Raw genomic sequence first — 56,625 nt, 5'->3', positions numbered from 1 at the left:
GAAACCATCCGCGGGGATTTGGCGGAGGCGGGGCTGGTCTTCTCCTGAGGCTAAGACCGGCACCCTTCCGCCTGGAAAGTAGTGCAATATGACCCAAACTGCCCTCACCGGCCTTGTCACCCCTCCACGCCTGCCGCAGGGCACGCTTCGGATCGTCCCGCTCGGCGGGCTGGGGGAGATCGGCCGGAACATGGCCGTGTTCGAAATCGACGGCAAACTGCTGATCGTGGACTGCGGCGTCCTCTTTCCCGAGGAAACCCAGCCCGGCGTTGACCTGATACTTCCGGACTTCTCCTACATCGAGGACCGGCTGGACGACGTCGTGGCAGTGATCCTCACCCACGGGCACGAGGACCACATCGGCGCCGTACCGTACCTGCTGAAGCTGCGCAACGACATCCCGCTGGTGGGATCGCAGCTGACCCTTGCCCTGATCGAGGCGAAGCTGCAGGAGCACCGCATCCGGCCCTACACCCTGACCGTGGAAGAGGGCCAGGTGGAGAAGTTCGGCCCCTTCGAATGCGAGTTCGTAGCTGTCAACCACTCCATCCCCGATGCCTTGGCCGTGTTCATCCGCACCGCAGGCGGCACCGTCCTGCACACAGGCGACTTCAAGATGGACCAGCTCCCGCTGGATGGCCGGATCACCGACCTGCGGCACTTCGCCAAGCTGGGGGAAGAGGGCGTTGACCTGTTCATGTCCGACTCCACCAACGCGGACGTTCCCGGCTTCACCACGGCGGAGAAGGAAATCGGCCCCACCCTCGAGCGGCTCTTCGGGCAGGCCACCAAGCGCATCATTGTCGCGTCCTTCTCCTCGCACGTGCACCGCGTCCAGCAGGTCCTGGATGCCGCCGCCAAGCACAACCGCAAGGTGGCCTTCGTGGGCCGGTCCATGGTCCGCAACATGGCCATCGCGGAAAAACTCGGTTACCTTGACGTCCCGGCCGGACTCATCGTGGACATCAAGAACATCGACAACCTCCCGGATAACCGCGTGGTACTCATGTCCACCGGCTCCCAGGGCGAGCCCATGGCGGCCCTGTCCCGGATGGCGAACGGTGATCACCGGGTGGTGGTGGGCGACGGAGACACTGTCATCCTGGCCTCCAGCCTCATCCCGGGCAATGAGAATGCGGTGTTCCGGATCATCAACGGCCTCCTCAAGCTCGGGGCCGACGTGATCCACAAGGGCAACGCCAAGGTCCACGTCTCCGGCCACGCTGCAGCCGGCGAATTGCTGTACTGCTACAACATCCTTGAGCCCCTGAACGCCATGCCCGTGCACGGTGAGACCCGGCACCTGATCGCCAACGGCAAGATCGCCATCGAGTCCGGCGTGCCGGAGGCCAGTGTCATCCTCGCCGACAACGGCACCGTCATCGACCTCCGCGACCACCAGGCAGACATCGTGGGCCAGGTGGAGGTGGGCTTCGTCTACGTGGACGGCTCAAGCGTGGGCGAGATCACGGATGCCGACCTCAAGGACCGCCGCATCCTGGGCGACGAAGGCTTCATCTCCATCATCACGGTCATTCACCGCGCCACCGGCAAGGTGGTGTCCGGTCCGGAGATTCACGCCCGTGGTGTCGCCGAGGACGACTCGGTCTTCGACGACATCATCCCGAAGATCAACGCGGCCCTGGAGGAAGCAGTCCAGAACCACGCCGACCACACCAGCCACCAGCTCCAGCAGGTGGTCCGCCGGGTCGTGGGCACCTGGGTCAACCGGAAGCTCCGCCGCAAGCCCATGATTATCCCGGTGGTCCTCGAAGCCTGACGGGCATTCCCGCCACCGTTGGCACGCTGTCCTTCGAAGGGCCCGGTTCCCAGGAACCGGGCCCTTCGCGCATCCCCGCAGGCTGGCCGGGGAACTCCGATATCCCGGGAATGGGAGCCTTGTTCCGGTAGCGTGGAACCATGGCCACACGCACTACTTCCGCGCCCAAAGGTACCGGCAGGGGCGGTTCGGGCAGCAAGTCCGGCAGCTCCACAGCCCGCGGAACCGGCTCCACCTCCGGCAGGTCCGGACGCGGCAGCGGCTCGTCCAGCACCGCGCGCACCCGCCAGCTTCCCGCCGTCGAACACCACCAGCCCTGGCTGCTCCGGGTGGTCGGCGGAGCGTGGCTGGGACTGGGACACCTGGTGGGCGGGGGAGTGCGCCGCATCGGCCATGACGTCAGCGACCTGCCCCCGGAAGAGCGCCGCGACGGTGCAGCCCTGTTCAACCTGGCGCTGGGGACCTTCATTGCCACGTTCGCCTGGTGGGGCCTGACCGGATGGTTCCCGGACGCCGTGTACGCGGTGGTCAACGGCACCTTCGGCTGGATCTCCCTCCTGCTTCCGCTCATGCTCTTCGTCTGCGCCTTCCGGCTCTTCCGCCGGCCCGAGGATGGCAGGGGCAACAACAGGGTGGGCATTGGCTTCCTGATCATGACCTTCGCCGGCTGCGGCCTGGCCCATGTCCTCGGCGGGCAGCCGACTGTCGCCCAGGGCTTCGACGGGCTCCGGCAGGCCGGCGGCATGCTCGGCTTCCTGGCCGCCACGCCCCTGGCCGCCATCCACCCGGCCGTGCCGGTGGTGCTCTACGCGCTGCTCACCTTCGTGTCGCTGCTCATCATCACGGCAACCCCGTTCACCGCCATCCCGCGCCGACTTCGCGGTGCATACGAACACCTCATGGGCATCGACCTGATGGAGCAGGACCAGCCCGGTGATGTCCATGACCGCAGCTACCTGGAAAGGACCCAGCCGGCCGCGCCCAAGAAGAAGAAGCGCAAGCTCTTCGGTAAGGACGAGGAGGCCGACGCCGGCCTGGACGGCTACGTGGGCGATGAAGCCTTTGAGCACGCCGTCATCGACGACGACGAGCCCGGGCCTGCGCGGCCGGCTCCCGGCGTACGGCGCCCCACCCAGGCGGAGATCGCCGTCGAAAAGATCAAGGCGGCCCAGGGGCTGGGCAAGGGGGAGTCTGCTCCCGCCCCGGAGAACGCCACCGAGGCCATCCCGCTGGTCATTCCCGGCGCTGCAGCTCCTGCCCGCCCCGCTCCCACCGTCCCTTCAAACCCTGTGGCACCCGCCCCGCCGCCCGTCCCCATCCCGCAGCGCACGGAGCAGCTGTCACTCGCCGGTGACGTCACCTACACGCTCCCTGCCTCGGACTTCCTTACCCCGGGCTCCATCCCGAAGGAGCGCACCGAAGCCAACGACGCCGTCGTCGCAGCCCTGACCGACACGCTCCAGCAGTTCAACGTCGACGCCACTGTCACCGGCTTCAGCAGGGGTCCCACGGTAACCCGGTACGAGATCGAGCTCTCGCCCGGCACCAAGGTGGAGCGGGTGACGGCCCTGTCCAAGAACATCTCCTACGCCGTGGCTTCCAGTGACGTCCGGATCCTCAGCCCCATCCCCGGCAAGTCGGCCATCGGCATCGAGATCCCCAACACGGACCGCGAGACCGTGTCACTGGGCGATGTGCTCCGCAGCCAGAACGCGCGCCGCACCGACCACCCGATGGTGATGGGCGTGGGCAAGGATGTGGAGGGTGGCTACGTGGTAGCCAACCTTGCCAAGATGCCCCACCTCCTGGTGGCCGGTGCCACCGGTGCCGGTAAGTCGTCCTTCGTCAACTCGATGATTACGTCCATCCTCATGCGCGCCACCCCGGACGAGGTGCGCATGGTCATGGTGGACCCCAAGCGCGTGGAGCTGACCGCCTATGAAGGCGTCCCGCACCTGATCACGCCCATCATCACCAACCCCAAGAAGGCCGCCGAGGCGCTGCAGTGGGTGGTCCGCGAAATGGACGCACGCTATGACGACCTCGCCAACTACGGCTTCAAGCACATCGACGACTTCAACAAGGCAGTCCGGGCGGGCAAGGTCCAGCCGCCGCCGGACTCCAAGCGGGTCATCCGCCCCTACCCCTACCTGCTGGTGATCGTCGACGAACTCGCGGACCTCATGATGGTGGCCCCGCGCGACGTCGAAGATTCCATCGTCCGCATCACCCAGCTTGCCCGTGCCGCAGGCATCCACCTGGTGCTGGCCACCCAGCGGCCCTCCGTGGACGTGGTCACCGGCCTGATCAAGGCCAACGTGCCGTCCCGCATGGCGTTCGCCACGTCCTCCGTCACTGACTCCCGCGTGGTCCTGGACCAGCCCGGCGCCGAGAAACTCATCGGCCAGGGTGACGCTCTCTTCCTGCCGATGGGCGCCTCCAAGGCGATGCGCGTCCAGGGTGCCTGGGTCTCGGAGTCCGAGATCCACAAGGTGGTGGAGCACGTCAAGGGGCAGCTGCAGGCGGTCTACCGCGACGACGTCGCTCCCGAGGCGGAAAAGAAGCAGATCGACGATGACATCGGTGACGACCTGGAGGTGCTGCTGCAGGCCACGGAGCTTGTGGTGACCACCCAGTTCGGTTCTACCTCGATGCTGCAGCGCAAGCTCCGCGTCGGGTTCGCGAAGGCCGGCCGGCTCATGGACCTGCTCGAGTCCCGCGGGGTGGTGGGCCCCTCCGAAGGCTCCAAGGCCCGGGACGTGCTGGTCAAACCGGACGACCTCGCCGCCGTCCTGGCCGCCATGAAGGGGCAGGAGGCCCCCGCGGCACCGGATTCCCAGACAGCGGCTCTGAGCGACAACGCCAACGCGAACATCGCCCAGGGCGGCTACGCCGAGGACCTCGTGGCTGCAGACCTCGACAAGCGGAAGCAGAACGTCGAATATTACGACGGCTCTGACTCCGCTCCGGGCGGCTACGGCGATGACGACGACGGTTCCGAGGACGCCTGGTCCCTCACGGGGCGCTAGGCCGGTAGCCTAGAAACGTGACTAGCACTGATGCAACCGCCGCCGGCCATGGCCGTGCCGGGGTCTGGAACCTTCCCAATGTCCTGACCATGATCCGCATCGCGCTGGTTCCGTTCTTCGTGTGGTTCCTTGTGGCCGATGCGCCCGGACTGCACAGCGTCTCGGGCCCGTGGCGCTGGGCCGCGGTGGCGGCGTTCGCCGTCGCCATCTACACGGACAAGCTCGACGGCGACATCGCCAGGAGCCGCAACCTCGTCACCGACTTCGGCAAGATCGCCGACCCCATCGCCGACAAGCTGCTCACCGGTTCCGCCTTGGTGATGCTGTCCCTGCTGGGTGAGCTGCCGTGGTGGGCCACCCTGGTGATCCTGGTCCGCGAGTGGGGCATCACAGCCTTGCGGTTCTTCGTGATCCGCTACGGCGTCATCCCGGCGTCCCGGGGCGGCAAGCTCAAAACCGTCGTACAGACCGCCGCGATCTTCCTGTACCTGATGCCGTTCGGGGCATTCGCGCCGTGGATGGCCTGGATCGCGTTCGCCGTGATGATGGCGGCGGTGGCAATTACGTTGTGGACCGGCGTCGAATACGTCATCGAAGCGCTGCGGCTGCGCGCCAAGGGCAAACGGCAGGCTGGGCCTGTTGGTCCGGCGACGGGACGATCGGAGAAGGGACAGGAGCAGGCATGAGCAATCTCCACCACCTCGCAGCACAGGCTGTCCGGCAGGCCCTGGAGTCGCGGCTGACGGTCGCGACCGCGGAATCTCTGACCGCAGGAATGGTCTCGGCCGTGCTCGCCGACACTCCCGGCGCATCCGGCATGCTGCAGGGCGGGGTAGTGGCCTACCAGAACTCCGTGAAGGAAAACGTCCTGCACGTCCCGGCCGAACTGCTGGCACGCGCAGGGTCGGTCGACCCGGACGTGGCCAGCGCCATGGCCACAGGCGCGCGGACCGCCCTCGATGCCGACGTCGGGGTGGCCACCACCGGGGTGGCCGGACCAGACGCGCATGACGGAAAGCCCGTGGGCCGGGTGTACATTGGCATCGCAACGGCCGCAGGGGCCACAGGATTCGAGTATTCCTTCACCGGCAGCCGGCCGGACATTCGCGCCGGCGCCTGCGCGGCAGCCCTGGAAAGGCTCCTCGAAGCCTTGTCCTCCTGAGGTTTCTGCCGGCAAGTTACCGCGCGTAAAGTTGGCGGGAACAAAAGCCGGTACCGATTAGTTATTACATTGTGTCGCTTCCGGATAGCGGAGGCGCCTAGGATGAAATGACCATGATGGTCCGCTTCACGGCGGACCTGACCAATGAGGGAGCAAGGCGATACAGATGGTAAAGCAGCCCGTATCCGTAAACGGCGTTGTCCGCTGGAAGGATGTGGGCCTCGCCGAACAGGCTAAGAGCGAACAGAAGGAGCGCAAGATGGTAGTACTTCGTCACGAAATCGGTGATGTCCTGCGCGATGTCCGCCAGCGTCAGGGGCGTACGCTCCGTGAAGTTTCGCACAGCGCCCGCGTCTCCCTGGGATACCTCAGCGAAGTGGAGCGCGGCCAGAAGGAAGCATCGTCAGAGCTCCTGTCCTCGATCTGCTCGGCACTGGATGTCCCGCTGTCAAGCATGCTCCGCGAGGTCAGCGACCGCGTCGCTGTGGCCGAAGGCGTCGCAGTCCCGGACACCGTCCCGCAGGAATTCTCGCAGCGTTATGGCCGCGACCTTGAGCGCGACCTCAACACTGAACTGAACGACGAACTTTCCACGGGCCTTCTCTCCGGCGCCCGCTAAGGGCAGTCCGGGCCAGGCCCTCAAGGTACGGCCCTAGACACAAGGAAGCCTCCGGCAACGCCGGAGGCTTCCTTTTTTGTCCTGCAATTCCTGTCCTGTGACTCCTGTTCTGCAGCTCCTGTTCAGTCCTCCTGCGCCGGGGGCGCGGCGGGGGTATCCCCGTCCTGGGGCTCCCTGGGAAATCCGTCCCGCTCATAGGTGGAGTTGAGCTTGGCCATGTAGCGGGCCAACTCCTGCAGGTCCGCCACAGGCCATTCACGCAGCCGCTCCTGGAAGACCTGGCGCCGCGCGTCCTGTACCTGGTGCATCTTCTCCTCACCCTTGGGGGTGAGCCGGATGGACTGTGCCCGCCGGTCCAGCGGGTCAGCCTCCTTCGACACCAGCCCCAGGCTTTCCAGGAATGCGATCTGGCGGCTGACAGACGGCTTGCCCACCCCGATGTTCATGGCGAGCTCGGTAAGCCGGATGGGTCCCTCGCGGCGGATGACGGTCAGCAGCCCGTAGGCCGCCGGTTCCATGTCGGGGTGCACTTCCCGTGAGAGCTGGTTGGAGATAGCCCGGGCCCGCCGCCAAAAAAGACTGATCTGGTGTTCGACGTTTTGCAGGGCCTCATCGGCGGCAGCTTCGCCCGCGCCGGACTCGGACGGGGCATCGGGGGAGTTGCTCATGGCAACAATTCTAGGGTCCATACTCATGAGAGGATTTACCGATGCGAATCAGCGAGTACTGGCGGCTCATGGACGATGAGTTCGGCGCGGGATACTCCCGTGTCCTGAGCAGCACCCTGGTCCTTTCCGGCGTGGGTGGCCGCACCGCGGACCAGGCCCTCGCGGCCGGGGTTGAGCCGCGCAGGGTGTGGCTGGCAGTCTGCGACGTCCAGGACGTACCGGCCGAACGGCGGCTGGGGCGGGACATCCCCCCGCGCAGGGACTGACCTGGTGGCCGTGACCTGGTGTCCCGGTGCCCAGGACCAGCGGGGCGCTGGATTGCCGGTCGCCAACTACTGCTGACACGCCGCACGGGGCCGGCTCTTCGAATACCTGTTCGGATAAAGCTATGCTTTTGCTATCGGGTTTATCCACATAGCCGTTGTCCTCAGGCCGGAATGTCAGTGGGTCCCCTTAGCGTCAGAGATGACCAAGAAAACGGCCGCGAAGGCCACCATCGAGAAAGCATTAGAGGTGTCAACCATGGCGGCAGCCCCGGATCGTGCCAAGGCGCTGGAAGCAGCGCTGGCCCAGATTGACAAGCAGTTCGGCAAGGGCTCGGTGATGCGCCTGGGCGACGAAGTCCGCGCCCCCATCGAGGTCATTCCTACCGGCTCCATTGCGCTGGACGTGGCCCTCGGCATCGGCGGCCTTCCCCGCGGGCGCGTCATCGAAATCTACGGCCCGGAATCCTCGGGTAAGACCACCGTGGCACTGCACGCCGTGGCGAATGCACAGCGCGCGGGCGGCATCGCAGCCTTCATCGACGCCGAACACGCCCTGGACCCGGACTACGCCGCAAAGCTGGGCGTCGACACGGACGCGCTCCTGGTGTCCCAGCCGGACACCGGTGAGCAGGCCCTGGAGATTATGGACATGCTGGTGGGCTCCGGTTCGCTGGACATCATCGTTATCGACTCCGTTGCCGCCTTGGTGCCCCGCGCTGAAATCGAAGGCGACATGGGTGACAGCCACGTGGGCCTGCAGGCCCGGCTCATGAGCCAGGCCCTGCGTAAGATCACCGGCCGCCTGAGCCAGACCAAGACCACGGCAATTTTCATCAACCAGCTGCGTGAAAAGATTGGCGTGTTCTTCGGTTCCCCCGAAACCACCACCGGTGGTAAGGCCCTGAAGTTCTACGCGTCGGTCCGCATCGATGTCCGCCGCATCCAGACCCTGAAGGAAGGCGCCGATTCTGTCGGCAACCGCACCAAGGCCAAGATCGTCAAGAACAAGATGGCCCCGCCCTTCAAGGTCGCCGAGTTCGACATCATCTACGGCCAGGGCATCTCCCGCGAGGGCGGCATCATCGACATGGGCGTGGAGCACGGCATCATCAAGAAGTCAGGCTCATGGTTTACCTATGACGGAGACCAGCTGGGCCAGGGTATGGAGAACTCCCGCCGCTTCCTGCGCGACAACCCTGAGCTCGCCGCCGAACTGGAGCGCCTGATCAAGGAGAAGCTCGGTGTCGGGGTAAAAGCGGCCGAAGAGGACTCCAAGGATTCGCCGAAGCTGAAAGCCGTCGACGGGTTCTAGCCGTTGACGTGGTCTTCTGAGACGCAGGATCCTGGCGCGCCCGCTCAGGGAACGGGCGCAACGGAAAGACGGTCCCCGAAGGGGCGGTCACGGCGGAACCGTTCCGGAAGCCCTTCTGCAGGGCGCCCGGGCGGCTTCGCCGCTCCGGAGGATCCCCAGGCCATGGATGCTGAGCCGGATCCGGTTTCCGTCGCCCAGGCCATCGTGTACCGGCAGCTGACGGCGTCAGCCAAGAGCAGGCTGCAGCTGGCGCGGAAGCTCGCCGAACGGAACATCCCGGAGGACGTTGCGGAAGCGGTCCTGGACAGGTTCGAGGAAGCGCGGCTGATCAACGACGCCGACTTCGCGGACATGTGGGTCAGGAGCCGTGCACAGTCGCGCAAGCTCGCCAAGGGGGCACTCCGGCGTGAGCTGGCCGAAAAGGGCATCGACCAGGACACGGCCAGCGCAGCCCTGGAGCAGCTGACGGACGCGGATGAAGAAGCCGCGGCGAGAATCCTCGTGCAGCGCAAGCTGCGTCCCGGAACTGACCTCTCCGGCCAAGCGGAGCGGGAGAAAACTGTCCGGCGGCTGGCGTCGATGCTGGCGCGCAAGGGCTATCAGCCGTCGCAGGCGTTCCGGATCGTCAACGAGGTCCTCGATTCCCAGGATCCCGACAGCGATCCGCTGGGGAACCGGTACCCTTAACGGGTGAGTTTGACCATCCCTTCCTCCCATTCCAGCGCCTCCACCCCTGCGGCAGAAGCCGCCCCGCAGGATGCCGGCAGCCGCCCGCGCACCTATCAGGTGCGAACGTTCGGGTGCCAGATGAACGTTCACGACTCGGAGCGGATGGCGGGAATGCTTGAAGACGCCGGCTATGTGCCGGCGAAGGGCGAACAGGCCGACGTGGTGGTGTTCAACACCTGCGCGGTCCGTGAAAACGCCGACAACAAGCTCTACGGCAACCTTGGCATCCTGGCCCCGGTCAAAGCAGCCAACCCCGGAATGCAGATCGCCGTCGGCGGCTGCCTGGCGCAGAAGGACCGGGAAACCATCCTGAAGAAGGCGCCGTGGGTTGATGCGGTCTTCGGAACCCATAACGTGGGGGCGCTGCCCGCCCTCTTGGACCGGGCCCGGCACAACAACGAAGCACAGCTGGAGATCCTGGAATCCCTGGATGTCTTCCCGTCCACCCTTCCCACCAAGCGGGACTCCGTGTACTCCGGCTGGGTGTCCATCTCCGTCGGCTGCAACAACACCTGCACGTTCTGCATCGTCCCCGCCCTCCGCGGGAAGGAAAAGGACCGCCGGCCGGGGGAGATCCTCGCCGAGATCCAGGCGCTTGTCGACGACGGCGCGATCGAGGTCACGCTGCTCGGCCAGAACGTGAACTCCTATGGCGTCGAATTCGGCGACCGCCAGGCCTTCTCGAAGCTGCTGCGGGCCTGCGGCGAAATCGAGGGCCTGGAACGGGTTCGCTTCACGAGCCCCCACCCTGCCGCCTTCACCGATGACGTCATTGACGCCATGGCCGAAACGCCCAATGTCATGCCGCAGCTGCACATGCCACTGCAGTCCGGCTCCGACAGCATCCTCCGGGCCATGAAGCGTTCGTACCGCTCCACGAAGTTCCTGGGCATCCTGGAAAAGGTCCGGGAGAAGATCCCGCAAGCGGCGATCTCCACCGACATCATCGTCGGCTTCCCCGGTGAAACCGAGGAAGACTTCCAGGCCACGCTGGACGTGGTCGAACAGTCGCGCTTCGCTACCGCATTCACCTTCCAGTACTCCAAGCGCCCCGGCACTCCCGCTGCCGACCTGCCGGACCAGCTGCCCAAGGCAGTGGTCCAGGAGCGCTTCGAGCGGCTGACCGCCCTGCAGGACCGGATCGCCGCCGAAGAGAACCGCAAGCAGCTCGGCCGCCGGGTGGAAGTCATGGTCACCGCCCAGTCCGGCCGGAAGGCCGAAGAGACCCACCGCCTCTCCGGACGTTCGCAGGACCAGCGGCTTGTCCACTTCTCTGTGCCGGACGGTGCACCCGCGCCCAGGCCGGGCGACCTGGTGACGGTAACCATCACCGAGGCCGCCGCGTTCCACCTCATCGCCGATCCCACGCTCGAGGACTACCACCTGCGACGGTCACGGGCGGGCGACGCCTGGGACAGGTCCCAGGCAGACTCCTGCGGGGCTCCGGCCCCCGGTGCCGGGACGGGCCAGAAGGGCGTCTCCCTCGGCATGCCCTCGCTGCCGCTGCGCACCCGCTGACAGGTGGACGCTCCGTCCGTCATCGCCGTCGTTGGCCCTACCGGCTCCGGTAAATCCGACCTCGCCGTCAACCTTGCCCTCGAACTTGACGGCGAGATCATCAACGCCGACGCCATGCAGTTCTACCGCGGCATGGATATCGGCACTGCGAAGATGACCGTGGCCGAACGCAGGGGAGTGCCGCACCACCTCCTGGACATCCTCGACGTAACGCAGGAAGCGAGCGTCTCCGACTTCCAGCAGCAGGCCCGCGATGCCATTGAAGACATCCACGGGCGCGGTAAACGCGCCATCCTGGCCGGGGGCTCCGGGCTTTACGTCCGCGCTGCCCTGGACGTGCTGGAGTTTCCCGGGACGGACCCGCAGCTGCGGAAACGGCTCGAGGCGGAACTTGCGGACCAGGGGACGGCCGCAATGCTGGCCAGGCTCCGTGCCGTTGACCCGGCCTCGGCGGAGCGGCTGTCCGATGACCGGAGGATCATCCGCGCGCTGGAAGTCCATGAGCTCACCGGCCGGCCCTTCAGCTCCTTCATGCCGCGCCGCGAGTACTACCAGCCAGCCATCCAGATAGGGCTCAGTGTGGACCGCGAGGTCCTGCGGGAGCGCCTGGCGGCCAGGGTGCACCGAATGGTGGATGCCGGGCTGCTGGCCGAGGTCCAGCGCCTCGATGCCCAAGGCCTGCGCAGCGGCAAAACATCCTCCCGCGCCCTCGGGTATTCGCAGTTCCTCCGGGTTGTCGACGGTCTTTCCACTGTCAGCGAGGCAGCGGAGGAAACCATTGTGGCCACCCGGCAGTTCGCCCGGCGGCAGCTGACCTGGTTCCGCGCCGACCCCCGCATCAGCTGGCTGGACTGGCAGGATCCCGACCTCAACAGCAAGGCCGCAGAGCTGTGCAGGTAGCTGCGTTTCAGCACCGGCAGCATCCGCCGCTACGCTTGACACCATGAATGCCACCCCCACAGAAACTTCCGGGTCCGCCTTCCGTACCCTGGCCGGGCTCCGCTTTTCCAAGGGGCACGGGACCGGCAACGACTTCGTCCTGACAGCCGACCCTGACGGGACCCAGGCCATCGACGCCGGCCAGGCCGCGGCACTCTGTGACCGGCACCGCGGCATCGGCGCCGACGGGCTGATCAGGGCCGTGCCGTCACGTTTCCTTCCCGAAGGCCGCGAGCTGCTCGCAGAAAATCCGGACGCGGAATGGTTCATGGACTACCGCAACGCCGACGGCTCACTGTCCGAAATGTGCGGCAACGGAGTGAGGGTCTTCGTCCACTTCCTCCGCACCGAGGGTCTGGTCACTTTGCCTGACGGCGGATCGCTCGCCATCGGCACCCGGGGAGGGGTCAAGACCGTGGTCCGCACCGGGGACGGCTATGCGGTGGACATGGGACCCTGGGAGTTCATTTTCCCCGGGGAAGCCAGCGCCAAGGCCATGGATTCCCTGGTCACCGCCGACGGGCTGGAAGTTGCCAGGCCGGCGCTCTCGGTGAGCATGGGCAACCCTCACACCGTGGTGGCCCTTGCCGAACTGTCCGAGCTGGCCGGCACCCGGCTCTTCACCGCGCCGAAGGTGGATCCGGTTCCCCCCAACGGGACCAACGTCGAGTTTGTGGTGCCTGCAGAACCGCTGGTGCACGATGGCGTCGGCTCCGTCACGATGCGCGTGCACGAACGCGGCGTGGGGGAGACCCAGTCCTGTGGCACCGGCGCGTGTGCGGCAGCCGTCGCCATCCGGCACTGGGCCGGCGCCGAGGCGCCTGACACCTGGCGTGTCCACGTTCCGGGAGGCGTGGTGGGCGTGAAGTTCTTTGCCGGCCCTGGCGGCCACGAGCACGTTGAGCTCAGCGGCCCGGCCGTCATTGTGGCGAGCGGGACTCTTTCCTGACCGTGAGGATGCGGAAGGACTTGGACGTCGATGCGCGCGACACCGTGAAGGATTCGTCCAGTTCCGCTGCCAGCCAACGCTGCAGCGAGTCCGAGCCCAGGTTCTTCTGCACCACCAGCCACGCCGTGCCGCCGTCGGCCAGCCGCGGAAGCCACAGCTTGAGCAGCGCATGCAGCTGATCCTTGCCGATCCGGATGGGCGGATTCGACCAGATCGTGTCGAAGCGCAGTTCGGAGTCCACAGACTCAGGCGTTCCCGCGACGACATTGGACAGGCCCAGTGATGCTGCGTTCTCATTGGTCAACGCGATGCAGCGTTCGTTGACGTCCACGGCGTAGACCCTGGACTCCGGGGCGAGCAAAGCCATGGTGAGGGCGACCGGGCCCCAGCCGCACCCAATGTCCAGCAGGTTCCCGGTTGGACTGGGCGGCGGGACTTCGGCCAGGAGGACGGCGGTTCCCTTGTCGATTCCGTCCGGACTGAAGATGCCCGTGGACGTCTGCAGCTTCCGCGTCTGGCCTGCCAGTTCAACCGTGAGGGGTTTGCGGGTAAAGGGGCCGGCGGGGGTGGCGCTGAAATAGTGTGCGGACTCCATAACTGGCCAGAGTAGTTCCCCTTGCAGCGTAATGTGAAACCGCGGCCGCAGCCCTCTGCTACGGTTTAACGCATGTTCCTGATCTTCGAGTAGCCGGCCCGGGCTCCGCCCGCTCCGCAGCACCGTCCCACAGCGACGCAGGCGAACAACGCCTTCCGCTTGTGCGCCGGATCAGTCGCCAAGCGCCTGCTCCGGCCGCCGGACAATACTCGAGGTCAGTCTTTCGCGCTGTACTTCCCGCCATTTCTCCGGCCTTTCCTGCCGCCTCTGTGACGCGGCGCCGCCCGCCGCCCGCTAAGACTGCCGGCGGCACCAGCAACCAGGAGAACATGTGACCGCAGGTCGTCAGCCCACCGCGAATTCTTCAGCGCATTCCATCAATCGGCACTATTCTGGAACTGCCGAATCTTCAAAGGAGACCATGACCAGCCACCCCAACACCGGTTCCGATCCAGCTGCCCAGGACATGAGTCCTGAGGAAATCCAGGCTGTCATCGACCGGATCCTCGCCAAGGACGTACCGGCCAAGAACGTCAGCACGCCCGCCGGTGAAGGCAGCGGCACTGGAAAAAAGGTCCTCGGCACGGCGCAGGCCATTTCCCGCCTTGACGAGGAACACAGCGCGTTCGACGGCGACCAGCAGGACCTCGAGGAACGCCGGGCCCTGCGCCGCACGGCAGGCCTGTCCACCGAACTCGAGGACGTCACCGAGGTTGAATACCGCCAGCTCCGCCTTGAGCGGGTGGTCCTGGCCGGGCTCTGGTCCGAGGGAACCCTCGCCGACGCCGAAAACTCGCTGCGCGAGTTGGCCGCCCTCGCCGAGACGGCCGGTTCCGAGGTTCTCGATGGCCTCGTGCAGCGCAGGGACAAGCCGGATCCCGGTACCTTCCTGGGGTCGGGTAAAGCCCAGGAGCTCAAGGACATCGTCATGGCCACCGGCGCGGACACCGTGGTGGTCGACGCCGAACTCGCACCATCCCAACGGCGTGGCCTTGAGGACATCGTCAAGGTCAAGGTCATCGACCGTACGGCCCTGATCCTGGACATCTTCGCCCAGCATGCCAAGAGCCGCGAGGGCAAGGCCCAGGTTGAACTGGCCCAGCTCGAATACCTGCTTCCGCGGCTCCGCGGCTGGGGTGAATCGATGTCCCGCCAGGCCGGTGGCCAGGTGGGCGGCGCGGCTGCCGGCATGGGCTCCCGTGGCCCCGGTGAGACCAAGATTGAACTGGACCGCCGGCGGATCCGTACGCGCATGGCCAAACTGCGGCGGGAAATCGCCGCGATGAAGCCTGCCCGCGAGACCAAGCGCGCCAACCGCCGTCGTAATGAAGTCCCCTCCGTGGCCATCGCCGGGTACACCAACGCCGGCAAGTCCTCACTGCTCAACCGCCTCACGGACGCCGGCGTCCTCGTGGAGAACGCCCTGTTCGCCACGCTGGATCCCACCGTCCGCAAAGCTGAGACGGCTGACGGCCTCGGGTACACGCTGGCCGATACCGTCGGGTTCGTCCGTTCCCTGCCCACCCAGCTCGTGGAGGCATTCCGCTCCACCCTTGAAGAAGTGGCGGACGCGGACCTGATCCTGCACGTGGTCGATGTCTCGCACCCGGACCCCGAAGGGCAGATCGCAGCCGTCCGCAAGGTCTTCAGCGAAGTCGACGCACGCAAGGTGCCCGAGATCATCGTGCTGAACAAGGCCGATGCTGCGGATCCTTTCGTGGTGGAGCGGCTCAAGCAGCGCGAGCCGCGGCACGTGGTGGTGTCGGCCCGCACCGGCGAAGGTATCGCGGAGCTGCTGAAGGCCATCAGTGACTCCATTCCACGGCCCAGCGTCAAGCTCGAACTGCTCATCCCGTATGACCGCGGGGACCTGGTCAGCAAGCTCCACGAGTCGGACGCGGAAATCATCAGCCTGGACCACGGGGAGACGGGCACCAAGGCCGTCGTGATGGTCCGGGAAGGCCTCGCGTCCGAACTGGAACCATTCGCCAGCAATGACTGACCCCGCGGCCGGCACAGCCACGGAGACGGCCGGCGGGCAGTTCGTCCTCGAACTGCTCGACCGGGCCGTTGCCGGCATGGGCGGGCAAAGCCGCACAGGCCAGCACGAAATGGCGCGGCAGGTGGCGCAGGCGATCGAAACGGGCAACCACCTGCTGGTCCAGGCAGGCACCGGCACCGGCAAATCGCTGGCCTACCTTGTGCCGCTCATTGCCCATGCGCTCGAAAGCGACAAACCTGCGCTGGTCTCGACCGCCACCTTGGCCTTGCAGACGCAGATTGTGGGCAGGGACCTGCCCAGGCTCCTCAAGAACATCGGCCCGGCGCTGCAGCGCCCCGTCAAGGTGGCGCTGGTCAAGGGCCGGTCCAACTACGTGTGCCGGCACAAGCTCGAAGGCGGCTTCCCGTCGGAAGAGCCCGCCGAGGGCCAGCTTTTTTCCCTCGGCGAGGACACAAGCGTCCCGCACTTCGCAGCGGCTGTGGGGGGCCCGGCCTCCCAGCTCGGCAAGGAAGTGGTGCGCCTGCGCGAGTGGGCGGAGAAGACGGCCACGGGCGACCGGGACGAGTTGCTTCCCGGTGTTACCGACAGGGCCTGGCGGCAGGTCTCCGTGACTTCCATGGAATGCCTCGGGGCACAAAAATGCCCGATGGCCGCCGAATGCTTCAGCGAACTCGCCCGGCAGGATGCTGCCGAGGCCGATGTCGTGGTCACCAACCACGCCATGCTAGCCGTGAGTGCCTTTGAGGGGCTGGCGGTCCTGCCTGAGTACGACGTCGTGGTGGTGGACGAAGCCCACGAACTGCAGGACCGGGTCACCGGGGCCGTCACCGGGCAGCTGTCCGTGGCCATGGTGCATGCTGCCGCCGCAGGTGCACGGAAACACACCGCCATCACCGTTGACGCGCTCAATGCCGCTGCTGCCAACCTGGAGCTTGCCCTGGCAGGTGCTCCGGCCGGACTGCTCCCCAACGGCCTGAACGACGAACAACTGGACTGCGTGGACCAGCTGCGGGAAGCCTGCCGTGCTGCGCTCTCCGACTCGAAGGGGGACAGCAACACCACGGCCGACGGCGGCAGGCAGCTCGCCAGGTCACGGCTCATGCTCATCCTGGAACTCTGCGAGCGGCTGATCGCCGCCCGCGAGAACCGCGAGGTGGTCTGGTTCTCCCGCGCCAGCACGTTCGATCCCGGCCAGGGGTATTCCCAGCCGGACGAAAATGCTCCGGTGCTGATCAATATCGCCCCGCTGTCCGTCGCCGGAAGGCTGCGCGAAGGGCTCTTCGCCGGGCATACGGTCGTGCTGACGTCCGCCACGTTGGCCATCGGTTCCGCGTTTGAACCGGCCGCCGGCGGCCTCGGCCTGATTGGCGAGGGCGCCCCCAGCTGGACCGGGGTGGATGTTGGCTCCCCGTTCGACTACCCCCGGCAGGGCATCCTCTATGTGGCCGGGCACCTGCCCAAACCCGGGCGCGGCGTGTCCCCCGAAGCGCTGGCCGAACTGGAAGCACTCATCAAGGCCTCCGGCGGGGGAGCGCTGTGCCTGTTTTCGTCACGCCGCGCAGCGGAGGAGGCTGCCGATGCCCTCCGCGCCAAGGTCGGCGTAACGATCCTCTGCCAGGGTGAGTCCACCATGACTGCGCTGGTCAAGCAGTTCGCGGACGAACCTGACACCTGCCTGTTCGGCACCATGTCCCTGTGGCAGGGGGTGGACGTTCCCGGCGGGTCGTGCCGGCTGGTGGTGATCGACCGCATTCCGTTCCCGCGCCCGGACGACCCACTGATGACGGCGCGTTCGCGGGCGGTGGCACAGGCCGGCGGCAACGGCTTCATGTCAGTTTCTGCAACCCACGCCGCAATCCGCCTCGCCCAGGGGGCCGGCCGCCTGATCAGGTCAACGGGGGACAAGGGTGTAGTGGCTGTCCTGGACTCCCGCCTGGCCACCGAGCGCTATGCCGGATTCCTGCGGGCCGCCCTGCCGCCGTTCTGGTCCACCACGGACCGCAGCAAAGCGTTGGCTGCCCTGAGCCGGCTGGGGGCCGAAGCCTCCGCCTAGGACGCATCCGGGTACGACGGGCCGAAGCGGGTATGAGGGATCAGCGGGTACGACGGGCGGCGGGTGCGTCAGATCAGCGGGTACGTCGGATCAAAGTGAGCGCAGGACGGAAACCACTTTGCCCATGATGGTGGCGTGGTCGCCCAGGATGGGCTCGTACTGCGTGTTCTGCGGGAGCAACCAGGTGTGGCCATCGCGCTGCCGGAACGTCTTAACCGTGGCTTCGTCGTCCAGCAGGGCAGCGACGATGTCGCCGTTGGCGGCGTCAGCCTGGCGCCGCACCACCACCCAGTCACCATCACAAATGGCCGCGTCCACCATCGAATCACCGGCCACCCTGAGCATGAAGAGCTCACCCTGGCCGACGAGCTGGCGGGGGAGCGGCATGACATCTTCAACCACCTGGTCCGCCAGGATGGGACCGCCGGCCGCAATGCGCCCCACCAGAGGAACCATGGCGGTATCCAGGGCTGTGGGCAGCTCCGTGACGGTGGCTCCTGCCCCGGGTGCGTGCGGCGACGGCGTGCCCTCCGCCTTGGCTGCGCCGCGGTCCAGGGTGAGGGGCATCAGCACTTCCATGGCACGGGGCCGTTTCGGGTCCCGGCGGAGGTAGCCGAGCTTTTCCAGCTGTGAAAGCTGGTGGGTCACGCTGGACAGGCTGGCGAGGCCGACCGTATCCCCAATCTCGCGCATGGAGGGCGGATACCCGTTCTCATTGACCGAGCGCTGGATCGTTTCGAGGATCTTCTTCTGCCGGGGTGTCAGGCCCTTGGCGCTCCTCTTGTGCTGCGGGGCCGTCCTGCCTCCGGCGGCTGCTGCTGCCATAAACGCCAATGCCTTTCGGTTGCCACCGGACCTCCCGCATCACGCTGTCCAACAGCGCCGCCTGGAGGGCCCCCACCGTCATTGTCAGACCCTGCTGGTCAACTTTCCTGGTGGTTGTTCTTTGTTCTCAAAGCTAGGCCAGCCACATGGCTTTTTCAAACATTTGTTCTAGCGAGTCTCGACATTGTTCGTTGATAAGTGCTAAAACTGAACCAGCAAAGTTCGAACATGTGTTCTAGTCCGCGTCCTTCCCGTTCGAAGGTGGCACCGGAAAACCAGATCCGGGGTGATCTTCGGAAGGTGGCCGCGGCGGGTGCGGAAGGCGGTACTTCCGCCGGCGCCCGGCCGGTTTGGTTGCAGCACAGTATTGGTCCAGGAGGGCTAAGTTCATGTCAGCTTTATCTCTTCCCCAGGTATCCCGTCCGCGGCAGGCCCCCATGCAGCAGTTGCTGTCCCGCCGCCAATCAGCACGCCGTGTCCGTCAGGCGCCGTCCGGCAGGATTAGGCTGACCCGCCGCGGCAGGCTCGTCCTGATCGGCATCCCGGCCATGCTCCTTGCTGTGCTCCTGCTGTCCCTGGCCGGACTCTTCAATGCCCCGGCCAAGGCCTCAGATTCGGCCGCGGAGCTAAGGCTGACACCCACCGTGACCGTGACGGTCCAGCCCGGCCAGTCCCTCTGGGCCATCGCGGGAGAAGTCGCTCCAGGCCGCGACGCCCGCGACGTTGTCGCGGACATCGTGCAGCTCAACAATCTTGCGGCGGGTGCCGTCGTGCCCGGCCAGCAGCTTTACGTCCCCACCCACTGACGGGGCGGCCCCGGCCGCGCGGAGCCACGCCGAGGGCGAACAGAAGCTGTCACATTTTCCGGTCTTTACCGAGGCAACTAAACTGTTCAGGTGAACGACCAGCTAGAACGTCTGAACCGGCTTCCCCTCCGCAGCAACCTTCGCGGGCTCACCCCCTACGGGGCGCCCCAGCTGGATGTCCCCATCCTCCTCAACGTCAACGAGAACACCCATGGCGTCCCGGCCGATGTACGCGCAGCCATCACGGCCGCCGTAACCGAGGCTGCGGCGGGTCTGAACCGCTACCCGGACCGGGAATTCACGGATCTTCGTCGCGCGCTTGCCGAATACCTGGGACACGGACTGGACGAGTCCAACCTGTGGGCAGCCAACGGGTCCAACGAGGTCCTGCAGCAAATCCTCCAGGCGTTTGGCGGCCCTGGCCGCACCGCCCTCGGATTCCCGCCCACGTATTCCATGTACCCCCTCCTGGCCAGCGGCACGGACACCCGCTACATCACCGGCGAACGGGCGGGGAACTACGATCTCACTGCCGAATCCGCAGCCCGCCAGGTCAGGGAATTGCAGCCGAACATCGTGTTCCTTTGTTCCCCGAACAACCCCACCGGGACCGGACTCGGCCTGGACGTCGTGGAGGCCGTCTACGACGCGGGGGAGGAAAGCCAAACCATCGTGATCGTGGACGAGGCATACCACGAGTTTGCCCACGAGGGCACGCCCAGTGCCCTGACCCTGCTGCCCGGCAGGGAGCGGCTGATCGTCTCCCGCACCATGAGCAAGGCCTTCGCCCTCGCGGGCGCCCGGCTTGGATACATGGCTGCAGCCCCGGAAGTCACCGACGCCCTCCGCCTGGTGCGGCTGCCGTACCATCTCTCCGCCATCACGCAGGCCACGGCCCTCGCTGCCCTCGAGCACCGGGAGGCGCTGATGGCCGAGGTTGAGGACATCAAGAAGCAGCGGGACCGCATCGTCGAAGGCCTGACGCGGATGGGCCTCACCCCCGCTGCCTCCGACTCCAACTTCGTCTTCTTCGGCGGCTTGGAAAACCCGCACCAGGTCTGGCAGGAGCTGCTGGATGCGGGCGTGCTGATCCGGGACGTCGGAATCCCGGGCCACCTCCGGGTCACGGCGGGCACTGAGGCGGAAACCACAGCGTTCCTCACGTCGCTGGAACGCATTCTTGCCGGACAGGCCGCGCTTCCCGCCTAGACTTGATACAGCGGCTTCCGGGTGCAGCAGTGCTGGACGCCTTGAACCAACCACTCCCCAAAAGGAACCTTCACCATGACTACCACCGGATCGAACGCCGCCGAGGCCAGGACTGCCCGCATGGAGCGGGCCACCAGCGAGTCGTCCGTGCTGGTGGAAATCAACCTTGACGGCACCGGCGTTTCGGACATCGATACCTCCGTGCCGTTCTACGACCACATGCTCACGGCCTTGTGCAAGCACTCGCTGATCGACATGACCGTCAAGGCCACCGGCGACATCCACATCGATGTCCACCACACGGTGGAGGACGTCGCGATCACCTTCGGTGAGGTCCTGCGCTCGGCGCTCGGCAACAAGGCCGGCATCCGCAGGTTCGGTGAAGCCACCGTCCCGCTGGACGAGGCACTCGCCCACGCCGTGGTCGACGTCTCGGGCCGGCCCTACCTGGTGCACGGCGGCGAGCCGGCAGGCCAGGAATACCACCTGATCGGCGGCCACTTCACCGGGTCCCTGACCCGGCACGTCTTCGAAGCCATCACCCTGCACGCCGGGATCTGCCTGCACATGAACGTGCTTGCCGGCCGAGACCCGCACCACATCGTCGAGGCGCAGTTCAAGGCCTTTGCCCGCGCCCTGCGTGCCGCCGTCGAACCCGATCCCCGAGTTGAGGGCATCCCTTCCACCAAGGGCGCGCTGTGAGCGGGCAGGTCCTTAAGGACGGCGCCATCGTCGATCCCTCCGCCTCGCGGAAGCTCCCTTCGCCGGAGGGCAAGCCGACCGTCACCGTGCTGGACTACGGCTCGGGAAACGTCAGGTCCGCCGTGCGTGCCCTGGAGCGCGCCGGCGCCGAGGTGATCCTCAGCGCCAAGCCGGAGGATGTGCTCAACGCTGACGGCCTGGTGGTGCCCGGGGTGGGCGCCTTCGAGACCGTCATGCGCGAACTCAAGGCCGTGGACGGTATCCGTCTCATTGGCAGGCGCGTTGCAGGGGGCCGCCCCGTGCTGGGCATCTGCGTCGGCCTCCAGGTCCTGTTCGAAGCAGGCGTGGAGCACGGCACCGAAGCCGAAGGCATCGGCGAATGGCCCGGCAAGGTGGAGGCGCTGCCGGCCGACGTCGTTCCGCACATGGGCTGGAACACCGTCAAGGTGCCGGAAGGCTCCAAACTCTTTGCCGGCGTCGAGAATGAACGGTTCTACTTCGTGCACTCCTACGGCGTGCAGGAATGGAACTTCGACGTCATCCAGCCCCGGATGGCGCCGCCCCTGGTCACCTGGTCCGAACACGGAGGCCCGTTCATCGCCGCCGTCGAAAACGGCCCGCTGTGTGCCACGCAGTTCCACCCGGAAAAGTCCGGCGATGCCGGCGCCCGGCTGCTCCGCAACTGGGTGGAAGGGCTGCGCAAGCCCGCCGCCGGCCAGCCCGGGACCAGCGAAACCACCGGCACCGGCAGCGACGCCTGAATGTGGTCCGTCCTGCTGATGGGCCTTGCCGGACTCCTGATCGGCGGCGCCATCTCTTTCCGGCAGCAGCACAAGCCGTTATGGACGCAGGTTGCGTTCTACGTCTTGGCCGCGATGTCGCTGCTCGCCGCGTACCTGCTGACTCTCCCTGCCGGCTGACCGCCATCCGGCCCTCCGTTTGCCTCGACAGAACCAACACCAAGGATGAGTATGACCACCGCATATGACCTGCCGGTACTTGAACTGCTGCCCGCCGTTGACGTCGTCAATGGGCAGGCCGTCCGGCTCGTCCAGGGCGAGGCGGGCAGCGAGACGAGCTACGGCACCCCTCTCGAAGCGGCGCTGAACTGGCAGCAGCAGGGCGCTGAATGGGTGCACCTGGTGGACCTGGACGCAGCTTTCGGACGCGGCTCGAACGCGGAGCTGCTGCGCGAAGTGGTGGGCCGCCTGGACATCAAGGTTGAACTCTCCGGTGGCCTCCGCGACGACGAAACGCTGGAAGCAGCCCTCAACCTGGGCGTAGCACGCGTCAACCTTGGTACCGCTGCCCTGGAAAACCCCGAGTGGACGCAGCGGGCCATCGAACGTTTCGGCGACAAGATCGCCGTCGGGCTGGACGTCCGCGGAACCACGCTGGCCGGCCGCGGCTGGACCAAGGAAGGCGGCGATCTCTGGGACGTCCTGGACCGCCTCGAGGAGGCCGGATGCTCCCGGTACGTCGTCACGGACGTTACCAAGGACGGCACGCTCCAGGGCCCCAACGTCGAACTCCTGCGCCAGATGGTGGAGAAGACCGGCAAGCCCGTCGTCGCCTCCGGCGGCATCTCGAGCCTTGACGACCTTAAGGTGCTGCGTTCGCTCGTGCCGCTGGGCGTGGAAGGTGCCATCGTGGGCAAGGCCCTCTACGCCGGAGCCTTCACGCTCCCCGAAGCCCTCGACGTCGCAGGCCGCCGCTAGGCGCCGGGAGGACCGCCGCGCCATGCCAGCTTCAGAAGGCCAGTCCAGCTCCAGCGACCTGCCCGGTTCCGGCAGGCCCGACACCGGCAGGCCCGGAACCCCGGCCGCGCGCCAGTTGCCGGGACACATCGCCGCTGCACTGGCTGGGGCGGGCGGGACCACGGATTCCGCGGGCCAGCCGTGGGCCGGGCGCAGCCTTGCCGGGGAAGACGCCCGGATCCACAACTTCGAGGACGACGACGGAACGGCCGATGCAGGCTACCTCGCCGCCGTTGCCGGGCTCCGGAAGGGGACGGGCGGCGAGGCGGACGTGGTCGCCGCCCTGGCCACAGCAAGGGTCTTCATCCCTATCGTGGCCCAGCTTGCCGAGGAAGCGGAAACCGGCCACGGCCTGCACGCCGACAAGCAGGCAGACATGGCTCTGGTCACCCTCCGGGCTGCCGACGGGCGGACTGCCCTTCCCGCCTTCACGTCGGCCGCGGCCCTGGCCGCCTGGCATCCGGAGGCGCGGCCGGTAGCTGTGTATGCCGCGCGGGCAGCGCTCTCCGCAGTGGCAGAAGGCGCCGAACTCGTAGTCCTGGACCCGGGAGCGGACCTGACGTTCGTGGTACGCCGGCCCGCCGTCTGGGCGCTGGCCAAGCAGCAGGAGTGGACCCCGTCCTACCACGATCCGGAACTGGCCGCCGAGATGGGCCGCGGAGCGCAGGCCTTTCCGGCCGTCCGCAGCATCGAGCTCAAGCCCGGCGGGGGAGTGCAGACCCTGGCGGCCGACGGTTCACTGGTTGCCGGCGGCGGCGCCGGGCCGGAGCTGCAGGTGGTGCTGTACCTCGAGGACGGCCTCGATGCCCCCGCGGTGCAGGCGCTGGTGGCCGGGCTCCAGGCGGAGTGGTCCCGGAATGTATTGTTTGGAGAGCGCGTGGACTCGCTGGAAATCAAGCTGAGGCGCGCTTCCCACTAGCTCCAGACTGCGGGTGATCCCCGGGCAGGCTGCGGCATACCTGGAGGATCGCTTCGTGAATTTCACTCTCTACCGGGAGTTGCTTGCCGTCCGGCCCATCCGGCGCCTGCTGCTGGTGGGCATGGTTGCCCGTATTCCCCATTCCGCAGCCGGCGTGCTGCTCACCCTGCACATCGTCCTCACCCTGGGCGAAGGCTACGCGGCGGCCGGTGCAGCCGCAGCGGTGATGACCATCGGCATTGCCTTGGGCGCTCCCTGGCGCGGGCGCCGTGTTGACACTGCCGGCCTGCGTACTGCGTTGATTCCTTCTGTGGTCTCGGAAACCGTCATCTGGTCGGTAGTGCCCCACGTGTCGTACCAGTGGCTGCTTCCCCTTGTCTTCGTGGGCGGCATGTTGACGCTGCCCATTTTCAGCGTGGTGCGCCAGTCGCTGGGGGTCCTGGCCGACTACGGGCAGCGCCGCACCGCATTTGCCCTGGATGCGATCAGTACCGAAGTCGTGTTCATGATCGGGCCTGCCGCCGGCGCTGTGGTGGCCACCAGCGGCTTCACCACTGCCGGCCTGACCGTGGTGGGCGTGTCCACGTCCCTCGCCGGGCTGTTCCTGATGTGGTTCAACCCGCCCACCCGCAGCACGGAGGAAACGCGGGAGAGCGCGGAGGACCAGCTCCATGCAGCCGAAGCCGCCGTCGTGTCAGCCGCCCCGGCGCACGTACAGGAAGCTGCCGCCGGGCTGGTGCCTGCCGGAACCGTGGATTCGGCCGGCCTGCGGGCCAAGGTGGCCGGCAACTTCGCCTGGTTCACGTCCACGGTGGCCGCCGTGTTTGCTGTGGCGGCCGGCGCCGGAATGGTCCTCAGCGGGACGGACGTGGGCATTGTCGCGGCGCTGGAGACCGGCGGGCACCAGCGCGACATCGGCGTCGTGTTCCTCTTTTGGTGTGCGGCATCGGTGGCGGGCGGGCTCCTCTACGGTGCCATGCACCGGCCCGTTCCGCCCGTGATCCTGCTCCTGGGCATGTCCGCGCTGACGGTGCCCATGGCGTTCGCCCATGACACGTGGAGCCTTGCCCTGGTCTCCCTGCTGCCCGGCATCCTCTGCGCCCCGGTGCTGTCCGCCGCGTCCGAAAAGGTCGCGGACCTCGTGCCTGAGGAGCGCCGCGGGGAGGCCATGGGCTGGTACGGCTCGGCCCTGACCGCGGGGGTGGCACTTGGTTCACCGCTGGCCGGCGTCTCCATTGACGTGATGGGACCGTCCGGCGGCTTTGTCTCCGTCGGTGCTGCCGGGGTGGCATTGTGCCTCGTGGGGCTGGTTCTCCAGCTACGCCGCCGCCGCCGGGCGGCCGCCTGAGCCATTCCCCCGGTCATCGATTGCTCCATAACTGGCCTTTTGGCCCCGCTAAACGGCAGTTATGGAGCAGTGAATCGTGTTAAAGCACGACGGCGGGGCCGCCTCCAAAGGCCGTCCCGCCGTCGTTCGTTTGCAGTGGGGCCCTGCGTTAGTTGACTGCCCCGGTGTACTTCTCGCCGGGCCCCTTGCCGGGCGCGTCCGGGATCAGGGATTCCTCACGGAAGGCAAGCTGCAGGGACCGCAAGCCATCGCGCAAGGGACCGGCATGCTGCGAGCCGATCTCAGGGGCGGCGGCAGTGACCAGGCCTGCCAGGGCAGTGATCAGCTTCCGGGCCTCGTCAAGGTCCTTCAGTTCGGCCGCGTTCTCCTCTGCGGCCAGGCCAAGCTTGACGGCCGCCGCGCTCATCAGGTGCACGGCCGCCGTGGTGATGACCTCGATGGCGGGAACTTCCGAGATGTCCCGGATCTGCGCGGAGACATCCGGGGCAGCCCCGGCTCCATCCCCGGCCGCCTCGAAAACGTATGAATTACTGTCTGGGGTGCTCATACTGGTAAGCTTGACACAGACCGACTGGATGTCGTTATTTCAGGGATTGTCCCAAGCAATCAGGTTCCCAGCAGCGCTTCGCAGCGTTGACGGGAATTTTTTCCTGTAGAATGGCATGCAGTTTGCAAGCGGAGTTCTCTCCCACCCGCGTCGGCCGTTGTCGTTGAGGTTCTCCGGAACCGTTCAAGGACGCAAGGTTGCCGGGTACCAGGTTGGGCATTGGGCCGGACATGTTCCGGAGCCATGCAGGTACATCCAGCAGTGGATGCGCCGCCATACCTATCGAGGCCTTCGATTGCTCCGGCAATTGGGGGCCTTCTCTATTTGCCGGAAAACAACAACAAACACAGGAGCTTTAACATTAGCGAGCCAAGAATCAATGAGCGTATCCGCGTCCCCGAGGTGCGGCTGGTCGGCCCTGCAGGTGAACAGGTAGGAATCGTCCGTATTGAGGATGCCCTCCGCCTGGCTGCCGAGTCCGACCTGGATCTCGTTGAAGTTGCACCTCAGGCGAAGCCTCCGGTGTGCAAGCTGATGGACTTCGGCAAGTACAAGTACGAGGCCGCGGTCAAGGCACGCGAAGCCCGGAAGAACCAGACGAACACTGTTCTGAAGGAAATCCGCTTCCGCCTGAAGATCGACACCCACGACTACGAGACGAAGCGCGGGCACGCCCTGCGCTTCCTCGGCGCCGGGGACAAGGTCAAGGCCATGATCCAGTTCCGTGGCCGCGAACAGCAGCGTCCGGAAATGGGCATCCGCCTGCTCCAGCGCTTCGCGGACGACGTCGCCGAAGTCGGCGTGGTGGAGTCCAGCCCCCGCATCGACGGCCGCAACATGGTCATGGTGGTTGGTCCGTTGAAGAACAAGGCGGAGGCCAAGGCAGAAGCGCGCAGGGCCACCCAGCGCGCAGAGGCCAAGGCACAGAACGAAGCCAAGGCCGCGGGGCGCGTTGACACGTCCGGTCAGGACCAGGCCCCCATGACGCAGTCACTGGCGGACCTCCTGCCCGAGGGTTTCACCGTTTCGACCGAGCCGGAGGCAGCTCCCGCTGAAGCGCCTGCCGCCGAAACACAGGCGGCCGAGGCTCCCCAGCAGGAGGCTCCCCAGCAGGAAGCCCCCAAGGCTGCGCCGAAGCAGGAGGCTCCGAAGCAGGAAGCCCCCAAGGCCGCGCCGAAGCAGGAGGCTCCCAAGGCTCCCGCCCCGGCCGCCAAGCCTGCTGCAGCGCCGAAGCCGGAAGCTGCGGCGCCCGCCCCCTCGGCGCCCAAGCCGGCCGCCGTGCCTGCTCCGCCGAAGCCGGTGGCACGGCCCGCCGCGCCCAAGCCTGCTGCCCGACCTGCCCCCAAGGCAGTGCCGAAGCCGGCCGGCAAGAAGACCAACTAGTTCATAGCTGCCGGAGGATTTTTCTCCGGCAGTCAGCAACCAGCATGCTGCCCGCAGGGGTGGCTGCGCGATAGAACTGCCAGCCCACGGGCCCGCAGAAACGTAAGGAGATCGGTTCCCATGCCGAAGATGAAGACCCACAGTGGTGCTAAGAAGCGCTTCAAGCTGACCGGCAGCGGCAAGCTGCGCCGCCAGCAGGCCAACCGCCGCCACTACCTGGAGCACAAGTCCACCCGCCTGACCCGCCGCCTCGCCGGCGACAAGATCGTCTTCAAGGGCGACGCCAAGGTCATCCGGAAGATGCTCGGCATCTAATTTCCAAGTTCTTTGACTGGCCGCCAGCCGGCGGTCCGTCACCTGCCAAACAGCCTTCTCAGGCCGCCGGAATACCGGCAGTAGATGCTTGGGATCAGATTTTCGAAGGAGTACGCACGTGGCACGTGTGAAGAGGGCGGTCAACGCCCACAAGAAGCGCCGGGTTGTTCTTGAACGCGCAAAGGGTTACCGCGGACAGCGTTCGCGCCTGTACCGCAAGGCCAAAGAGCAGCTGCTGCACTCGTTTGTGTACAGCTACGGTGACCGCAAGAAGAAGAAGGGCGACTTCCGCCGCCTCTGGATCCAGCGCATCAACGCTGCTTCCCGCGCCAACGGCCTCACCTACAACCGCCTGATCCAGGGCCTGAAGGCTGCCGAGGTTGAGGTTGACCGCCGTATGCTGGCCGAGCTGGCTGTCTCCGACGCCAACGCTTTCGCCGCACTGGTCCAGGTTGCCAAGGATTCCCTCCCGGCTGACACCTCCGCCAAGAAGGTCGCCGCAGCCTAGCAGCAGCTGGCCGCCCTTCCGTGAAGGGCTCCGTTCAGGAACAGGTGGCAGCAGCTACTACAGTTCTTCATATGAACGAAACCGGGCGCCCGCAAGATTTACCACTGTCCAACCCCCGAGCCGATCGGGTCAGGGACGTGGCAAAGCTTGCCGGGCGCCCGGCCCGTTTAAAGCGCGGCCAGTTCCTCGCCGAAGGTCCGCAGGCGGTCCGTGAGGCCCTCAAACTCCACCAGCAGCGCCTTGCCGCAGGAGCTCCCGGCGTGGTGACCGAGGTCTACGCCAGCGAGGCCTGCCTGGACCGCTTCCCCGAGTTCCAGCAGCTTGCCGAGGGCACCAACGCCCGCCTGGCCACGGACGAAGTCCTGGCGGCCATGGCGGACACGGTCAACCCGCAGGGGATCGTCGCCGTCTGCCGTTTCATCGACGTCACCCTGGCGGACGTGCTCGACGCCGGACCCCGCCTGATTGCCGTGCTCTGCCAGGTCAGGGACCCCGGTAACGCCGGGACAGTGCTGCGCGCTGCCGATTCCGCCGGTGCCGACGCGGTAATATTCACCGCCTCCAGCGTGGACATCTACAACCCGAAGGCCGTCCGCTCCACTGCCGGCTCGCTGTTCCACCTGCCCGTGGTCCTGGCCGCAGATCCGGCCGAACTTGCCGCGGCCTGCAGCGCACGGGGCATCGGTATCCTTGCAGCCGACGGTTACGGGCAACTGGACCTGGACGCGCTGCAGGACGAGAACGCCCGGCGCAGGCTCACCGGCGCGGGCCCGGAATCGGCCTACGACCTTGGAGCACCCACCGCCTGGTTCTTCGGCAACGAGGCGCAGGGCCTGTCGGACGAGGAGTTGCAGTTGGCCGACCACCGGGTGGCCGTGCCCGTCTACGGCGCCGCGGAAAGCCTGAACCTGGGGACGGCAGCGACGGTGTGCCTCTACGCCAGCGCCCGCTCCCAGCGGCGCGCTGAAGCTGCGGCGGGACAAGGGAGTGCGCGGTAGGAAACCGCAGGTTCTAAGGGTTCAGGAGAGGCTGCCCCGGGACAAAGAAAGGCCCCGGAAACTCCCGGGGCCCGATGGTTATTCGATGACAAAGCGGTCAGGGTGCGCGGGTAGCCTTTCCACGCCCGGTAACGGCTCCGTAGATGCCGGCAACAATGAGGCCGCCGACGATAGCGAGAATCCAGGTGCCGAGGTCGAAGAAGGCCAGATCGCCCTTGTTGAACAGGAGGCTGCCAATCCAGCCGCCAACAATGGCACCTACAACACCGAGGATGAGGCTGGTGACCCAGCCGCCGCCGACCCGTCCGGGCATAACGGCCTTAACGATGGCCCCAACGATCAGGCCCAAAATAATCCAAGCAAGAAAACCCATGTCTCCTCCTTATAGTGACCGGGATTAACAGTCCCGATGAGGCTCAAGCTAACATAAGCACCCCCGGAAAGTCAGTAGCCGCGCGGCCGCCCCTGCTGCATGGCCACGGCCGGCGTGGGTACGGTATTCAGTGGGCGGGCCCGTACGGGTCCCGCAATTCTTACTGTTCCGTAACCGGTGAAGAGGTGAAGCCCAGGTGGCTGCAAGCGGCGGTACCAAAGCGATTGTCGCGGCCCTCGCCGCGAACCTGACCATTGCGCTCCTGAAGTTCCTGGCGTACTTCCTGACGCTGTCCTCATCGATGCTGGCGGAAGCCATCCACAGCCTTGCCGACTCCGGCAACCAGTTGCTGCTCCTGCTCGGCGGCAAGAAGTCCCAGCGGGGCGCGAGCCCGGAGCACCCTTTCGGCTATGGCCGTGAACGCTACATCTACGCCTTCATCGTGTCGATCGTGCTCTTCAGCGTCGGCGGCCTCTTCGCCCTCTTCGAAGCGTGGCAGAAGTTCCAGCACCCGCACGGCATCGAGGGCGGGTTCTGGTGGGTTCCGCTGGCCGTGCTGGTGGGAGCCATCATCGCCGAATCCTTCTCCTTGCGGACGGCAATCATTGAATCGAACCACACCCGCGGCAAGCAGTCGTGGGTCAAGTTCGTCCGCAGCGCCAAGCAGCCTGAGCTGCCGGTGATCCTGCTCGAGGACTTCGGTGCCCTTCTTGGCCTCGTGTTTGCATTGATCGGCGTGGGCCTCACCCTGGCCACGGGCAACGGTATATGGGATGCCGCCGGCACCGCCATGATCGGTGTCCTGCTGGTGGCAATCGCCGTGGTGCTGGCACTGGAAACCAAGTCGCTGCTTCTGGGCGAGTCCGCGACACGGGAAGACGTGCAGCGGATCAGGACGGCCATCGAGTCCGATGGCGGCCGGATCATCCACTTGAAGACCCTGCACCTTGGCCCGGAGGAACTGCTCGTTGCGGCGAAGATCGCCGTCAGCAGGACTGCCACCGGGGAGGAAATCGCGCGGGCCATCGACGGCACCGAGGAGCGGATCCGCGCCGCAGTCCCTATCGCCCGCGTGATCTACCTGGAGCCCGACCTGCACCGTGCCGCAGCAGACGGGGCGGGCCAGGAACCCGCCGTCGCTGCTCCCCGTCCATAGGGACGGACAGCCGCCGGGCGTTGGCTGCCGGAACCCGGCCCCCGGGGAGCGGGCTCAGGCGGCGAGCGGCCTCTTGCGTTCCAGCAGGCCGCTGACAAGCGCGACGCCGAAGCCGAGGACGGCCAGGACGGCACCGACCAGGGCAGGGGCAACAAATCCCCAGCCCAGGGAGATCACGAGGCCGCCCAGGAACGCGCCCAGGGCATTGGCGACGTTCAGTGCGGCATGGTTCAGCGACGATGCCAGCGACGGCGCATCCGGCGAGGCATCCAGCAGCCGGGTCTGCAGCGCCGGAATCAGCATTGAACCGGCGGCTCCAATGACAAACACCATCACAAAAGCGCTCCACGCCCAGTGCGCTGCAACGGCATAGACCACCAGGGCGACGGCAATGGCCGGCAGGACGCGGTACAGGGTGCCCATGACAGACTTGTCCGCGAGGCGGCCGCCCAGGATATTGCCGGCTACCATGCCCAGCCCGTAGAGCGCCACGACGAGCGGAATCAGTGCCGAGGGGATGCCGGCCACAGCGGTCATGGTGTGTGCGATGTAGGTGTAGGTGGCGAAGAAGCCGCCAAAGCCCACAATGCCGACCAGCAGGGCCAGCCAGACCTGGAGGCGCTTGAGCGCCCCGAGTTCGCGGCGAATGCTCGCGTCCGGGTGGGCCTGGCGGAACGGCACAAACCGCCATACCAGCAGGAAGGCCAGCACGCCGATGGCTCCTACGAGGACAAACAGCAGGCGCCAGCCATAGGTTTGGCCCAGCCAGGTGGCGAACGGGACGCCGACGACATTGGAGACGCTCAAGCCTGCCATCACCATGGAGATGGCCCAGCCCCGCCGCGTGGGCGGCACCAGGGACGCTGCGATCACCGCTGCTACACCGAAGAACGCGCCATGCGGCAGGCCGGCGGCGAAGCGCGACACCAGCATCGTTCCGTAATCGGGGGCTGCGAAAGAGCTGAGGTTGGCAAGGGTGAAGAACAGCAGGAGCCCCAGCGCGAGCCTCTTTCTGGGCAGTTTGGCGCCGACGGCGGCCAGCAGGGGAGCACCGACCACCACACCCAGGGCATAGGCGGAAATCAGGTGCCCGGCCTCCGGGGTACTGATGGCCAGGCCCTGCTCCACCTCCTTCAGCAGGCCCATCATGGTGAACTCGGTGACGCCGATGCCCACGCCACCCATGGCCAGGGCAAAAATAGCCATGCCGATGCCAGGGGATGTGGTGGACGCTGCCGTGGACGATTGAAGAACGCTGCTCATATGCCTGCTTTTCGACTGCTGGAACTGAAACGGGCGGCTGCCACGGCAGTGGGGCAGAAGGTCCGGATGCGTCCGCTGACCCTGCGGGGCGCGGACGGTCTCCACAGAGGGGACGGGTGTTCCGGGACAGTCCATTGTCGCCCATAGAATGGGGCGGTGACTGGACTGATACAGGTGGTGGGCGGAGCGGTTGTGGACAGCCTGGCCGATCCGGCAGCCCTGCTGGTGGCCAGGCGAAGCGCGCCGGAGCACCTGGCGGGGCTGTGGGAGTTCCCCGGCGGGAAGGTGGAGCGGGGCGAAGAGCCCGAGGCGGCGCTGGTCCGCGAGCTTGCGGAGGAGCTGGGAATTGCAGTCCGACTGGGCCCGGAGCTGCCTTCCGGATCCGAAAACGGCTGGCCCCTGAACGATAGGGCCTGCATGCGCGTCTGGTTCGCCGCGATCACCGGGGGCGAGCCGTTGCCCCTGGAAGACCACGACGAACTCCGCTGGGTGGATCTGCGGGACAGCAAAGCCGTCCTGGGCCTGCCCTGGATCCCCGCCGACTATCCGATTGTCCAGGCGCTGCTGGAATCGGTGGCGGCACTGGTTTCCCCGTCTCCGGTGCAGGATTAGGCAGCGGCAGGACCTGGTCAACAGGGCTCCGCAAAAGCACCGGCAGCCGGAAAAGCCAGCTAGAACAGGGAGTCCTGCACCGTCGGCACGGACGCCGATGGAGCTGCGCCGGCGCCGCTTCCTACGGGAATGACACCGGCTGGGTACTCCGCCTCTTCGCCGCGCGGATCGTCCAGGTTCCGGTGGCTGAAGCCGGCAGAGTGCGCGAAGCCGTGCCGCGCCTTGAAGTACCGGACCTTGCCGGCGAGCCACGTCCGGTACTCCTTGGAAGCGTAGGAACCGGTCCCGTAGAGGCGCCGGTAGCGGCCCGCGAGTTCGGGGTGGTGTGCTGCGATCCACTTCATGAACCACTCACGTGTGCCAGGTTTCAGGTAGAGCGCGCCTGCGCTGACACCGGTGGCGCCGGCGGCGGCCAGCGAGCCGAAGAGGGCATCCAGGGCGTCGTCGCTGTCCGAAAGCCACGGCAGGATGGGCATCGCCATGACGCCGCAGGGAAGGCCGGCCTCGCGCAGCCGCGAGACGAGCTTGAGCCGCGCACGCGGCCCGGGGGTGCCGGGCTCGATGGCTTCGGAGAGTGCTTCGTCCGTCATGGCCAGGGAAATGCCCAGGCCCACCGGAACCTGGGTGGCTGCACTTTTGAGCAGCGGGATGTCCCGCGCGAGCAGGGTGCCCTTGGTCAGGATGGACAGGGGAGTGCCGGAGTCCGCGAGGGCGGAGATGATTCCGGGCATCAGCCGGTACCTTCCCTCGGCCCGCTGGTAGGGATCGGTGTTGGTGCCAAGGGCCACCTGCTGCCGCGTCCAGGACCGCTTGGCCAGTTCCTTCCGGAGCACCTCGCCGGCGTTGACCTTGACCACCACCTGGCTGTCAAAGTCCAGCCCGGCATCGAAGTCGAGGTAGGTGTGCGTCTTGCGGGCGAAGCAGTAGACGCAGGCGTGACTGCAGCCGCGGTAGGGATTGACGGTCCACTCGAACGGCATCCGCGATCCTGCCGGCACCTTGTTGAGCACTGATTTGGCGGTGACCTCATGAAAGGTGATACCGGCAAACTCCGGCGTGGTAACGGAGCGGACCAGCCCTGACAGCGGAAGCAGGGCCGCAGCAGGACCCTCCGCCGCGCCGGGATCCTGGACCAGGGCTTGTGCTTCCCATCTCATGACTTCCATTCGAAAACATGTTCGAATGGAAGTCAAGGCGGGCGCGCACGTCGGGGCCAGCTAGTACTGCAGTTCCCAGACGACCGTGACGGCAGCGTCCACCCGATTTTCGCCAGGCTCCACCGGCAAGCTCTCCACTGCTGCCGCCCGCTGCATCCCGCCAAGGGGAACCGGCCCCGCCGCCGGCCGCTGCTCGGACACCGACAACACCCGGCCCAGCGTGGCCGAGGCCAGGGCGGCGAACTGTTCGGCCGTCCGGAACGCGTCCTGCCAGGCGGACTCCCGGGCCAGTGCCCGCACGGATGAATCGTCGGAAACCACCAGCTGCAGGCTGTTCAACCGGACCGCGTCCCCGGCAGAGCCCACGGCTTCGGAGATGAGGCCGGGCGCCAGGGCGACGTTGCGGAGCCTGACGGAGATACTGCCGGCGGCGACGTAACCCACCACCTGCTGGCCTTCGCCCTCGCGCCAGGCGAGGTCGGCGCGGACGGTGAGGCTGGCGGTGCGGATATCAGCCCCGTCCACGCCACCGCTGCGGAGGGCGGCGGTCAGGGCCTGCATGCTGCTTCCAGCGGCAGAGTAAGCTTCCTCCACAGATCCGGCGCGGCATTCCACCCCCATCCCCACCAACATCACATCGGGCGGAGCCTCGGCCCATCCCGTTCCGGTGACGGTGATTGTTCCGTGGTTCCCGGCGGCGCCGCCGTTCATCAGGACCGCCTTCCGGCCCGGGCCGGGTAGCCGCCCGCGGCCAAGCCTGCCCGACGTTCAAAGACATTTGCCGTGCCGGGATTTCCGGCGCGGAGGACAGACCACCCGGCGGCAAGCAGGTACAGCGGGATGAAGGGCAGGCCCAGGCACCATGCGTACTGGCTGCAGTGCTTCTCCTCATGGCCCAGGAGCGCGGGACGGGACACGAGGTCCTCGGCCGAACCGCGGCACAGCACCACGTTGCCCAGCGTGTAGGCGTGGGCGAAGGGAAGGCGCCAACGGTAACCGGAGGCGATGACCAGCCCGTGCGGGCCATGGGTGATCCGGGTCCGTGCGGCGAGGGCGACGGCGAGCCCTGCCGGGGTGCTCCCGTTGAGGAGGTTCGCTGCCCGCCTGAGCTGCTGGGCCGTCGTCGGACCGTCAAAGGAACCCGCGCGCTGCCGCAAAGTCATGAGGCCATGGTAACCGGGCGCTTCAACTAGACTGGAGGGCAGTGGCCGCCGGTCCTGCCGGCGAGCCCTGACCTGGTCATTGAATGCGCTGACGCTCAGGGCATTCATCCATGACCTGCCAGCGACGGACGCGCCGGGCGGGAAACCGCGCACGGCTGCCCCGCCCGCCGGCAGCCACGACTCGTAGCTAAGAACAGTAGATGACTGAAACTTTGCCGGGCGCCGCCATCCCGAACCCCACGGATGAGGCAGCCATCAACGCCGCTGTAGACCAGGCCATCACCGCCATCGACGGTGCAGCCACCCTTGACGAGCTGAAGGCGGTGAGGCTGGCGCATACCGGTGAAAAGTCCCCCCTAAGCCTTGCCAACCGCGAGATCGGCCGGTTGCCCAAGGACCAGAAAGCGCTCGCAGGTAAGCTGATGGGCGCCTCCCGCGGCCGGGTCAACAAGGCGCTCGCCGAACGGAACGCAGTCCTGGAAGCCGAAAATGACGCCCGGATCCTGCTGGAGGAGACCGTGGACGTCACTGCGGCACCCCGCCGCCGCCGGGCGGGCGCCCGCCACCCGCTGTCCACCCTGCAGGACCGCGTGGCGGACATTTTCGTGGGCATGGGCTGGGAAATCGCCGAAGGCCCCGAGGTCGAATCCGAATGGTTCAACTTCGACGCCCTGAACTTCAAGCCGGACCACCCGGCGCGCGAAATGCAGGACACCTTCTTCGTGGAACCCCCCGAAGCCCACCTGTTGATGCGCACGCACACCTCCCCGGTGCAGGTGCGGTCCATGCTGGAGCGCGAGGTGCCCATCTACGTGCTGTGCCCCGGCAAGGTGTTCCGCACCGATGAGCTGGATGCCACCCACACGCCGGTGTTCCACCAGTTCGAAGGCCTGGCCATCGACAAGAACCTGTCCATGGCGGACCTGCGCGGCACCCTGGAGCACTTCGCCCGCCAGATGTTCGGCGACGAAGCCCAGATCAGGCTGCGCCCCAACTACTTCCCGTTCACCGAGCCCTCCGCCGAGCTGGACATCTTCCACCCCGGCGCCAAGGGCGGCCCGGCGTGGATTGAGTGGGGCGGCTGCGGCATGGTCAACCCCAACGTCCTGCGCGCCGCCGGCATCGACCCGGACGTCTATTCAGGTTTTGCCTTCGGCATGGGCATCGAGCGCACCCTCATGTTCCGCAATGAAGTGGGGGACATGAGAGACATGATCGAAGGCGATGTACGGTTCAGCGAGCACTTCGGGATGGAGATCTAACAGTGCGTATCCCACTTTCCTGGCTGCGTGAATTCGCGGCAGTACCGGCCGGCGCAACGGCCGAAGACGTCATGGCCGAGCTGGTCAAGGTTGGCTTCGAGGAGGAGGCGGTCCACCGCCCCACGGACACCCTGCAGGGCCCCATCGTGGTGGGCCAGGTCCTCAGCGTGGTCAAGGAACCCCAGACCAACGGCAAGACCATCAACTGGTGCCAGGTCCGCGTCGTCCCCGAAGGCCAGGAGCAGAAGCTCACCGGCAAGGGCATCGACCCCTCCGGCGTCCAGGGCATCATCTGCGGCGCCCACAACTTCGTTGAAGGCGACAAGGTGGTTGTCACCCTCCCCGGCGCCATCCTCCCCGGCGACTTCCACATCTCGGCCCGCAAGACTTACGGCCATCTCTCCGCGGGCATGATCGCCTCCGTCCGTGAACTTGGCATCGGCGAGGACCACGACGGCATCCTGGTGCTGTCCCGCATCGGCCTGGACCCGGAAGTGGGCACCGACGCGATGGAGCTCCTGGGGCTGTATGACCAGGCTGCGGAAATCAACGTCACCCCGGACCGCGGCTACGCTTTCTCCATCCGCGGGGTGGCCCGTGAATACGCGCACGCCACGGGGACCACCTTCACGGACCCGGCCACCAGGGTCCACGCCCCGGCAGAGCTTTCGGGCGGCTACGGCGTCAAGCTCAACGACGACGCGCCCATCTACGGCAAGCCCGGCTGCGACCGCTTCGTTGCCCGCACGGTCCGGGGGGTGGACGCCACCCGGCCCACTCCGCCGTGGATGGTCTCCCGGCTCCGGCTGGCAGGCATCCGTTCCATCTCCCTGCCGGTGGACATCTCCAACTACGTCATGCTCGAGCTCGGCCAGCCCACGCACTGCTACGACCTGGACACGCTTTCCGGCGACATCGTGGTGCGCCGTGCCGCGGCGGGGGAGAAGATCACCACCCTTGACGGCAAGGAACGCACCCTCGACGCCGAGGACCTGCTGATCACCGACGACTCCGGTGCCATCGGCATCGCAGGCGTGATGGGCGGCGCCGCAACCGAGGTGGGCGAGTCGACGTCGAACATCCTGGTGGAAGCGGCACACTTCGACGAGGTCTCCATCGGCCGTTCCCGCCGCCGGCACAAACTGCCCTCCGAAGCGTCCAAGCGCTTCGAGCGCGGCGTGGACTGGCAGGTGGCGGGCGTTGCCGCGCAGCGTGTGGTGGATCTTTTGGTGGAACTGGCCGGCGGTACCGCGGATGAAGCAGGGACCGACGTCGGCACCGCCCCGGAAACCATCACCATCGAGCTGCCCGCCGGCTTCGCCGCCGCGCGCATCGGCATCGACTTCACGGAGGAACAGATCGTCACGTCCCTGGAGGACCTGGGCGCTGTTGTGGTGAAGCACGACGGCGGCTGGACCGTTACGCCGCCGAGTTGGCGCAGCGACCTGGAGACCAAGGAAGACCTGACCGAGGAAATCGCGCGGCTGGTGGGCTACGACAAGATCCCGGCCACCCTGCCGGTGGCTCCTCCGGGCCGCGGCCTCACCCGGGTCCAGCAGCAGCGCCGGCGCCTGATCCAGGCCCTGGCCGACGCCGGGCTGACCGAGGTGCTGTCCTACCCGTTCGTCTCCAAGGCCGCGAACGACACCTTTGGCGTGGCTGAGCAGGGTGCGGAGCGCCCGGCGGTCAAACTCGCCAACCCGATCAGCGAGGAACACGGCTTCCTGCGCACCTCGATCCTGCCGGGACTGATCGAGGTAGCCAAGCGCAACCACTCCCGTGGCTTCCGCGACCTCGCGCTGTTCGAATCCGGCCTGGTGTTCCTGCCCGACGGCACTATGGGCACTGCGTCCATCCCGCCGCTTGGTGCCAAGCCCGCCGACGAGGTGCTGGATGCACTGTTCGACGGCGTCCCCGCCCAGCCGTTCCATGTCGCCGCCATCCTCACCGGCCACGATTCCCCGGCCGCCGCTGCGCACACGCCCCGCGCGTGGGACTGGGCCGACGCGCTCGATGTCGCCCGGCTTGCCGGTGACATCCTCGGCGTCGACCTCGTGGTCAGCCAGGGCAGCCACCAGGCGTTCCATCCCGGCCGGACGGCGCGGCTGGCGCTGCGCACCGGGGAAGTGGTGGGCTACGCAGGCGAACTGCACCCCAAGCTGCTCGCGGCGTCGGACATGCCCGCCCGCACCGTAGCCCTGGAAATCAATGCGGACGCCCTGTTCGACGCTGCGCCGGACGTGATTGTGGCCCGCCACATTTCCACGTTCCCCGTGGCCACGCAGGATGTGGCCCTGGTGGTCCCGGCCGACGTTCCGGCGGACGACGTGCTCGCCGCGCTGCGCGAAGGCGCGGGCGAACTCCTTGAGGACGTGGCGCTGTTCGATGTCTATGCGGGCAAGGGCATCGAGGAGGGCAAGAAGTCGCTGGCCTTCGGGCTCCGCTTCCGGGCCGCGGACCGCACCCTGACCGCGGACGAAGCCTCGGCAGCGCGCGAAAGCGCCGTTGCCCTGGCGGCAGAACGTTTCGGCGCCGTCCAGCGCTAAGTGCAGGCGTCCCCCGCCACAACAAGAAGTCCCCGCAACCGCATCGGTTGCGGGGACTTCTGCCGTTCGAGCCCCTTCAAGCTTTGCCGGTTAGGGGATCAGGAGGACCTTGCCGGTGGTCTTGCGGCCTTCCAGGTCGCGGTGCGCCTGGGCTGCCTGGCTCAAGGGGTAGCGGGCTCCGATCCGGACATTCAGGCTGCCATTGGCAGCGACAGCAAAGACCTCGTCGGAGCGCCAGCGCCGCTCTACGGCGTTCCGGAGGTAGTGGCCCATGGTGGGGCGGGTGAGGAACACCGAACCGGCGGCATTGAGCCGCTGCGGGTCGAAGGGCGGCACGGGGCCCGACGCGGCTCCGAACAGGACCAGCATTCCCCGGACACCGAGGGCGCTGAGGGACCCGTCGAACGTGTTGCGGCCTACGCCGTCGTACACCACGTCCACGCCCTTGCCGCTGGTGAGTTCGCGCACGTGGTGGGGAAAGCCTTCGTAGCGCAGCACGTGGTCCGCCCCGGCTTCGAGGGCGAGGGCTTCCTTCTCATGGTTGGACACCGTGGTGATCACCCTTGCGCCCTTGGCCTTGAGGAGCTGGATGAGCAGCAGCCCAACACCGCCCGCCCCGGCGTGCAGCAGCACGGTGTGCCCGGGCTCCACCTTGAAGGTTGAGTTGATCAGGTAGTGGGCAGTGATGCCCTGCAGGGGCAGGGCGGCGGCGGTGAAGACATCCAGGCCCTTCGGCACCGGAAGCGCGGCTTCCTCGTCAACCAGTGCGTAGTCGGCATAGCAGTTGACACCCTCCGCCGTAGCCAGGCGGTCGCCCACGGAAAAGCCGGTCACGCCCTCACCCACGGCCTCCACCGTGCCCGCGGCCTCCGACCCGGGGATGAAAGGGTAGGGCACTTTATAGGTGCCGCTGCGCTTGTAGGTATCGATGAAGTTCACCCCGGCTGCCCCGACCCTGAACAGCAGCTGGCCCGGACCCGGAACCGGCCGTTCAACCTCGGTGTACTCCAGGACTTCCGGTCCGCCTGCCTGCCGTGCGACGATTGCGTGCGTCATTGCTTCTCCTTTCCCGGGCGCATCTGCGGCCCGGCTGCCGAGACCCATCCTAGGGACCAGGTATGGCGGCAGGACAAGTGCCGGCCACCCTTCGGGCGGCAGTACAGGTGCATGCATAAATATCGATGCCAATGCATAACTATTGTTGTATAGTCGGGTGCATGACTATTTCTGTTGCGGTCTCCGGTGCCAGCGGCTACGCCGGAGGAGAGGTCCTTCGCCTCCTGGCTGGCCATCCCGGCGTGACCATTGGTGCCATCACAGCCCACAGCAACGCAGGCTCCCGCCTCGGCGAGCTGCAGCCGCACCTGCATGGACTCGCCAGCCGCATCCTTGAAGACACCACCGTGGCGAACCTGTCGGGCCACGATGTCGTCTTCCTCGCGCTGCCGCACGGCGCCTCCGCCGAAATCGCCGCCCAGCTGCCGGAGGGGACAGTGGTGATTGATGCCGGCGCCGACCACCGCCTCGAGGACCCCGCTGCCTGGGAAAGGTTCTACGGCTCCGCCCACGCCGGCACCTGGCCCTACGGGCTTCCGGAGCTGCCGGGACAGCGCGAGGCCCTCAAGGGCGCCACGCGGATCGCGGTCCCCGGCTGCTACCCGACGTCGGCGCTCCTGGCGCTGACCCCCGGGTTCGCCGCCCACCTGCTGGAACCCGACGACGTAGTGATCGTTTCCGCGTCCGGCACCTCGGGTGCGGGCAAGGCGGCCAAGGTCAACCTGATCGGCTCCGAGGTCATGGGATCCATGAGCCCCTATGGCGTGGGCGGCGGCCACCGGCACACGCCGGAGATTGAGCAGGGTCTTTCCAACGCGGCGGGGGAGAAAGTCACCGTTTCCTTTACGCCCACGCTTGCCCCGATGAGCCGGGGCATCCTCACCACGGCCACCGCCAAGGTCAAGGCCGGCACCACCGCCGCGCAGCTGCGCCTGGCATGGGCCGAGGCGTACGAGGACGAGCCGTTCGTGCACGTGCTGCCGGAGGGACAGTGGCCCACCACCAAGTCGGTCCAGGGTTCCAACCATGCGGCCATGCAACTGGCGTACGACTCCCACACGGGACGGTTGATCGTCACCTGCGTGATCGACAACCTCACCAAGGGCACGGCCGGCGGCGCCGTGCAGTCCATGAACATCGCACTCGGCCTGCCGGAAACCGCCGGCCTCAACCTGCAGGGAGTAGCCCCGTGACCATCACCACACCCCAGGGATTCCGGGCCGCCGGCGTCACCGCCGGACTGAAGGCCTCGGGTAAACCGGACCTCGCCCTGGTGGTCAATGACGGACCTTCCAAGGCCGCCGCCGCTGTCTTCACCAGCAACCGCGTGGCAGCAGCCCCCGTGCACTGGTCCCGCCAGGTGGTCTCCGACGGCCGCGTGGACGCCGTCATCCTCAATTCCGGCGGAGCCAACGCCTGCACCGGACCCACCGGCTTCCAGAACACCCACAGCACCGCGGAAAAAGTGGCCGAGGTCCTGGGTATTTCTGCCACCGACGTCTTTGTCTGCTCCACGGGCCTGATCGGCGAGCAGCTGCCGATGGACAAGATCCTGCCCGGCGTCGAGGCGGCAGCGGCCGCGCTCAGCACCGATGGCGGACCGGATGCCGGCACCGCCATCATGACCACGGACAGCGTGCCCAAGTCTGCGCTGTTTATTGGCACTGACGCCGACGGCAGCGAGTTCAGTATCGGCGGCATCGCCAAGGGAGCCGGCATGCTGGCTCCCGGCCTGGCCACGATGCTGGTGGTCCTCACCACCGACGCCGCAGTCGAGTCCGAAATGCTCGACGTTGTCCTGCGCGACGCCACGCGCGTCACCTTCGACCGTGCGGACTCCGACGGCTGCATGTCCACCAACGACACCGTGGTCCTGCTGGCCTCGGGCGCGTCCGGTGCCGTGCCCTCCGCCGAGGCCTTTGGTGCCGGGTTGACCCAGGTGTGCGCCGAGCTGGCCCGCAAGCTGATCGCGGACGCCGAGGGCGCCAGCCACGACATCGCCATCCGCACGTTCAACGCCGCCAGCGAAGCGGACGCCGAAACAGTCAGCCGCTCCGTGGCCCGGTCGAACCTGTTCAAGGCCGCCATTTTCGGCAAGGACCCCAACTGGGGCCGCGTCCTGTCGGCCGTGGGCACCACCGACGCCGCCTTCGAGCCGGACAAGCTCAACGTTGCCATGAACGGGGTCCAGATCTGCCGCAACGGCAGCATCGGCGACGACCGCAGCCTGGTGGACCTGGAGCCGCGCGAGGTCCACGTGGAGATCGACCTGCAGGCCGGCAACGCCGAAGCCACGGTCTGGACGAACGACCTCACCCACGACTACGTCCACGAAAACAGCGCCTACTCCAGCTAGGCCGGGCAGCGGGCCACGCGCCCGCTGCGGAAAGTGACAGCATGAACACCCAGACGCGTGAAACCACCAGCATGGCCGACGCCCAGGACAAGGCGGCAACCCTGATCGAGGCCCTGCCCTGGATCCAGCGGTTCGCCGGCAGCATCATGGTGATCAAGTACGGCGGCAACGCGATGGTCAACGACGATCTCCGCCGTGCCTTCGCCGAGGACATCGTCTTCCTGCACCACGTCGGCATCCACCCCGTGGTGGTCCACGGCGGCGGCCCGCAGATCAACTCGATGCTGGGCCGGCTCGGCATCGAGTCGGAGTTCAAGGGCGGCCTGCGCGTCACCACGCCCGAAGCCATGGACGTGGTCCGGATGGTCCTCACCGGCCAGGTGGGCCGCGAACTGGTGGGCCTGATCAACTCCCACGGTCCCTACGCGGTGGGTATGTCGGGTGAAGACGGCGGCCTGCTCCGTGCCGTGCGGACCGGGACCGTGGTGGACGGCGAAGAGGTGGACCTGGGGCTGGTAGGCGAGGTGGTGGGCGTCGACCCCACCGGCATCATGGACATCCTCGAGGCCGGCCGCATTCCGGTGATCTCCACCGTCGCCCCCGAGATCGTCGACGCTGCCAGTGCCGCCGACACGGCACAGTTCCAGCCCACCGGGCAGGTCCTGAATGTCAACGCCGACACCGCGGCGGCTGCCGTCGCATCCGCGCTGGGCGCTTCCAAGCTGGTCATCCTGACCGACGTGGAAGGCCTTTACGCCAAGTGGCCGGACAAATCCTCGCTGATCTCCTCCCTGACGGCCTCGGAGCTACGGAAGATGCTGCCCCGGCTGGAATCGGGCATGATCCCCAAGATGGCCGCCTGCCTAAAGGCCATCGACGAGGGCGTGGAACGCGCACACATCGTGGACGGGCGCCTGGCCCACTCCATGCTTCTTGAAACATTTACGACGGCGGGCATCGGCACCCAGGTGGTCCCGGACGAGGAGATCAACGGATGAATAAGCACATCCCTGTGGTTGAGCCAGTCGAAACCCCGGTGGCCGAGCTCGTCGAGACGCAGGGCCACGCCGGCTCCGAATGGCTGTCCCGCTACTCCAGCTCCCTCATGGGCGTCTTCGGTACGCCGCAGCGCGTCCTGGTCCGCGGGGCCGGCTGCCTGGTGTGGGACGCCGATGGCAAGGAATACCTCGACCTGCTGGGCGGCATCGCCGTCAACGCCCTGGGACACGCCCACCCGTTCGTGACGTCGGTGATCTCCAGCCAGCTGGCCACCCTGGGCCACGTCTCCAACTTCTTCACCAGCCCCACGCAGGTGGCGCTGGCCGAGAAGCTCCTGGAACTGGCCCACGCTCCCGCCGGCTCCAAGGTGTTCTTCACCAACTCCGGAACGGAAGCCAACGAGGCAGCGTTCAAGCTGGCCCGCCGCAACACTGGAGCCGGTGACACGAAGCGGACCAGGATCGTCGCCCTCGAAGGCGCTTTCCACGGCCGGACCATGGGGGCGCTGGCCCTCACGGCCAAGGAGGCCTACCGGACGCCGTTCGAGCCGCTTCCCGGCGGAGTGCTGCACATCCCGTTCGGCGACATCGCCGCGCTTGAAGCTGCCGTGGACGAGACCGTCGCCGCCGTCTTCCTGGAGCCCATCCAGGGCGAGGCAGGCGTCCGGCCACTGCCGCCGGGCTACCTGAAGGCAGCCCGGGCCGCCACCAGCAAGGCCGGAGCCCTCCTGATCCTGGACGAGGTCCAGACCGGCATCGGCCGGACCGGCAAGTGGTTTGCCAGCGAGGACGCCGGCATCGTCCCGGATGCCATCACCCTGGCCAAGGGGCTCGGCGGCGGGTTCCCCATCGGCGCCCTGGTCACCTTTGGCGAGCAGACGTCGTCGCTGTTGTCCGCGGGCCAGCACGGCACCACCTTCGGCGGCAACCCCGTGGCAACGGCGGCTGCCCTCGCCACGCTGCACGTGCTGGAAAGCCAGAACGTGCTCGCCAACGTCAAGGCCGTGGGGGAGCACCTGCGCTCGGCGCTGGCCGCGATCCCGGGCGTCACCGAAGTCCGCGGCGAAGGCTTGCTGATCGGCTTCGACCTCGACGCCGACGTGGCACCCGCCGTGGTGCAGGCTGCCCTGGACGCCGGATTCATCGTCAACAGTCCCGGCCCCCGCACCATCCGCCTGGCCCCGCCGCTGATCCTCACCACGGCACAGGCCGACACCTTCCTCGCCGCCTTCCCGGCAATCCTCCAAGCAGCAAAGGACGCCCAGTGACTTCCGCAACCACCCGGCACTTCCTCAAGGACACCGACCTCACCCCTGCCGAGCAGGCCGAGGTCCTGGAACTTGCTGCCCGCATGAAGGCCGCCCCGTACGGCGTCCAGCCCTTCGCCGCCGAAGGCAGCGGCCGCAAGACCGTGGCCGTAATCTTCGACAAGACCTCCACCCGGACCCGGGTTTCCTTCGCTACCGGCATCGCCGACATGGGCGGCAACGCCCTGGTCATCAACCCCGGCGAGGCGCAGATCGGGCACAAGGAATCCGTGGAGGACACGGCCAAGGTGCTCGAGCGGATGGTCTCCACCATCGTGTGGCGCACCGGGGCCCACTCCGGGCTGGTGGCCATGGCGGAGAACTCCAAGGTTCCGGTCATCAACGCCCTGTGCGACGACTACCACCCGTGCCAGCTCCTCGCCGACCTGCTCACCGTAAAGGAGCACAAGGGCTCTCTCAAGGGGCTGACCATGAGCTACCTCGGCGACGCCGCCAACAATATGGCCAACTCGTACCTGCTGGCAGGCGTCACCGCCGGGATGCACGTCCGGATTGCCGGACCGGAGGGCTACCTCCCGGCGGCGGACATCGTGGCGGCAGCCCAGGAGCGGGCGGCCGAAACCGGCGGCTCCGTGCTCATCACCACTGACGCCAAGGAAGCGCTGCAGGGCGCGGACGTCGTCGCCACCGACACCTGGGTATCCATGGGCCAGGAAACCGAAAAGGAAGCCCGGATGCAGCTGTTCCGGGACTACTCCGTCGACTCGGACGCCATGGCACTCGCTGCGGATGACGCCGTCGTACTCCACTGCCTGCCCGCCTACCGCGGCTACGAGATCTCCGCCGACGTCATCGACGGCCCGCAGTCCATCGTGTGGGATGAAGCGGAAAACCGGCTGCACGCGCAGAAGGCGCTGATGGCATGGCTGATGCACCAGTCCGGCCTGGCCTTCGTCGAAGGCCTCGCACCGGTCGAAGGCACCGGGGAGAGCACGTTCTAGTGTCCACCAACCCGTCGGTGGCGGGCTCCAGCCCGGCCACCAAGATTGCCCGGCAGGCGCGCATCACCGCCATCCTCACCGGGCAGTCCGTGCGGTCGCAGGCGGAGCTGGCGTCGCTGCTGGCGGACGACGGCGTACAGGTCACCCAGGCCACGCTGTCCCGCGACCTGGTGGAGCTGGGCGCTGTCCGGGTCCGCGGCAAGGAAGGCGTCCTGGTCTACGCGGTGCCCGGCGAAGGCGGCGAACGCGGCGCCAAGAGCGGCGTCACCCAGGAAATCCTGGACGCCCGGCTCGCACGGCTGTGCAGTGAACTGCTGGTCACCGCGGAGGCGTCGGCCAACCTCGTGGTGCTGCGCACACCGCCGGGCGCGGCGAACTTCCTGGCCCTGGCCATCGACCACTCGGTGATGCCGTCCATCCTGGGCACCATCGCCGGCGACGACACCGTGCTGCTGGTGTCCCGCGATCCGCTGGGCGGACCGGACCTGGCCGCCCGCTTCCTCCAACTGGCTGAAGAGGCCGGGCAATAAGCTTGAAGACAAACACAACAATCCCCAACAAGGAGCATGCAAAGTGACTGAACGCATTGTGCTCGCCTACTCAGGCGGCCTGGACACTTCCGTAGCCATCGGCTGGATCGGTGAAGCCACCGGCGCCGAGGTCATCGCCGTAGCGGTCGACGTCGGACAGGGCGGGGAATCGCTGGAAACCATCCGCCAGCGCGCGCTGGGCTGCGGCGCCGTCGAGGCCTATGTGGCCGACGCATCGGACGAGTTCGCCAACGAGTACTGCGTGCCCACGCTGAAGGCCAACGCCCTCTACCAGGGCCACTACCCGCTGGTCTCCGCCATCTCCCGCCCCGTCATCGTCAAGCACCTGGTCAAGGCAGCCCGCGAATTCGGCGCCACCACCGTAGCCCACGGCTGCACCGGCAAGGGCAACGACCAGGTCCGCTTCGAAGTCGGCATCCAGACCCTTGGCCCGGACCTGAAGTGCATCGCACCCGTCCGCGACCTCGCCCTCACCCGCGACAAGGCCATCGCCTTCGCCGAGGAAAAGGGCCTGCCCATCGAGACCACCAAGAAGAACCCGTACTCCATCGACCAGAACGTCTGGGGCCGCGCCGTGGAAACCGGCTACCTCGAAGACATCTGGAACGCCCCCACCAAGGACATCTACGACTACACGGCCACCCCGGAGTTCCCGCCGGCACCGGACGAGGTCACCATTTCCTTCGAGGCCGGCGTTCCCGTCGCAATCGACGGCGTCAAGGTCACCCCGCTGCAGGCCATCAAGGAACTCAACCGCCGCGCCGGAGCCCAGGGCGTGGGCCGCATCGACGTCGTCGAGGACCGCCTGGTGGGCATCAAGTCCCGCGAGATCTACGAAGCCCCGGGTGCCATGGCGCTGATCACCGCCCACAAGCACCTCGAGGACGTCACCATCGAGCGCGAGCAGGCCCGCTTCAAGGCCACCGTTGGCCAGCGCTGGGCCGAGCTGGTCTACGACGGACAGTGGTTCTCCCCGCTCAAGCGCTCCCTGGACGCCTTCATCGAGGACACCCAGAAGTACGTCTCCGGCGACATCCGCATGACCCTGCACGGCGGCCAGGCCATCGTCAACGGCCGCCGTTCCGACACCTCCCTGTATGACTTCTCGCTGGCCACCTACGACACCGGCGACACCTTCGACCAGTCCATGGCCCGGGGCTTCATCGAGCTGTGGGGCATGTCCGCCAAGGTTGCCTCCGGCCGCGACATCCGGGTCGCAGGGAAGTAGCCCCTGTGGCTGAGCAAAAAACCGAGGCTACGAACGCAGGTGCCCTGTGGGGCGGCCGGTTCGCCGGCGGCCCCGCGGACGCCCTTGCGGCGCTGAGCAAGTCGACGCATTTCGATTGGCGGCTGGCACGGTACGACATCGCCGGTTCCAAGGCGCACGCCCGCGTGCTGCACAAGGCCGGGCTGCTGGACGACGCCGAGCTCGAAGGCATGCTGGCCGCCCTGACCCAGCTGGACGAGGACGTGGCCTCCGGCGCCTACCTGCCGGCCGAGTCCGATGAGGACGTGCACGGTTCACTGGAGCGCGGGCTCATCGAGCGCGCGGGCGCACAGCTGGGCGGCAAGCTCCGCGCCGGCCGTTCCCGCAACGACCAGGTGGCAACGCTCGGCCGGATGTTCCTGCGTGACCACGCCCGGATCATCGCCCGCGGCGTGCTGGATACGGTGGATGCCCTGGTGGCACAGGCCAAGGCCCACCACGGCGTGGCCATGCCGGGCCGCACCCACCTGCAGCACGCCCAGCCGGTCCTGCTCAGCCACCACCTGCTGGCCCATGCCTGGGCCCTGCTGCGCGACGTGCAGCGGCTCCAGGACTGGGACAAGCGGGCAGGCGTTTCGCCCTATGGGTCGGGCGCGCTGGCCGGGTCCTCGCTGGGCCTGGACCCGGAAGCGGTGGCTGCGGATCTCGGCTTCTACTCCGCCGTCCACAACTCGATCGACGGCACCGCCTCCCGCGACGTCTTCGCCGAGTTCGCCTGGGTGTGCTCCATGATCGGCGTGGACCTGTCCCGGATCTCCGAGGAAGTCATCTTCTGGGCCACCAAGGAGTTCTCCTTCGTCACGCTGCATGACTCGTACTCCACGGGGTCCTCGATCATGCCGCAGAAGAAGAACCCGGACGTGGCCGAGCTCGCACGCGGCAAGGCAGGGCGCCTGATCGGCAACCTGACCGGCCTGCTGGCCACGCTCAAGGGGCTGCCGCTGGCGTACAACCGCGACCTGCAGGAGGACAAGGAACCGGTGTTCGACGCCGCGGACACCCTGGAGCTGCTGCTCCCGGCCGTGTCCGGCATGATCGCCACCCTGACCTTCAACAGGGAGCGGATGGAGTCCCTGGCACCCCAGGGCTTCGCGCTGGCCACGGACATCGCCGAGTGGCTGGTGCGGCAGGGCGTGCCGTTCCGCGAGGCGCACGAGTTGTCCGGCGCCGCCGTGAAGCAGGCCGAGTCCCGCGGCGCGGAGCTGTGGGACCTCACGGATGAGGAGTACGCCGCGATCTCGGACCACCTGACGCCCGAGGTCCGCAGCGTCCTCTCCACCGAGGGATCCCTGAACAGCCGCAACTCCCAGGGCGGCACGGCACCGGCCGCCGTCGAACGCCAGCTGGCCGCGCTGGAAGGCGAGCTCGCCGGCGTGCGGGAGTACGCAAAGTAACCAGCAGGGCTCAGGGGCTCCGCGGATATCCGCGGGGCCCTTTGCGTCTGTGGCTAGGCTGGCTCCATGAGCGAAACCTTCCGGAAGTTCCTTCGCACGCTGCCCGACTTTCCCTCCGGCCTGCCCGGCTTTGACCCGGCCACCGCGCCGCAGGATCCCGCCCTGCTCTTCAAGCAGTGGCTCGATGAGGCGCTGGACGCGGGGGAGCAGCAGCCGCACGCCTTCAGCCTGGCCACGGTTGGCACTGGCCTGGGCGGCGGGCAGCAGCCGTCGTCGCGGATGCTCATTTTGAAGAACATCGACGACGACGGCTGGCACTTCGCCACCTCCCGCACCTCCCGCAAGGGCCGGGAACTGGCCGCTGAGCCCAGGGCCGCCATGAACTTCTACTGGGCCGGCCTGGGCCGCCAGGTCCGGGTGGTCGGACCCGTGGTGGAGCTCTCCGCGGAAGCCTCAGCCGTTGACTGGCACGAGCGGCCCCGCGCCGACGGCAGTGACAACCCGCACTGGCAGCTGTACGCCCTGCAGCCTTCGGAAATCGAGTTCTGGCAGGCCAGCAACGACGGCAACCACGTCCGCCACCGTGTCGGGCCGGACGGAAGGCCGCTCGGTTAAGCGCTCCGCTAGGCTGGCCGCATGACCTCTCCTACACCAGCTGCCCTGCTGGCTGAGCTGCACAGGGCTGCCGATGCCCTGGCCGCCGGGCTGGACCGCATCCCCGCCGATGGTGCTGCCACACCGTCCGCCCTTCCCGGCTGGAGCCGCGGACACCTCCTGGCCCACATCACCGGTATCTGCAATGCATTGGCCCGCCAGGTGGAATACGGCCGGCGCGGTGAGACCGTGGAGCTGTACGACGGCGGCATGGAAGGACGCAACCGGGCCATAGAGCTCGCCGCCGGGCACAGCCTCCCGCAGCACCGGGAGGATGTGGATGCAGCCCTGCACCGGGTGCTGGCTGCCTTCGATGCACTGGAAGCGGACGAGTGGCAGACGCGGATTGCGTTCCGCAACGGCGTGATCTTCGACGCCGGGCTGGCGCTCTGGCGCGAACTCGTCATCCACACCTCGGACCTGGCCACAGGGACCGGACCGGAAACCTGGAGCAGCCAGTTCTGCTCGCACCTCTTCGATTTCCTGGCCGCCCGTGTTCCGGCCAGCTCCAGGTTCGTCCTGCAGCCCGTTGCACTTCCGCCGCGGACCCTCGGTGCCGGCGGCAGCACCGTCGTCGTCAGCGGCATGGTCACGGACATCGCCGCCTGGCTCGCCGGACGCGAACCATCACTGGACAGCCTGCGCGCCACCGCCGCCGGCGACAGCACCGACCTGCCCGAACTGCTGCCGTGGCCTTCCGCCATGCCGGAACCGAAGTAGCGGTCCCCCCACCCCCTCCGCGAGTTGGCACTTAACCCCAATGCCGCCGGGGCAACACCGCTGTGAAGTGTCACTTCGCGGATAGGCCGGGGAACCCCTACGCAGCCTCGCGGGCCAGCAGGCTTTCCTTCACGCGCAGGCCCCAGCGGAAGCCGCCCAGGGAGCCGTCGGTGCGGATCACGCGATGGCAGGGGACGAAGAGTGCGGCCGCGTTGAAGGCGCAGGCACTGGCCGCGGCCCGGACGGCGCGGGGGTTCCCTGCCAGGGCCGCGTATTCGCTGTAGGTGACCGGAAACCCCGGCTTGACCTCCCGTAGGACGTCCCAGGCGTGGGCACGGAACGGCCCGGACTGCTGGAGGACGGGCACGGCCATGGCCGGGACCGGATCTCCCGAATAGAAGGCTTCGACGGCGGACGAGATGCTGCCCAAGTCCCGTACCTCTTCAACAGCGTCCGGGCGCAGGCCTGGATGGACCTGCCCGGTCAGCTCCGCCAGGCTTGCCGTCCAGCCCGAGGCCAGGACCACGCCGTCCCGGGCGAGGATGGTGAACGGCCCGTCAGGGGTGGACATTTCCAACAGTTGCGCTTTCATGGCATCCCTTTCACGGGAACGGTGGTTTTGGAAGTCTCGCCGGGCCGTGCCGCTGGGGGCCGTGCCGCTGCCCGCCAGAGGTGCATGGTGGCGTAGGAACGCCACGGGCTGGCTTCACGGAAGTCCGGGCTGGAGGGAAGCTCCCCCTTATCGAGCACGCGGATGCCGTTGCGGACCGCGGCGTCCTTGGCGAGGAAGATGTCAGGGGCGCCCAGGACACGCATGGCCACATACCCTACGGTCCAGGGCCCCACGCCCGGCAGGGGCAGCAGCGCGGCGGTGAGGCCTGGCAGGTCATCGCCGTACCCGAAGTCGAGCCGGCCTGACGCCATGGCTGCCGCAGCCTGCAGCAGCGACTCCGTCCTCCGCCGGGGACCGCGCAGCAGGTGCCCGGCGGCAGCGATTTCGGCCGGGGTGGGAAACAGCCGGTCAAGGCCGTCCCCGGGAGCGCTGCTGGGACTGCCCGCCGCGGCCAGTTGGGTCAGGGCCGTCCGCGCCGCCGCCACCGTGATTTGCTGTCCCACCATGGCACGGACCAGCAGCTCCTGCGGATCCAGGGCCCCGGGCAGCCTCATGCCGGGCGCCTGGGACACCGAGGCGGCAAGCCGGCTGTCGGCCGCCAGGACGGAGTCGATGGCCTCAGGATCGGCATCCAGGTCGAAGAGCCTGCGGACGCGGCTGAGCAGCGCGGGGAGGTCGCGGAGGTCCACCGCGCCGACGGTGAGGGTCAGGGGCCGCCCCCGGGTGCCGTCGTCGTACTCCACGCGGAACCGGGCGTCGCCGTGGGGGAGCCGCAGGGTACGCGCGTAGGAGGTGGGCGTACCTTCCTCGATCCCGGGGAGCGCACGGACAGCCAGGAAGGAGAAGATTCCGGGGTCGAAGGGCTCGCGGTACGGCAGGCTGAGCACCAGCGAAGTACTGGAGCCCGCGCCCTTCCGGTTCGTCCCCGCGCCGTGCTGTGGGGCTGTGCCGCGGAGCGAGGTGGGCGTCATGCCGAACACCTCGGCGACGGTGTCGTTGAACTGCCGCACGCTGTTGAAACCGGCGGCAAAGGCGATGTCCGCCAGCTTCATCGAGGTGGAGACCAGCAGCGTGCGCGCGGTCTGGGCCCTGCCCGCGCGGGCCAGCGACAGGGGACCGGCGCCGAGTTCCTGGGCCAGGATCCGGTTCAGCTGGCGCGGCGAGTAGCCAAGCCGGGCGGCGAGGCCTTCCACGCCGTCCCGGTTGATCACGCCATCGTTGATCAGCCGCATGGCGCGCCCGGCGATGTCCTGCCGTACGTTCCAGGCCGGCGTGCCCGGCACGGCCTCGGGCAGGCAGCGCTTGCAGGCACGGTAGCCCGCGTCGTGCGCGGCGGCGGAGGTCTCGTAGAACGTGACGTTGGATGCCTTGGGGGTCCGGGCCGGGCACGAGGGCCGGCAGTAGATCCCCGTGGTGCGCACGGCGGTGTAGAACTGGCCATCGAAGCGGGGATCGCGGGCGTCGATGGCCCGGTAGCGCTGCCAGAAGTCCATGCCTCCATCCTGCCAGCCCCAGCGGGTTGCTTCTAGCGGGAATCGGACATGGCCGTGGCTCGGCTGCAGTCAGCGCCCGGACGCTTCAGGACCCGGATAAAAGCCTTGTCACCCGGGTAAGGTCAACCAAGTGAACCAAAGCCCCTTGCCTGCCGGAACGGATTTGCGGGACTTCCTTTCGGGAGACGCCCGCCAGCTTGCCCCGCTGCTGCTGGGCGCCGTGCTGACCCATGAATCCCGGGACGGCGCCGTCTCCGTACGGCTCACGGAAGTGGAGGCCTACCTTGGGCCCGAGGACTCCTTGCACCCTGATCCGGGCTCGCACACCTACCGTGGCCCCACACCGCGCAACGCTCCCATGTTCGGCCCCGCGGGGCACCTCTACGTCTACTTCACCTACGGCATGCACCACTGCACCAACATCGTGTGCGGCCCGGCGGGCGTAGCATCCGCGCTCCTGCTGCGCGCAGGCGAGATCGTGGACGGGCTGGAGCTGGCGCAGCGGCGGCGGCCCACGTCGAAAAGCTCCGCCGACCTCGCCAGCGGACCGGCACGCCTCGCCAAGGCGCTGGGACTCACGACGGCGGACAGCGGGCGCGACGCGCTGGCCCCACCCTTCAGCCTGGAGCTTCCGTCCGTCCCCGGCGGCTCGGTCAGTTCCGGCCCGCGGGTGGGGGTGGCAGGTGCCGGGGGATCGGACCAGTACGCCTGGCGGTTCTGGCTCGCAGGCGACCCCACTGTCTCGAAGTACAAGGCCGCGAAGCCCCGGAGCCGCCGCCAGGCAACGGGTGCGTCCCCAGGCGACGGACGCGCCGCCGGGCAGCGCCGCGTTTGACCAGTGTTAATCGAAATGGTTGTAGAATGGACGGTCTGTCTTTCGCGATAGGGGAACGTTGATGCACGACGCCGAATTGGCTCACGAACGGGAGTATGTAGCCGGCCTGTATGCCCGGCTGGAAGAGCTCCGCGAGGAAAAGCGCCGCCAGCTGGCGCAGGTCCGCCGGGCCGGAGCCGTGGGCACGATGCAGAACGTTTCGGAACGTGACGCGTTCGCCGCACTGTATGAGGACCGCCTGGCGCAGCTGGATGCCGTGGACGACCGCCTGGTGTTCGGCCGGCTGGACCTGGACTCCGGTGAAGCGCAGTACATCGGCCGGATCGGCCTGACCACTGAGGACCTGCAGCGGCTGATGGTTGACTGGCGGGCGCCCGAAGCGGGGCACTTCTACCAGGCCACCGCCTTCGACCGGCAGGGCGTGCGCCGCCGCCGGCACCTGATCCTGCAGGGACGCGAGGTCAAGGCCATCGAGGATGATGTCCTGGACGCCGCCATGCTCACCGACGACGAATCGCTCCAGGGCGAAGGGGCCCTGCTGGCGGCGTTGAACTCCAAGCGGACCGGCCGCATGTCGGACATCGTCAGCACCATCCAGTCGGAGCAGGACCGGATCATCCGGTCCTCCATCTCCGGCGCCGTCGTGGTGCAGGGCGGACCCGGAACCGGCAAGACCGCTGTGGCGCTGCACCGCGCCGCCTACCTGCTCTACACCCACCGCGACCGCCTCAAGAGTGCAGGCGTGCTGCTGGTGGGCCCGTCGTCGTCGTTCATGAAGTACATCGAACGCGTCCTGCCCTCCCTGGGCGAGACCGGCGTCGTCATGGCAAGCCTTGGCCGGCTCATGCCCGGCATCCAGGCCGTCCCGGAAACCGATGCGGACGTCGCCGCGCTGAAGGGCAAGCTTGAAATGGCCGCCATCGTGGCCAACGCGGTTTCCAACCGGATGCGCGTCCCGGCCCAGAACCGGATCCTCGAGGTGGACGGCCGCAGGCTGACCCTGACCCCCAAGCAGGTCCGGCGGGCCCGTGAACGCGCCCGCTCCACCGGCAAGCCCTACAACGAGGCCCGGGTAACGTTCGTCAAGATCCTGCTCCGCGAACTGACGGAACAGATGACCGAACTCGTCGAGGCCGGGAACATCGGCAACAACGCCGACCGTTCCTACCTTGCCGAGGACGTCCGGACGGCGCGCGACGTGCGGATCGCGCTGAACCTGTGCTGGATGCCGATGACGCCCGAGAAGCTGATCTCCGACCTCTTCAGCAAGCCGGAGGTGCTGGAATTCTGCACCCCCAACCTCACTCCTGCCGAGCGTGCTCTGCTGCTGCGCCCGGCAGACGCGCCGTGGACTGAATCCGACGTCCCACTGCTGGATGAGGCCGCTGAGCTGCTGGGCGAGCTGGACCCTGCCGCGGGACGGGGCCTGGCACAGCAGGAGCACGACCGTGCGCGGGACCTGGCGAACGCGAAGCAGACCCTCGTCAACATGGAGGCTGCCGGTGTGGACGCGCTCATGAGCGCGGAGGACCTGGTGGAGCAGAACCAGGAACGGATCGCCCGGCAGACGGCTGCCGAGCGGGCCACGAGCGATCGCACGTGGGCGTTTGGCCACATCGTGGTTGACGAGGCGCAGGAGCTTTCCCCCATGCAGTGGCGGCTCCTGGTCCGGCGTTGCCCCCTGAAGTCCTTCACCATCGTGGGTGACATCGCCCAGACCAGTTCGGTGGCCGGTGCGAACTCGTGGCAGGGCGCCCTCGCCCCGATGTTCGGCGACCGCTGGCAGTTGGAGGAACTGACGGTCAATTACCGCACGCCCTCGCAGATCGCCGAAGCCGCGGTCCGCATGGCCAACGCGGCGGGCCTGGTGGTTTCCGCGCCCAAGGCGGTCCGGGAGGGCCGCTGGTCGCCCATCATTGACAAAGTGGCGCCCGGCGCCGTGGTCAGCCGCCTTGTCGAGGTGCTGCCGGAGGAGTTGGAGGCGCTCGACGGCGGCCTGCTCGCCGTGATTGCCGACGGTGACCTGCTGCCGGAGGCCACGGCTGCCCTCCGCGCCGCCTACGGCCGCCGGATCGGCACCGGGGCCGGCAGCTACGAGCAGGACATCGTGGTCATCAGCCCCCGCGAGGCAAAGGGCCTGGAGTTCGACGGCGTGGTGGTGCTGGAACCGTCCATGATGCTGAACCACCAGCATGGCAAGGTGGGGGACCTCTACGTTGCCATGACCCGGCCCACCCAGCGGCTGCGGCTGATCGCTGCCCAACCGGTACCCGCCGGCATCGCCCGCTGACCCGGCGCGATCCTGCTAACTTAGAAGGCGTGCCAGAACTGAACCTCCTCGAACCGCAGCGCAACGACCCCACTTTTGCCAACATCTGGCAGGAGCTGAAGTGGCGTGGCCTGGTCCATGTCTCCACGGACGAAGCCGAGCTCGAAAAGCTCCTCGCCAATGGGCCGGTCACGTACTATTGCGGTTTCGATCCCACCGCTCCGAGCCTCCACTTGGGCAACCTGGTCCAGTTGCTCGTGATGCGGCGGCTTCAGCTTGCCGGGCACAAGCCCTTGGGGCTCGTGGGCGGTTCCACCGGCATGATCGGTGACCCGCGTCCCACCGCCGAACGCACGCTGAACACCAAGGACACCGTGGCCGAGTGGGTTGGCTACCTGCAGGCGCAGGTCAGCCGCTTCCTCAGCTTCGAGGGCGACAACGCCGCCCGGATCGTCAACAACCTCGACTGGACGGCCCCGCTGAGCGCCATCGACTTCCTGCGCGAAGTGGGCAAGCACTTCCGCGTGGGCACCATGCTGCGCAAGGACGCCGTCGCTTCCCGCCTGAACTCGGACGAGGGCATCAGCTACACCGAGTTCAGCTACCAGATCCTGCAGGGCATGGACTACCTGCAGCTCTACCGCGACTACGGCTGCGTCCTGCAGACGGGCGGCTCGGACCAGTGGGGCAACCTGACCAGTGGAACGGAGCTGATCCGCAAGGTAGAGGGCAAGAGCGTGCACGCGCTGGGAACCCCGCTGATCACCAACTCGGACGGCACCAAGTTCGGCAAGAGCGAGGGCAACGCCATCTGGCTCGACGCCGGCATGTGCAGCCCGTACGCGTTCTACCAGTTCTGGCTCAACACGGCAGACGCCGACGTTGTGGACCGGCTCAAGGTCTTCACCTTCCTCACGCGCGCCGAGATCGAAGAGATCGCCGTCTCCGTGGCCGAGCGTCCGTTCGCCCGCGAAGGCCAGCGGAAGCTTGCCTTTGAAGTGACTTCCCTGGTGCATGGCGTGGAAGCGACCGAAAAGGTGATTGCGGCCTCGGCCGCCCTGTTTGGAAACGGTGACCTTGCCGCGCTGGACAAGCCCACGCTGCAGGCCGCCACGTCCGAACTTCCGTCCGCCACCGTCCAGGTGGACGAACTGGGGATTGTGGACCTGCTGGTGGCATCCGGGCTTTCGGAGAGCAAGTCGGCGGCCCGCCGCACCGTGGGTGAGGGCGGCGCCTACGTGAATAATGAAAAAGTGCTCGATCCCGAGGCCGTGATCTCGGAGTCCGAACTTCTGCACGGCCAGTACCTGCTGCTGCGCCGGGGCAAGAAGAACCTGGCCACGGTAGAGGTGCTGGTTCCCTAGCACCTTCAGGACCTGCATGCACGCCCTTCCGCAGCCGATTTGCACGGCTGCTGGGGGGCGTGTATTGTTTTCTGAGTCGCCGCCGCTGAGCGGTGACAAACCCCCAACTAATGAGAAGCAAATTCTTGCCGCGGACTACGCGGGCCTGGAGAAATTGCTTCGTCTTATGCTGGGCGGATTCATTCCACCGAGTGAATTCCGGGTAAATCACCGGATTTGCAAAAGTGAATATGAATGAAATAAGCTTGAAACATCGCAGCGAAGAAATACGAAATAGAAATTCAAGGAATTGAATTTGTTTCGGGAATATTCGAAC

Annotated in this window: 55 protein-coding genes (1 of these 55 only partly in view); 43 read left to right on the top strand and 12 right to left on the bottom strand. The window is 67.3% G+C overall.

Features of this window, described 5'->3' with window-relative positions:
* The 6 genes from dapA to AC3IMC_RS09100 form a co-directional block, all read left to right on the top strand.
* Window positions 1–48 carry the 3' end of a 4-hydroxy-tetrahydrodipicolinate synthase gene (gene dapA / locus AC3IMC_RS09125; RefSeq protein ID WP_490918185.1) on the top strand. 861 nt of this gene lie to the left of the window's left edge, so 48 of the gene's 909 nt are visible here — the last part of the coding sequence; its start codon lies beyond the left edge, outside the window; it ends in the stop codon at window positions 46–48.
* 40 nt (window positions 49–88) lie between these two features.
* Entirely contained in the window at window positions 89–1,780 is a 1,692-nt protein-coding gene (locus AC3IMC_RS09120; RefSeq protein ID WP_490918183.1) for a ribonuclease J, read from the top strand.
* Between the two features lie 140 nt (window positions 1,781–1,920).
* The gene (locus AC3IMC_RS09115) at window positions 1,921–4,809 is read left to right on the top strand and encodes an FtsK/SpoIIIE family DNA translocase (protein ID WP_490918181.1); all 2,889 of its coding nucleotides are present in this window, start codon (window positions 1,921–1,923) and stop codon (window positions 4,807–4,809) included.
* Window positions 4,810–4,826: 17 nt separating this feature from the next.
* Entirely contained in the window at window positions 4,827–5,495 is a 669-nt protein-coding gene (gene pgsA, locus AC3IMC_RS09110) for a CDP-diacylglycerol--glycerol-3-phosphate 3-phosphatidyltransferase (protein WP_490918179.1), read from the top strand.
* On the top strand, window positions 5,492–5,971 hold the full coding sequence (locus AC3IMC_RS09105) for a CinA family protein (protein WP_490918177.1): 480 nt from the start codon (window positions 5,492–5,494) through the stop codon (window positions 5,969–5,971). The genes pgsA and AC3IMC_RS09105 overlap by 4 nt, the downstream gene beginning before the upstream one ends.
* A gap of 166 nt (window positions 5,972–6,137) precedes the next feature.
* The gene (locus AC3IMC_RS09100) at window positions 6,138–6,590 is read left to right on the top strand and encodes a helix-turn-helix domain-containing protein (protein ID WP_018771597.1); all 453 of its coding nucleotides are present in this window, start codon (window positions 6,138–6,140) and stop codon (window positions 6,588–6,590) included.
* A 122-nt stretch (window positions 6,591–6,712) separates the two neighbouring features.
* Here AC3IMC_RS09100 and AC3IMC_RS09095 read toward each other — a convergent pair whose 3' ends face one another.
* Complete coding sequence (locus tag AC3IMC_RS09095) at window positions 6,713–7,258, bottom strand: MarR family winged helix-turn-helix transcriptional regulator (RefSeq protein ID WP_490918175.1); 546 nt, start codon at window positions 7,256–7,258, stop codon at window positions 6,713–6,715.
* 41 nt (window positions 7,259–7,299) lie between these two features.
* Here AC3IMC_RS09095 and AC3IMC_RS09090 point away from each other — a divergent pair, with 41 nt between their 5' ends.
* From AC3IMC_RS09090 to dapF, 6 genes are all read left to right on the top strand, one after another.
* The gene (locus tag AC3IMC_RS09090; RefSeq protein WP_490918173.1) at window positions 7,300–7,524 is read left to right on the top strand and encodes a DUF3046 domain-containing protein; all 225 of its coding nucleotides are present in this window, start codon (window positions 7,300–7,302) and stop codon (window positions 7,522–7,524) included.
* A 256-nt stretch (window positions 7,525–7,780) separates the two neighbouring features.
* Entirely contained in the window at window positions 7,781–8,836 is a 1,056-nt protein-coding gene (recA, locus tag AC3IMC_RS09085) for a recombinase RecA (RefSeq protein ID WP_490918397.1), read from the top strand.
* Between the two features lie 162 nt (window positions 8,837–8,998).
* Entirely contained in the window at window positions 8,999–9,523 is a 525-nt protein-coding gene (locus AC3IMC_RS09080; protein WP_490918171.1) for a regulatory protein RecX, read from the top strand.
* A gap of 3 nt (window positions 9,524–9,526) precedes the next feature.
* Window positions 9,527–11,083, top strand: a complete 1,557-nt coding sequence (miaB, locus tag AC3IMC_RS09075) for a tRNA (N6-isopentenyl adenosine(37)-C2)-methylthiotransferase MiaB (protein WP_490918169.1) — start codon at window positions 9,527–9,529, stop codon at window positions 11,081–11,083.
* A 3-nt stretch (window positions 11,084–11,086) separates the two neighbouring features.
* A complete protein-coding gene (miaA, locus tag AC3IMC_RS09070) occupies window positions 11,087–11,983 on the top strand; it encodes a tRNA (adenosine(37)-N6)-dimethylallyltransferase MiaA (RefSeq protein ID WP_490918167.1) in 897 nt (298 codons plus the stop codon).
* Window positions 11,984–12,026: 43 nt separating this feature from the next.
* Window positions 12,027–12,971, top strand: coding sequence for a diaminopimelate epimerase (gene dapF / locus AC3IMC_RS09065; protein WP_490918165.1), 945 nt, complete (start codon window positions 12,027–12,029; stop codon window positions 12,969–12,971).
* Here the strand turns inward: dapF and AC3IMC_RS09060 are convergent.
* A complete protein-coding gene (locus AC3IMC_RS09060) occupies window positions 12,943–13,566 on the bottom strand; it encodes a class I SAM-dependent methyltransferase (protein ID WP_490918163.1) in 624 nt (207 codons plus the stop codon). The two genes, dapF and AC3IMC_RS09060, sit on opposite strands and share 29 nt — an antisense overlap.
* 421 nt (window positions 13,567–13,987) lie before the next feature.
* Between AC3IMC_RS09060 and hflX the strand changes: the two genes are divergently transcribed.
* Together hflX and AC3IMC_RS09050 are read left to right on the top strand one after the other, a co-directional pair.
* A complete protein-coding gene (gene hflX, locus AC3IMC_RS09055; RefSeq protein WP_490918161.1) occupies window positions 13,988–15,568 on the top strand; it encodes a GTPase HflX in 1,581 nt (526 codons plus the stop codon).
* The gene (locus tag AC3IMC_RS09050; RefSeq protein ID WP_490918159.1) at window positions 15,561–17,621 is read left to right on the top strand and encodes an ATP-dependent DNA helicase; all 2,061 of its coding nucleotides are present in this window, start codon (window positions 15,561–15,563) and stop codon (window positions 17,619–17,621) included. The genes hflX and AC3IMC_RS09050 overlap by 8 nt, the downstream gene beginning before the upstream one ends.
* A gap of 90 nt (window positions 17,622–17,711) precedes the next feature.
* Here AC3IMC_RS09050 and lexA read toward each other — a convergent pair whose 3' ends face one another.
* Window positions 17,712–18,446, bottom strand: a complete 735-nt coding sequence (lexA, locus tag AC3IMC_RS09045; RefSeq protein WP_490918157.1) for a transcriptional repressor LexA — start codon at window positions 18,444–18,446, stop codon at window positions 17,712–17,714.
* A gap of 437 nt (window positions 18,447–18,883) precedes the next feature.
* Here lexA and AC3IMC_RS09040 point away from each other — a divergent pair, with 437 nt between their 5' ends.
* The 8 genes from AC3IMC_RS09040 to AC3IMC_RS09005 all read left to right on the top strand — a co-directional run bounded on the left by AC3IMC_RS09040 (window position 18,884) and on the right by AC3IMC_RS09005 (window position 25,187).
* Window positions 18,884–19,252, top strand: a complete 369-nt coding sequence (locus tag AC3IMC_RS09040) for a LysM peptidoglycan-binding domain-containing protein (protein ID WP_490918396.1) — start codon at window positions 18,884–18,886, stop codon at window positions 19,250–19,252.
* Between the two features lie 90 nt (window positions 19,253–19,342).
* Window positions 19,343–20,461, top strand: coding sequence for a histidinol-phosphate transaminase (locus tag AC3IMC_RS09035; protein ID WP_490918155.1), 1,119 nt, complete (start codon window positions 19,343–19,345; stop codon window positions 20,459–20,461).
* 75 nt (window positions 20,462–20,536) lie between these two features.
* Complete coding sequence (hisB, locus tag AC3IMC_RS09030) at window positions 20,537–21,163, top strand: imidazoleglycerol-phosphate dehydratase HisB (protein ID WP_490918154.1); 627 nt, start codon at window positions 20,537–20,539, stop codon at window positions 21,161–21,163.
* The gene (gene hisH / locus AC3IMC_RS09025; protein ID WP_490918152.1) at window positions 21,160–21,924 is read left to right on the top strand and encodes an imidazole glycerol phosphate synthase subunit HisH; all 765 of its coding nucleotides are present in this window, start codon (window positions 21,160–21,162) and stop codon (window positions 21,922–21,924) included. Before hisB ends, hisH begins: the two co-directional genes overlap by 4 nt.
* On the top strand, window positions 21,925–22,083 hold the full coding sequence (locus AC3IMC_RS09020) for a hypothetical protein (protein WP_490918150.1): 159 nt from the start codon (window positions 21,925–21,927) through the stop codon (window positions 22,081–22,083).
* Window positions 22,084–22,134: 51 nt separating this feature from the next.
* Window positions 22,135–22,881: a bifunctional 1-(5-phosphoribosyl)-5-((5-phosphoribosylamino)methylideneamino)imidazole-4-carboxamide isomerase/phosphoribosylanthranilate isomerase PriA gene (priA, locus tag AC3IMC_RS09015; RefSeq protein ID WP_490918148.1), complete on the top strand. Its 747-nt coding sequence runs from the start codon at window positions 22,135–22,137 to the stop codon at window positions 22,879–22,881.
* A 22-nt stretch (window positions 22,882–22,903) separates the two neighbouring features.
* Window positions 22,904–23,839, top strand: coding sequence for an SseB family protein (locus AC3IMC_RS09010; RefSeq protein ID WP_490918146.1), 936 nt, complete (start codon window positions 22,904–22,906; stop codon window positions 23,837–23,839).
* Between the two features lie 55 nt (window positions 23,840–23,894).
* Window positions 23,895–25,187, top strand: a complete 1,293-nt coding sequence (locus AC3IMC_RS09005; protein WP_490918144.1) for an MFS transporter — start codon at window positions 23,895–23,897, stop codon at window positions 25,185–25,187.
* Window positions 25,188–25,335: 148 nt separating this feature from the next.
* On the opposite strand, the gene AC3IMC_RS09000 is transcribed toward AC3IMC_RS09005, so the two are convergent.
* Window positions 25,336–25,734, bottom strand: coding sequence for a DUF1844 domain-containing protein (locus tag AC3IMC_RS09000; RefSeq protein WP_221384102.1), 399 nt, complete (start codon window positions 25,732–25,734; stop codon window positions 25,336–25,338).
* Between the two features lie 402 nt (window positions 25,735–26,136).
* Between AC3IMC_RS09000 and infC the strand changes: the two genes are divergently transcribed.
* The 4 genes from infC (at window position 26,137) to AC3IMC_RS08980 (ending at window position 28,938) form a co-directional block, all read left to right on the top strand.
* Window positions 26,137–27,117, top strand: a complete 981-nt coding sequence (gene infC, locus AC3IMC_RS08995; protein ID WP_490918142.1) for a translation initiation factor IF-3 — start codon at window positions 26,137–26,139, stop codon at window positions 27,115–27,117.
* 120 nt (window positions 27,118–27,237) lie between these two features.
* Window positions 27,238–27,432, top strand: coding sequence for a 50S ribosomal protein L35 (gene rpmI / locus AC3IMC_RS08990; protein WP_221384100.1), 195 nt, complete (start codon window positions 27,238–27,240; stop codon window positions 27,430–27,432).
* 118 nt (window positions 27,433–27,550) lie between these two features.
* Entirely contained in the window at window positions 27,551–27,940 is a 390-nt protein-coding gene (gene rplT / locus AC3IMC_RS08985; RefSeq protein ID WP_018763610.1) for a 50S ribosomal protein L20, read from the top strand.
* Window positions 27,941–28,011: 71 nt separating this feature from the next.
* Window positions 28,012–28,938 carry a TrmH family RNA methyltransferase gene (locus AC3IMC_RS08980; protein ID WP_490918139.1) on the top strand — a complete coding sequence of 309 codons (927 nt, stop codon included), beginning with the start codon at window positions 28,012–28,014 and terminating at the stop codon, window positions 28,936–28,938.
* A gap of 97 nt (window positions 28,939–29,035) precedes the next feature.
* Here AC3IMC_RS08980 and AC3IMC_RS08975 read toward each other — a convergent pair whose 3' ends face one another.
* Window positions 29,036–29,311: a GlsB/YeaQ/YmgE family stress response membrane protein gene (locus tag AC3IMC_RS08975; RefSeq protein ID WP_454485975.1), complete on the bottom strand. Its 276-nt coding sequence runs from the start codon at window positions 29,309–29,311 to the stop codon at window positions 29,036–29,038.
* Between the two features lie 196 nt (window positions 29,312–29,507).
* Here AC3IMC_RS08975 and AC3IMC_RS08970 point away from each other — a divergent pair, with 196 nt between their 5' ends.
* The gene (locus AC3IMC_RS08970; RefSeq protein ID WP_490918136.1) at window positions 29,508–30,467 is read left to right on the top strand and encodes a cation diffusion facilitator family transporter; all 960 of its coding nucleotides are present in this window, start codon (window positions 29,508–29,510) and stop codon (window positions 30,465–30,467) included.
* Between the two features lie 54 nt (window positions 30,468–30,521).
* On the opposite strand, the gene AC3IMC_RS08965 is transcribed toward AC3IMC_RS08970, so the two are convergent.
* Window positions 30,522–31,730 (bottom strand): MFS transporter, encoded by a 1,209-nt coding sequence (locus AC3IMC_RS08965; protein WP_490918134.1) that lies wholly within the window; start codon window positions 31,728–31,730, stop codon window positions 30,522–30,524.
* A gap of 156 nt (window positions 31,731–31,886) precedes the next feature.
* Here AC3IMC_RS08965 and AC3IMC_RS08960 point away from each other — a divergent pair, with 156 nt between their 5' ends.
* Window positions 31,887–32,342: a (deoxy)nucleoside triphosphate pyrophosphohydrolase gene (locus AC3IMC_RS08960; RefSeq protein ID WP_490918132.1), complete on the top strand. Its 456-nt coding sequence runs from the start codon at window positions 31,887–31,889 to the stop codon at window positions 32,340–32,342.
* Between the two features lie 59 nt (window positions 32,343–32,401).
* Here AC3IMC_RS08960 and AC3IMC_RS08955 read toward each other — a convergent pair whose 3' ends face one another.
* Genes AC3IMC_RS08955 through AC3IMC_RS08945 form a run of 3 tightly spaced genes read right to left on the bottom strand, consistent with a single transcriptional unit; the run spans window position 32,402 to window position 34,662 of the window.
* The gene (locus AC3IMC_RS08955) at window positions 32,402–33,499 is read right to left on the bottom strand and encodes an Rv2578c family radical SAM protein (RefSeq protein ID WP_490918130.1); all 1,098 of its coding nucleotides are present in this window, start codon (window positions 33,497–33,499) and stop codon (window positions 32,402–32,404) included.
* Window positions 33,500–33,559: 60 nt separating this feature from the next.
* The gene (locus AC3IMC_RS08950) at window positions 33,560–34,210 is read right to left on the bottom strand and encodes an SIMPL domain-containing protein (RefSeq protein ID WP_490918129.1); all 651 of its coding nucleotides are present in this window, start codon (window positions 34,208–34,210) and stop codon (window positions 33,560–33,562) included.
* Window positions 34,210–34,662 carry a hypothetical protein gene (locus tag AC3IMC_RS08945; protein WP_490918127.1) on the bottom strand — a complete coding sequence of 151 codons (453 nt, stop codon included), beginning with the start codon at window positions 34,660–34,662 and terminating at the stop codon, window positions 34,210–34,212. Before AC3IMC_RS08945 ends, AC3IMC_RS08950 begins: the two co-directional genes overlap by 1 nt.
* A 200-nt stretch (window positions 34,663–34,862) precedes the next feature.
* Here AC3IMC_RS08945 and pheS point away from each other — a divergent pair, with 200 nt between their 5' ends.
* Window positions 34,863–35,924: a phenylalanine--tRNA ligase subunit alpha gene (pheS, locus tag AC3IMC_RS08940; RefSeq protein WP_490918126.1), complete on the top strand. Its 1,062-nt coding sequence runs from the start codon at window positions 34,863–34,865 to the stop codon at window positions 35,922–35,924.
* Window positions 35,925–35,926: 2 nt separating this feature from the next.
* Complete coding sequence (gene pheT / locus AC3IMC_RS08935; RefSeq protein ID WP_490918125.1) at window positions 35,927–38,470, top strand: phenylalanine--tRNA ligase subunit beta; 2,544 nt, start codon at window positions 35,927–35,929, stop codon at window positions 38,468–38,470.
* 90 nt (window positions 38,471–38,560) lie between these two features.
* On the opposite strand, the gene AC3IMC_RS08930 is transcribed toward pheT, so the two are convergent.
* A complete protein-coding gene (locus AC3IMC_RS08930; protein ID WP_490918123.1) occupies window positions 38,561–39,526 on the bottom strand; it encodes a quinone oxidoreductase family protein in 966 nt (321 codons plus the stop codon).
* A 161-nt stretch (window positions 39,527–39,687) separates the two neighbouring features.
* On the opposite strand from AC3IMC_RS08930, the gene argC reads away from it, so the two are divergent.
* The 10 genes from argC (at window position 39,688) to AC3IMC_RS08880 (ending at window position 49,735) form a co-directional block, all read left to right on the top strand.
* A complete protein-coding gene (gene argC, locus AC3IMC_RS08925) occupies window positions 39,688–40,719 on the top strand; it encodes an N-acetyl-gamma-glutamyl-phosphate reductase (protein ID WP_490918122.1) in 1,032 nt (343 codons plus the stop codon).
* The gene (argJ, locus tag AC3IMC_RS08920) at window positions 40,716–41,882 is read left to right on the top strand and encodes a bifunctional glutamate N-acetyltransferase/amino-acid acetyltransferase ArgJ (protein WP_490918120.1); all 1,167 of its coding nucleotides are present in this window, start codon (window positions 40,716–40,718) and stop codon (window positions 41,880–41,882) included. The genes argC and argJ overlap by 4 nt, the downstream gene beginning before the upstream one ends.
* A 41-nt stretch (window positions 41,883–41,923) precedes the next feature.
* Complete coding sequence (argB, locus tag AC3IMC_RS08915; protein WP_490918119.1) at window positions 41,924–42,880, top strand: acetylglutamate kinase; 957 nt, start codon at window positions 41,924–41,926, stop codon at window positions 42,878–42,880.
* A complete protein-coding gene (locus tag AC3IMC_RS08910; protein ID WP_490918117.1) occupies window positions 42,877–44,148 on the top strand; it encodes an acetylornithine transaminase in 1,272 nt (423 codons plus the stop codon). The genes argB and AC3IMC_RS08910 overlap by 4 nt, the downstream gene beginning before the upstream one ends.
* A complete protein-coding gene (argF, locus tag AC3IMC_RS08905; RefSeq protein WP_490918116.1) occupies window positions 44,145–45,149 on the top strand; it encodes an ornithine carbamoyltransferase in 1,005 nt (334 codons plus the stop codon). Before AC3IMC_RS08910 ends, argF begins: the two co-directional genes overlap by 4 nt.
* The gene (locus tag AC3IMC_RS08900) at window positions 45,149–45,679 is read left to right on the top strand and encodes an arginine repressor (protein WP_490918115.1); all 531 of its coding nucleotides are present in this window, start codon (window positions 45,149–45,151) and stop codon (window positions 45,677–45,679) included. The genes argF and AC3IMC_RS08900 overlap by 1 nt, the downstream gene beginning before the upstream one ends.
* A 43-nt stretch (window positions 45,680–45,722) precedes the next feature.
* Window positions 45,723–46,928 carry an argininosuccinate synthase gene (locus AC3IMC_RS08895; RefSeq protein WP_454485957.1) on the top strand — a complete coding sequence of 402 codons (1,206 nt, stop codon included), beginning with the start codon at window positions 45,723–45,725 and terminating at the stop codon, window positions 46,926–46,928.
* A 5-nt stretch (window positions 46,929–46,933) separates the two neighbouring features.
* Window positions 46,934–48,361, top strand: coding sequence for an argininosuccinate lyase (argH, locus tag AC3IMC_RS08890; protein WP_490918114.1), 1,428 nt, complete (start codon window positions 46,934–46,936; stop codon window positions 48,359–48,361).
* 66 nt (window positions 48,362–48,427) lie between these two features.
* On the top strand, window positions 48,428–48,976 hold the full coding sequence (locus AC3IMC_RS08885) for a pyridoxine/pyridoxamine 5'-phosphate oxidase (RefSeq protein ID WP_490918113.1): 549 nt from the start codon (window positions 48,428–48,430) through the stop codon (window positions 48,974–48,976).
* Window positions 48,977–48,997: 21 nt separating this feature from the next.
* Entirely contained in the window at window positions 48,998–49,735 is a 738-nt protein-coding gene (locus AC3IMC_RS08880; protein ID WP_490918112.1) for a maleylpyruvate isomerase family mycothiol-dependent enzyme, read from the top strand.
* Between the two features lie 97 nt (window positions 49,736–49,832).
* Here the strand turns inward: AC3IMC_RS08880 and AC3IMC_RS08875 are convergent, their stop codons facing one another.
* Both AC3IMC_RS08875 and AC3IMC_RS08870 read right to left on the bottom strand, forming a co-directional pair.
* Entirely contained in the window at window positions 49,833–50,327 is a 495-nt protein-coding gene (locus AC3IMC_RS08875; protein ID WP_490918111.1) for a methylated-DNA--[protein]-cysteine S-methyltransferase, read from the bottom strand.
* Complete coding sequence (locus tag AC3IMC_RS08870) at window positions 50,324–51,841, bottom strand: AlkA N-terminal domain-containing protein (protein ID WP_490918110.1); 1,518 nt, start codon at window positions 51,839–51,841, stop codon at window positions 50,324–50,326. Before AC3IMC_RS08870 ends, AC3IMC_RS08875 begins: the two co-directional genes overlap by 4 nt.
* A gap of 130 nt (window positions 51,842–51,971) precedes the next feature.
* Between AC3IMC_RS08870 and AC3IMC_RS08865 the strand changes: the two genes are divergently transcribed.
* From AC3IMC_RS08865 to tyrS, 3 genes are all read left to right on the top strand, one after another.
* Entirely contained in the window at window positions 51,972–52,676 is a 705-nt protein-coding gene (locus AC3IMC_RS08865; RefSeq protein ID WP_490918109.1) for a DNA-3-methyladenine glycosylase, read from the top strand.
* A 61-nt stretch (window positions 52,677–52,737) separates the two neighbouring features.
* Window positions 52,738–54,966 (top strand): HelD family protein, encoded by a 2,229-nt coding sequence (locus AC3IMC_RS08860; RefSeq protein ID WP_490918108.1) that lies wholly within the window; start codon window positions 52,738–52,740, stop codon window positions 54,964–54,966.
* A gap of 29 nt (window positions 54,967–54,995) precedes the next feature.
* Window positions 54,996–56,309 (top strand): tyrosine--tRNA ligase, encoded by a 1,314-nt coding sequence (gene tyrS, locus AC3IMC_RS08855; RefSeq protein WP_490918107.1) that lies wholly within the window; start codon window positions 54,996–54,998, stop codon window positions 56,307–56,309.
* Window positions 56,310–56,625: the final 316 nt, after the last annotated feature.

It is taken from the genome of Arthrobacter sp. E70 (assembly GCF_058266945.1).
The sequence above is the reverse complement of the archived record's forward strand: the minus strand, read 5'-3'. Positions and strand labels throughout refer to the sequence as shown.

Coding starts and splice junctions, on each gene's coding strand:
- AC3IMC_RS09120 (WP_490918183.1), top strand. CDS start 89: ATGACCCAAACTGCCCTCACCGGCCTTGTCACCCCTCCACGCCTGCCG.
- AC3IMC_RS09115 (WP_490918181.1), top strand. CDS start 1,921: ATGGCCACACGCACTACTTCCGCGCCCAAAGGTACCGGCAGGGGCGGT.
- AC3IMC_RS09105 (WP_490918177.1), top strand. CDS start 5,492: ATGAGCAATCTCCACCACCTCGCAGCACAGGCTGTCCGGCAGGCCCTG.
- AC3IMC_RS09100 (WP_018771597.1), top strand. CDS start 6,138: ATGGTAAAGCAGCCCGTATCCGTAAACGGCGTTGTCCGCTGGAAGGAT.
- AC3IMC_RS09095 (WP_490918175.1), bottom strand. CDS start 7,258: ATGAGCAACTCCCCCGATGCCCCGTCCGAGTCCGGCGCGGGCGAAGCT.
- AC3IMC_RS09090 (WP_490918173.1), top strand. CDS start 7,300: ATGCGAATCAGCGAGTACTGGCGGCTCATGGACGATGAGTTCGGCGCG.
- recA (WP_490918397.1), top strand. CDS start 7,781: ATGGCGGCAGCCCCGGATCGTGCCAAGGCGCTGGAAGCAGCGCTGGCC.
- AC3IMC_RS09080 (WP_490918171.1), top strand. CDS start 8,999: ATGGATGCTGAGCCGGATCCGGTTTCCGTCGCCCAGGCCATCGTGTAC.
- dapF (WP_490918165.1), top strand. CDS start 12,027: ATGAATGCCACCCCCACAGAAACTTCCGGGTCCGCCTTCCGTACCCTG.
- AC3IMC_RS09060 (WP_490918163.1), bottom strand. CDS start 13,566: ATGGAGTCCGCACACTATTTCAGCGCCACCCCCGCCGGCCCCTTTACC.
- hflX (WP_490918161.1), top strand. CDS start 13,988: ATGACCAGCCACCCCAACACCGGTTCCGATCCAGCTGCCCAGGACATG.
- AC3IMC_RS09050 (WP_490918159.1), top strand. CDS start 15,561: ATGACTGACCCCGCGGCCGGCACAGCCACGGAGACGGCCGGCGGGCAG.
- lexA (WP_490918157.1), bottom strand. CDS start 18,446: ATGGCAGCAGCAGCCGCCGGAGGCAGGACGGCCCCGCAGCACAAGAGG.
- AC3IMC_RS09040 (WP_490918396.1), top strand. CDS start 18,884: ATGCAGCAGTTGCTGTCCCGCCGCCAATCAGCACGCCGTGTCCGTCAG.
- hisB (WP_490918154.1), top strand. CDS start 20,537: ATGACTACCACCGGATCGAACGCCGCCGAGGCCAGGACTGCCCGCATG.
- AC3IMC_RS09020 (WP_490918150.1), top strand. CDS start 21,925: ATGTGGTCCGTCCTGCTGATGGGCCTTGCCGGACTCCTGATCGGCGGC.
- priA (WP_490918148.1), top strand. CDS start 22,135: ATGACCACCGCATATGACCTGCCGGTACTTGAACTGCTGCCCGCCGTT.
- AC3IMC_RS09010 (WP_490918146.1), top strand. CDS start 22,904: ATGCCAGCTTCAGAAGGCCAGTCCAGCTCCAGCGACCTGCCCGGTTCC.
- AC3IMC_RS09000 (WP_221384102.1), bottom strand. CDS start 25,734: ATGAGCACCCCAGACAGTAATTCATACGTTTTCGAGGCGGCCGGGGAT.
- rpmI (WP_221384100.1), top strand. CDS start 27,238: ATGCCGAAGATGAAGACCCACAGTGGTGCTAAGAAGCGCTTCAAGCTG.
- AC3IMC_RS08980 (WP_490918139.1), top strand. CDS start 28,012: ATGAACGAAACCGGGCGCCCGCAAGATTTACCACTGTCCAACCCCCGA.
- AC3IMC_RS08975 (WP_454485975.1), bottom strand. CDS start 29,311: ATGGGTTTTCTTGCTTGGATTATTTTGGGCCTGATCGTTGGGGCCATC.
- AC3IMC_RS08965 (WP_490918134.1), bottom strand. CDS start 31,730: ATGAGCAGCGTTCTTCAATCGTCCACGGCAGCGTCCACCACATCCCCT.
- AC3IMC_RS08955 (WP_490918130.1), bottom strand. CDS start 33,499: ATGAGATGGGAAGCACAAGCCCTGGTCCAGGATCCCGGCGCGGCGGAG.
- AC3IMC_RS08950 (WP_490918129.1), bottom strand. CDS start 34,210: ATGAACGGCGGCGCCGCCGGGAACCACGGAACAATCACCGTCACCGGA.
- AC3IMC_RS08945 (WP_490918127.1), bottom strand. CDS start 34,662: ATGACTTTGCGGCAGCGCGCGGGTTCCTTTGACGGTCCGACGACGGCC.
- pheS (WP_490918126.1), top strand. CDS start 34,863: ATGACTGAAACTTTGCCGGGCGCCGCCATCCCGAACCCCACGGATGAG.
- AC3IMC_RS08930 (WP_490918123.1), bottom strand. CDS start 39,526: ATGACGCACGCAATCGTCGCACGGCAGGCAGGCGGACCGGAAGTCCTG.
- argC (WP_490918122.1), top strand. CDS start 39,688: ATGACTATTTCTGTTGCGGTCTCCGGTGCCAGCGGCTACGCCGGAGGA.
- argB (WP_490918119.1), top strand. CDS start 41,924: ATGAACACCCAGACGCGTGAAACCACCAGCATGGCCGACGCCCAGGAC.
- AC3IMC_RS08910 (WP_490918117.1), top strand. CDS start 42,877: ATGAATAAGCACATCCCTGTGGTTGAGCCAGTCGAAACCCCGGTGGCC.
- AC3IMC_RS08885 (WP_490918113.1), top strand. CDS start 48,428: ATGAGCGAAACCTTCCGGAAGTTCCTTCGCACGCTGCCCGACTTTCCC.
- AC3IMC_RS08880 (WP_490918112.1), top strand. CDS start 48,998: ATGACCTCTCCTACACCAGCTGCCCTGCTGGCTGAGCTGCACAGGGCT.
- AC3IMC_RS08875 (WP_490918111.1), bottom strand. CDS start 50,327: ATGAAAGCGCAACTGTTGGAAATGTCCACCCCTGACGGGCCGTTCACC.
- AC3IMC_RS08870 (WP_490918110.1), bottom strand. CDS start 51,841: ATGGACTTCTGGCAGCGCTACCGGGCCATCGACGCCCGCGATCCCCGC.
- AC3IMC_RS08860 (WP_490918108.1), top strand. CDS start 52,738: ATGCACGACGCCGAATTGGCTCACGAACGGGAGTATGTAGCCGGCCTG.